Genomic DNA, 57,671 nt, shown 5'->3' with positions numbered 1-57,671 from the left:
CGCGATGGTGTTCGACCCGCGCTACCAGCCGAACCAGCCGTTGCGAAAGCTGCGCCTGTTCGACAGTTTCGAGGGACTGCCTGAAATCACCGCTGAGGTCGATCTGGAATCGCAGCACGTGAAATCGGGAACCTGGTCGAAGGGCGGCTGCAGGATTCTCAGCGCCGCCGACCTGCGAACCATGGTGGAAGGCATCATTCCGCCGAGCCGGGTCGAGATCTATGAGGGCTGGTTTGCCGACACGGTGAAGCAGCTTCCCGACGACACGCGCTTCGCGCTGATCCACTTCGACGGCGACCTCTATTCGTCGACCATGGATGCCCTGGTGCCCTGCTTCGAACGCGGCTTCATCTCGAAAGGCGCCGTGCTATGCTTCGATGACTGGAACTGCAACGAAGCCGATCCCGAGGCCGGCGAGCGCAAGGCCTGGGCCGACCTGGTCAGCCGTTTCAACATCGTCGCCAGCCACTCCGGCGACTACTCCATTCAAGGCACGAAGTTCATCATCCATTCCTACAGCGGGATGAAGCCGCGGTCGTGAAGACCATGGCCGGTTCGCGGCTTTCCTTGCGCTGTGCCATGCGGCCAGAGGTGAAAGAATGAGCTGTCCATACACGACGCTGCCGGCGAGCAGCTTCTGGCGCCAGGCCGTCTCTGAACACAGCTCATCCGATCTCGATCCCCACCTCCCCGCGCAACTTCGTTTTGGCCCCGATCACCGCATCGCGTCCGCCGGGAGCTGTTTTGCGCAGCACATTTCGCGCGCCCTGAAGGAGCGCGGCTATAATTACTATGTCACGGAGCCGGCGCCTGCCCATCTGACGCCCGAGCAGGAGGAGCGCTTCGGCTTCGGCGTCTTCTCCGCCCGCTACGGCAACATCTACAGCACCCTGCAGCTGCTGCAGCTGGTTCAGCGCGCTTTCGGCGACTTCAGGCCGGCCGATCAGTTCTGGACCGACCGCGACGGCCGGATCTTCGACCTTCTGCGGCCCCGCATCACGCCGAAGGGATACGTCTCGATGGTCGAGGCGGAGGCCGATCTCAAGCGGCATTTGACGGCGGTCCGGCAACTCGTGGAAACGACGGACGTCTTCATCTTCACGCTCGGTCTCACCGAATGCTGGGTGTCGAAACGCGACGGCACCGTCTACCCCACCTGCCCCGGCTGCGGCAGCGCCGGCGAGTTCGACGACGCCAAATATGCCTTCCAGAATCTGTCGGTGACGGAAACCACGGGCTACCTGGCCGAGGCGATCAATCTGATGTCGGCCGCCAATCCGCGACTGCAGATCATCCTGACAGTCTCGCCGGTGCCGCTGGTCGCCACGATGGAGCCGCGCCATGTGCTTCAGGCAACGACCTACTCCAAGAGCGTGCTGCGCGTCGCCGCCGAGGAGATGGTGCGACGCTACGACAACGTGCACTACTTCGCCTCCTACGAGATCATCACGACGGCGAAGAGTGCCGGCGCCTTTTTCGCCGACGACGCCCGCCAGGTCACGTCCGATGGTGTCGCGCGCGCGATGAACGTGTTCTTCGCGCACTTCACCGGCGAGGGCGCGGAGGCCATGGCGCACTCGGCCAACGAAGGCTCCCGGAAGCGTCCGGCGGCACCCTCGTCCGAACCGCGCATCGTCTGCGACGAGGACGAGTTCTACCGCGCGCTGGCGGCCAGCCGGGCGAATTGACGATGAATTGGTCCCGCAGCCGGGCTTGCATGAAGAGGAAGCATGAGCGTGGACGCCGAAGTCGAAGCGGTTCTGCCGGTCTACATCGTGGGTGACAGCCATTCGCTGCCCTACCGCCACATGGTATTCCGGGAGCGATGGACGGGCGCCTGGGTGATGGCCCGTACGAAGTATATCCGGGGCGCCACCGCGCAGGACTTCTACAATCCGGCGACCGGCGAGTTTCACCCAGACTTCATCGCGTTCCTGGAATATGAAGGCCTCGTCCGCAATGGTCGCGCAACCCATTTGTCCATGGACGAAGTGGATTTTGCCATCGCAAAGGCCGTCGGACAGGCCGTGAAGGCGCCGCTCATCATGATCACGGTCGGCGAGATCGACGTTCGTGGTCCCATCCTGCAGCTCCTGAAGGACAGCCACGACTTCGTTCCGCCGTTTGCGACCACCTTGCCGCTGCTGGACAAGCCGCTGGTGCCCTGGGACCTCATCGACGAAGCGATCGAGGCGCGCCTCGGCCCGTTCATCGCCGGGCTGCAGCAGCTGGTCGCGGCGGGCTTCAAGCGTGTCTATGTCCAGAGCGTGGTTCCTCCGACCCGTCAGGAAGCGCGCATCCGGGAGCTGCAGCAGTATGACTGCCCGGTTTCCGTCCGCACCAAGCTGGTGCAGGCGTTCAATTGGAAGCTCGAGCAGAAGGTCAGATCGCTGAACCTGTTCGTGATCGACCGCTGGTCCGAGCTGACCGAAGGCGATCTGCTGCGGCCGGAGTTCGATTTCGACGGCGTGCATCTTCCGCCGAAGGGAGCTCGTATTCTGCTCGAGGCCCTGGTCGATCATGCGATCGACAGCCGGGGCCTCGTCGCCAACCATCCGCGCTACGAGCTCTACTACCGAATGGCCTGCGGCCTGGATCCGTTCCAGCCGGCCGCACTCGAATCTTGATCCTGATAGTGTCTCCTTCGACACTGACGTCCGTAAGCGGGCGAGCGGCAAACTGATGAGAACGTCAAAGACGAAACACGGACGCCAGGTGAGGACAACATGGCCGTAACATCGATGGTCAACTCTGCCACGCAGAGGCTCAAGAGCGGACTGAACCGGACCCTTGGCGCGCTCGGCTACCGCCTCGTGCGTTCCGACACGCTGAACCGCCTGAGCGCGCAATCCAGACCGGACGCACTGCGCAGTCTGTCATCGGCGAACAGCACCGTAACGGCCCCGTCGCGCCGGCTCACGCTTCTGTCGGCCTCCAACGGCCCTCCGGCCACGTGTACGGCTCATGCGCCGAAATTCGATCCGCGCAAGACGCCGAGCCAGCTTGCCGACAAGATCGTCGAATTCCAACAGAACGGCGTCACGGTGATCAGCACGAACCCGGAAAAGGCGGCCATGTTCCGGGACACCGAGCTGTTCGACCGCGGTGTGAGCAATCGCCACGTCGCATGGGATTGGGCCGGCAACAGCGTCGCTCCCTACACCCATGACCTGCAGACCGGCATGCCGTCGGCAGCGCTGGTCGACTACCTGCAAGCCCTGTTCAGCGGTGGAGACTTCGACGCGTTCTTTCGCGGCGTGCTCGGCTGTCCGGCGAAGGTTGCCAATGTGCGGCTCGTACGGTCGCTGCCGCATTTGGCCGAGGGCGTCGGTCCGCAGGAATGGCATAGCGACGGCTGTCCGGCCGGCGTCATCCGCGGCGTGCTCTATCTCTGCGACGTCGACCAACAGACCGGCCCGTTCCAGTATCGGGACGCCAACTACCGCGAGCATACGGTGCTGGGAAAGGCCGGCGACCTGCTCGTGTTCGACGCCACCCGTCTCATGCATCGGGGCAGCCCACCGACGCACAAGACGCGGTCGGCGATCGATCTGGTCTTCATGCCGCGCATGCCCGACGAGGAGATGAAAATCATGGTCGTCGGCATGAACCACTGGGCGGCCGATCCATTTTTCGTCAAGCTGCCGAAGGAGCGCGCAGTGGAGGACGCGAAGGCGGACGAAGGCCGGACTACCAGCCTTTATTGAGAGCAGGGCCTAGGGACTCCCGCTTGCGCCGATAGCGTGGGACGGCTAAGCCAAAAGCGTTTTATGGCTTTCTTGGAGACGGCTTGTCGCCGGTTCCGTGAACGTCGACTTCTGGATCGGCAATGAGCGGCATCGCTCGGAGATTTTGGATGTTCGTCCCGTTCAAGCCGACGTCTGCGGACGTCCTTTTCTTCGGCCGACCTGGATCGACCGCCTTCCGACGATTTGCGTCTGCGCTCTCCCTCAACGCCGCTTGGCGATGATCGAACCGTACCGCGTTGGAGAATTTGAATGCTGAATCCGTTGAAGAACACGCTTGCGACCTCGCTGCCGCCGGATGTGGTGTATTGGATGCGTTCGGTCAAACGAGCGATCATGTCCGAGCCGCCGCTGCCTTGGCCATACGGCCAGGGCACGACCCCGGAGGGTCAGGACAAAAGCCCGGCCGAGGCCATTGCGGCTCCTTCGGACGATGCGGTCGATGACGGGCGCCTCGTTCAGGACATCGCCCTGGAGAAATACAAATCACGACAGCTTCCCTCCCCCGGCGCGTACTACACCTATGCCGACGTGCTGATCTTGCCGGCGCAGGAGATCGCCAAGACGCTCACCTTGTGCGTCCAGTACATCAACAGCGCGCATGTCAACGGTGACGTCGCCGAATTCGGTACCATGGGCGGCTTCAGCGCCAGGGCGATCGCCACCTCCATGGTGTTCGACCTGCAGCGCCAGCCGCTCGGCAAGACCGCCTCGGGCGAAAATCCGTTTCGCATCCTGCGGCTGTTCGACAGTTTCGAGGGCTTGCCCGAGATCACCTCTCCGATCGACCAGGCCGCGCCTCACGTGATCTCCGGCGCGTGGGCGAAGGGCGGCTGCAAGGTGCTGGCGGCGCCCGAGCTCCGCGAACAGATCGGGAAGATCCTGCCACCGCATCGCTTCCAGCTTTACGAGGGTTGGTTCGCCGACACGGTCAAGACGCTGCCGCCCGAGACGCGCTTCGCGATGATCCATTTCGACGGCGATCTCTACCAGTCGATGATGGATGCGCTGGTGCCGCTGTTCCAACGCGGCATGATTTCGACAGGGGCCATCATCTGTTTCGACGACTGGAACGCCAATCGTGCCATTCCCACCACCGGCGAGCGGCAGGCGTGGAAGGAACTGGTCGAGATGTTCGGGATCGAGGCCAGCAACTGCGGCGACTATTCGGTCGGCGGCACCCGCTTCATCATCCACGCCTATCGCGGCATCCCGGCCGACCCGGAATAGCCGCCCTACGGCGACGGTTGCCGGGGCGGACCGAGCAGCGCGTCGAGGGTGCGGCTCGCCAGGAAGATCGCACCGGGGACCGTGAGGTGCCCCGGATCGAACGCCGTCAATTGCGAGGCGCCGGGACCGATCCGGCTGAGACAGCCCTCGACGTTGCAGAAGACGTCGCGGACCGAGATGTAATCGATCGCGAGCTCGCGGGTGAGTTCACGAAACAGGGCGTCCCGGCCGCGCGTCCATTCGTCGTTGGAGCGGAACCAGGTCCGCTCGGGCAGCACCTGTCCCGTCTGCCGGTAGTAGTCCAGCACGTTGTGGGACAGGCCGACACCCTGCCAGCTCGGCGGCGGCCCCATCAGCACGATTCTGGCGGTGCTGTTCGCCCTGATCTGCGCCACCGTGCGCGGCAGCCCCTCCCGCAGCACGGCTTCCGCATGTCCCCAGGTGGCGTCGAGGATCACCACCTCCGGCTTGAGGCGGCCGATCCGCTGCACGACATCGTCGTTGATGCTCTTGCAGAACGGGCGCGCCGCCAGCGTATAGCCGATCAGCGGCGGGCAGGCGGACGCCGTGTACTGGGCGACGTCATAACCGCGCTCCACCGCGAAGTGGAGCAGGCCCGGAGTGAGCGCGGCGCCGTAGGAATCGCCCCAGATCAGCAGCAGCGGCCGGCGTCCCTGCCCGGCGCAGTCGCCGCCGAAGTCGGACGCCGGCTGCAGAAGCAGCAGGCAGCGGCTGCGGCGCCAGTGCGCCGAGGTCTCGGAGCCCGACAGCATAAAGCCGCGGATTTCCGGGGCAAACCGGATCGGCAGGCCGCGCGTGCCCGTCGCAGCGACCCCGATCGGTATCATCGCGGCCATGCCGGCCAGCAACGATCCGACACGCCATGCGACGGACGAAGCGCCGAACCTGATCGGCAACTCGATGAAGCGGTAGGTGAGCCACGCCAGCAGCGCGCTCAGCAGCAGGACACCGAGCATCGTTCCCACCGGGACCGTTCCGCCCAGATGGAGCTTGGCGAAGGCGATGAGCGGGAAGTGCCAGAGATAGAGCGGATAGCTGATGAGACCGACAAAAACCAATGCAGGCCGGGCCAACGTCCGTTGAACCCATGTGTCCCCCGTTGCGATCAGGGCCATGGTCGCCAGCACGGGCACGAGCGTGCGAACGCCCGGCCATGGCGATGTCGCGCTGAAGGCGAAGAATGCGAGGAGAGCTCCGGCTGCGCCGAGACCGGCGACAAGATTGGCGGCCGTCGGACCGATCCGCAGATGCTGACGCTGGCGTAGCCAGACCGCAACAAACGATCCAGCCATCAGCTCCCAACCGCGCGTGGTCGGGGAGTAGAACGCCCAGGCCGCCTCATTCACCGGCGTCGCGAGGCAGACCACGAGAGAGCCCACCCCCAAGGCGGCCACGATGGCCGCCTTCTGCGACGGCCATCGGGCTATCAGCACGAACGCTGCGGGCCAGACGATGTAGTACTGCTCCTCGATACCGAGCGACCACAGATGGAGCAGCGGAAGACGCTCGGAGCCCGGATCGAAATAGCCGACGATCTGCTCGTGCAGCATGAAGTTCTCGATGAACGCCGCAGCGCCCTTGATGTTGGATCCGAGCGCCTCCATCTCGGCCACGGGCAGCACGAACCAGGCGATCAGGAACGTCGCCAGCACGACGATGATCAGAGACGGGAAGATCCGCAGGATGCGGCGGGCATAGAACGTCGCGAAGCTGAAGCTCTTCTCCGCGCACTGCCGATCGATGATCCCCGTGATCAGATAGCCTGAGATCACGAAGAAGACGTCGACGCCCGCAAAGCCGCCGGGCAGCACCTGCGGGAAGGCGTGATAGATGAGCACCGCGATCACGGCGACCGCGCGCAGCCCGTCGATGTCGGCCCGGTACGCCAAGGCATGCGCCGTGCCGGGCTGCGGCGACGACACGCTGTGAGGGGCCTGGTGGTCAACGCTGCCCACGATCGTCATTCTCGCGCATCCGCTGCAACGCCCGTGTCTTTTCCAGAGCGCTGACAAGGTCACCGGTGAAATCGGCGGCGCCTCTGCCGTCGAGATGGCCGCCGCCGTCCCAGCTCGAATAGTCGGTGCGCGCCGGCAGCGCCGTCTCGACGCCGATGGCGTCGGCGACTTCGCGGACCTGGGTCAGGCAGCCGTGGAAATTCGGCACCAGGGTGAGCACGACCGGCGCGCCGAGCGACTGCACGAAGTCGCGCGCATTGGCAATGACGTCAGGCGTGGTGTGGCAGTCGGGATCGCGCGTTATCTTCACGCCGGGATTGCCGTCGGCGAGAAAGCGCGGAAATCCGCGCATGTCGGCCGCGCCGGTCCGGTCGTCGCGGTCGAACGACGGAATCGCCCCCGCTCTCGGTGCGGCCAATGCGCGGCGGATATCCCGCGTCGCATCCTCGAACCGCCAGCGCAGGTTGCGCCGGATCACCTCGTAATAGGCGCCGAAGCGGCTGAGCCTCGTGCTCGGAATCGGACGGACATCGGCACCGAAGGCGCGGGTCAGATTGCGGTGGAAGAAATTGCCGCCGCCGCCGCCATCATCCGCATTCACGATCCACAGGCGTGGATGGAGACGGTGCTTCAGGGCGATCTGCCGCGCGAACTCGCCGCTGGCGACCCCGACGAAGGCCATGTTGTAGAATTTGAGTCCGTAGCGCCGCTCGAGGCGCTCGCGAACGACGCTCGGGTCGATCGCGAACGACACCAGCGAGGAGCCGAGGATGATGACATCGGCCTGCCTCGCTTGGTCGATCGAGCGGCCGATGCCGTGGAAGAACAGATCCTGGTCCTGGATCTCGGTGACGCCGTCGCCGCCGAAGTTGCGGTACCATGCCGCGTCGCCGGACCTGCCGATGGCGCTGAAATGGTCGCCGCCTTGCGCGGCCAGCGCCAGGCAGAGGCCACCCAGCATCGCAGCCGTCAGACCGAGCAGGAGGCCGACATAGCGGCGGCAGGCGCGGCCCGGATCGTCCTCGCCCACATCTCCGCTTGGGAGACCGGCCTCCTCTGTCCGACGATCCATGGTGCGACCCGGGCGATCGGCCAGCATGCCTATTTTTCGAAGCCCGACACAGCGTCCAGCGCCTGTCTGGCCACGAAGATCGAGCCGGGATAGGTCAGATGGCCGATGTCATAGCTCGTGAGGTCTGATCCGTCCTTCCCGATCCGGGCGAGACACCCGTCATTGTTGCACATGATCTGGCGGGTCGAGATGTACTGGATCGCCAGCGTCTTCGCCTGGCCTTCGAGAAACTCCTCCAGGGCATGGGTCCAGTTGTCGTTGGACCGATAGAAGGTCCGCTCCGGCAGCAGCGAATAGGTCTGGAAATAATAGTCGAGCAGATTGGACACGAGACCGTCACCCAGCCAGGTTGCGGGAGGTCCGAGCAGAACGATCTTGGACACGCCGATGTCCCTCAACCGCGCGACCGTCAGCTGCAGGCCCTTGCGCAGGTCTTCAGCGGAATAGCTCCAGGTCGAATACAGAATCACGAGCTCAGGCTTCAGCACCGCGAGGCGCTCGGCGACGAAATCGTTGGCACCGCGGCAATGGCGGCGGTCCGGGTGCACGTAATCGAGCAGCGGCGGACAGGCCGAAGCGGTGAACTCCGCGACATCGAAACCACGCTCGGCTCCGAAATGGGCAAGGCCCGGATACAGCGAGGACCCGAACGAGTCGCCCCAGACGACGACGAGCGGATGGCGGCCGGTCCCGGCGCACTCGGCCGCGAAATCGGCCGCGCTCTGATCCGGCAGCAGCAGGCACTTGCCGCGGCGCCAGTGGATCGAGGTCTCCTCACCGGTCAGCATGAAGCCGCGGATGCTCTCCGGGATGCGATTGGGGAAACCATTGGTTCGATCGACGAAAAGTCCGACCACTCCGAGCGCGGCCATGCCGCACGCCAGAGCGCCGATCTTGACATGGATCCAGCTCCGCCCGAAGCGGATCGGCCGTTCGATGAAGCGATAGGTCAGCCAGGCCAGCAGCGCGCTGGCGACGATGATCGCGCCCATGATCCAGACCGGGACGCCATCCACGAAGTGGATGCGCGCATAGGCCATCAGCGGATAGTGCCAGAGATAGAGCGGATAGCTGATCAGCCCGACGAAAACGACCGGCGTCGACGACAGAAGGAAGCGATGCACCAGCGTGCCGTTGGCCGCGATCAGGACGGCCGCGCCGAGGACCGGCAGCAGCGTGGGGAGGCCCGGATGCGGCGTGAGACGCCCGAAGCGCCAGAACGCGATCCCGATCGCGAGCAGGCCGGCGACGGCGATGAGCTCGCCCGCAAGGCGAACGACCGGCGCCCGCGAACGGGGCTCCACGCTGCGTTCGTTGGACCACAGGGCAAGGCCCGAACCGACGAGCAACTCCCATGCCCGCGTCACCGGCAGATAGAAGGCGTAGTCGGGTGCGCGGGGCTGCACGATCAGGCACGCCGCGAACGACGCCGCGGCCAGCACGATCGTGATCGCAAGGCTCCTTCGCCGCCACGCCCCGATCAGCATCAGCAGCAGCGGCCAGACGATGTAGTACTGCTCCTCGATGGCCAGCGACCAGAGATGCAGCAGCGGCTTCTTTTCCGCGGCCAGGTCGAAATAGCCGACCTGGCCGAGCAGAATGAAGTTCTGGATGAAGATTGCGCCGCCCGCGATATTGGTTCCGAGCGACTTCAGCTCGCGTGGCGGCAGCACGAACCATCCGATCAGGAACGTGACCAGCACGACCGTGATCAGCGCCGGAAAGATGCGGCGGATGCGGCGTGCATAGAAGTCGGCGATGCTGAACCTGTTCGACAGCATCTGCTTGTGGATGATGCCGGTGATCAGATAGCCGGAGATGACGAAGAAGATGTCGACGCCGTAGAAGCCGCCGGGAACGGCGGTGGAAAACGCATGATACAGCACAACAGGCAGCACGGCGATCGCGCGCAGGCCGTCGATATCCTTGCGATAGCCGAGCGGCGTCGCGCGGGCCTCGTCCAGGACAAGGTTCGGCTGGGCAAAATTCATCGGCTCGGTTCACTCCAGGAAGGGTCCGACAGAAGAGCCGAATACGCTTCGACGAAGTAGCGGTGAGGTCGCCAGTCGACCGCAAACCCAGAGATATTCACACGTTTTTCCCGGACCTCACCGACCCGCCTGATGGCGGGCAGCGCGCCGGGGCCGCGGGCCGGTACCTCTTTGGTGGCCTCCAGGACGTCGCAGCCCCTGCCACCGCTCGCGGCGAGGCCGCCATTCGTGACGATCTCGTCGGTCGGACGTGTCCTGGTGTTGGATCGCTCACGTCGCTCGGCGAGCCCGTGCGGCGCTCCCGCGCGCGGGGAGATTTCAGCCGGCAGCAGGTGTATTTCGGCACGCGACCGCGCTGCCAAACTCGCGCCGCTCACGATTATCGTCCGAACGCCGAAGCCGCTCGCGACATCGGCAAAGTCCGCAGTCGTGCCGATGAACATGCGCGCGCGGCGCTCCCACAGCTGCGAGGCCACGCAATCCGCATGACGTCCCCAAGCCAATCATAACTCGCAAGATGCCCGAGAAGGCTATCTTTTGGCCGGCCCATTGACAAGAGCGGCGATGTCGAACGAACCGAGATCACCGCGGAGCCGACGCGTCTCGGCGCGGACCGGCCGGCCAAGGCTCTACACCGATCCGTCTCTCGCACCTGGCCGCACACAGTCGTCCAACAGCTTGCGACAAGCTGAATACCGCTATATTCGGAGAGCAGCATCTTCATAAGCTGCGCACCAGTCGCGGTCGGGCATGGGGCTCCAGAATGTCCTTCGAGTCCGTTCATCCAACTCCGGCCGGGCATCCCGCGCCACGTCAGCGCGGTCTCCTGCGGTCATTGCAGTGGAATTTGGCGGTGCATGTCGTCAAGGCGATCGCCTGGTACCTCAATGCAGTGGGCCAACGCGCGGAGTCGCTAAAGGACCTGTTTTTTGCGCTGTTGACGTTCAAGCAGGCATTCATGGTCGCGATCATTTTCCACCGCCATGCACGCCGCCATGAGTTCGACCGGCAGTTTCGATATTTCTGCGGTCCCGATCTGGACAAGGAGATGCAATGGGTGCTCGCCAGTCCGCGCTCGGATCAGTACTGTAACGAGCTGATCCTTTTCCTTCTCATGTGCGACAAGGAAAAGCGCGTTCTGGAGCTGTTTCCCAACATCGACTGGGAAAGGGTCGACGACGAGTTCATGGAGGCGATCGGCAGGCTGACGAAGAAGCTGACGTCCGGCTATTTCATGGAGTTGCTGGCGCAGGCCCACACGATCAATTGGACCGCGCTTCCCCCGCAGCACCTGCGCCGGTTTGCCGAGCTGATCAACATCATGCTGGAGCATCGGAACTTCCGTTTCGAGCAGACGAGCTTCGAAGGAAAGCAAAACGATGCACGCAGGGACGGCGATCCCATACCGTTCGAAGCCCCCCTCGACCGCTACATCCCCGAATACTTCTGCGACAAGGAACTGATCGAGACCCTCGTCAGCCAGCTCGACCTTCCCAGGCACGACGATATCCTCACCGCCCGCGAGGACCAGGGCCAATATTGGGAAAGGTTTCCCGCCGACCATCCACAGCGGAAGGTGTTGTCGGAGATCAACCTGTTCTACGCCTATCGCAACCTGCTGCTGACGACATATCACAGCGGCGAGGGCTTTCACGTCCCGCAGGTCTACATCAACCTGACCGACACACAGCGGCGGCTTCGCCGCCATCTGCCGGCTCCTAGCGCTCAGCTCAAGGCCATCCTCAAGAAGCTCGACACCGATCTGCCGGAGGTCAAGCTTCTCTCTCCGGACTGGAGCGCGCTGATCGGCCACAACGGCCACCTCAACGTTCATCTGATGATGCGGGATATGGGCTGGTGGCAGGGCCAGCCGCTGCTGCTGGCCTACAAGGACCGGATCGCCAACAAGCCATTCCTGTCGCTGTTCTCGGACATCTGTCCGACGTTCACATTGGGCGAGAATGTCAGTGCGGGAGTATGGCACGAACTCGCCAGCCTGACGCCGTTCATCGGCGATTCGCACCAGGCATTCCGCTTCGAGGACGGACGGGCGGTGTACTGGAACGATGCGGGATCGCTGGCGCTCAAGCAGTGGGAAAGCCGGCAACGAACCTTTCCGCTGCGCGACATCTACGACCGCCGCCTGCTCGCCGACAATCGCGTCGAGCAGACCTACCAGGATTACCGGCGCAGATGGGGCATGGCCGACGGCGATTGGTTCGTCTGCCTGCACGTACGGGACGCCCATACCCGGAATGATACCGAGGGGGTCGGCGAATCCATCCGCAACGCATCGCTCGCGACCTATCTCGATGCGGCGCGTCACATCACCGAATGCGGCGGATGGGTCGTGCGGATGGGCGGCCGCAGGGTGCCGCCGTTTCCGAAGATGGAACGTGTGGTCGACTACGCCCGCAGCGACGATCAGTTCCCCGAGATGGACATCCATCTGATGCGCCGCGCCCGCATGTTCATCGGAACAACCTCCGGCTTTGCCTATGTGGCAAGCAGCTTCGGCATCCCGACCGCAATGGTGAATGCGTTGAGCTCGATCGGCCTGTTGTGGTCGACCGACACCCGCTTCGCGCTGAAGCCCGTGCACAGGACGGACGGCCGGATGCTTTCACTCAGCGAGTGGACCTCGGAACGGTATCGTTGGGCCTACCCGACACACGAATCCATGGCCCGTGCCGAGCTCGTCGTGAGCGAGAGCAGCTCGGACGAAATTCTGGAAACCGTGCGCGAGGTCCTCGAGATCTCCGATCCCCGGCGGAAGGGACCTGCCCCTGGCGTCGACAACAGCTGGGAGCACCACGTCCAGGTACCCGGCTTCTTCGGCAGTTCGCGGCCGAGCAGGTATTTCTTGGAGAAATACGCGCGAAACCTGCTGAGGGAACCATGACAAACGATGCGCTATGATCGGGATCGTGCAGTCGTCGCCTGCCGTCGCCGAGCCTTGCCATCATCAAGGCCGACGCCGCCTAGACTGACGGCCGGAACGGGCCTGGTGAGCGCGGCTCATCCTCGACTTTTATCCTCAACCTTCATCATCGGAGCGTCGTGAGGTCGCAACTCAGCAGGCGCCCGTCGACGCATCTGACGTCATCCGGGTATCGTTATCGATGAGGTTTGTCGGCCGCGAACTCGATCCTTGCGCCAAGAACACACCTTCGTATTTCCCCAGATAGTAGGTGCTGATGCTGCTGGTCCCATAACAATGCGAGGTCGGAAGCTGCTTCCTCCACCGCGACAGAAGTTGCGGGTCATCATTCGCCGAACGTCCGCATGCCAGGTCGACCACCTCCGCTGCGACGGCGCGGACTTCGTCCGACGTGTTGTTCTGCGGCTGGGCGCCGTTGCGACAGAGGACACCGGCATCGAACAAGCGCCAGCGCCAGGGAGTCGACGTCAGCTGCGCCTGGGTCAGCATCGTTCCATCGGCCAGACGCACCGGCTTGAGCGCGAAACGAACGTCGCTGTTCCACAACTGTGGATCCGTTGTGATGCAATTGACGAGCGCGCTTGGAACACCGAAGCTGATCGCAACGTTCGTCAATCCCGATGTCGTGCCGATGAACGCCCTTGCGTTCCGAATGAGACAGATGTCCATCAATTCGGAGCGGAAGTCGCTCAGCGGGTAATCTATCGCGCGGTCGAGCGGCGGAAGCCTGGGCGAATTCGGACCACCGAGCTTGATGACCCAGCCACCCTGGCCGGTGATCGAGCGGATCGCATCGAGGTAGGTCTCGATCGGCGAGTTGCGATGCGTCTGCCCGGTGCCATCGACCTCGGAATAGTGCGCGGCATCGCGGGTGTGCAGGCACACATACCAGTCGTCCGGCTTCATGCCCCAGGCTTCGCGCATCCGCCGGAAATCGTTCTGCACCTTTGGCGTCGATCCGAAGATGCGATCATATTCGTCGCGCAAGGGATGGCCCCGGCCTTCCTTCTCCCACTGCACGATGGCAAGCGCCCCGGCCTCCTGCCATGGCACGACCTTGCCATCCGGCAGTTGAAATACATTGAAGTTCATGCCGTACCAGCGCTGCAAAGACAGAAGCTCTTCGCCGACCGCGCGGGACACGGTCTCTCCGATCACCACGACGTCGGCATACCTTTCGAACAGCCGGAAAAACGTCCTGTTGGCAACGAAGTTCGGTCGCACGACGATCAGCGGCTTTCCCGACCACCACCCCAGGTCGCGCATTCGGAACAGGATATCGAGCATGCCGAGGTGACCGATCTGGGTCGTCCATTCCTCCGGAAGGACCCGCAACTGATCCAGCGGGATACCGAGCCTGCCGAGCAGGTGGGTGACTTCCGCCGACACTGCTGGCGCCCCCTTGCTGCGCAGTTCCGCCTGCGCCGCAAGCGCCCGGGCAAACAGCCCGATGCCGAGATCGCCCCGCCCGACGTGAGTCACGCGCTGCCCCGTGAAGTTGCAAAGATCGAATAGCCTGCCCGCGGGGCCGCAGGCAAAGTCGAGAGGATTGGGATGGTAGTTCTGCTCTGGCCGCGACGCCATGTTCTGATGGGGACGCATGTAGTCGGGAACGCCACGGCATGCGTCTGAAACGCTTTCAATCGCTCCGGCCTCATTGCCCGCCATGATCTCGAGCATCGCCTTGAGAAAAGCGAGATGACACTCCAGTTCCGATCCTGCACGCAGAGTCAGCGTCGAGGCCAGCCGGTGCGCTTTATCGAACTCTCCAAGCTCGAAGAGCGAGCGAACCATCATGTTCGCCAGGTCCAGCGACCGGGTCGCGAGCCGATCCTGCACGACCAGATCATACGCTTCACGATTGGCTCCGATCCGAAGCAGAAGCTCGGCCGATTCGACCGGAAAGTACCGTCTCAGCCATCCCGAAAATTGCTGATCAGGGTTCTGCGCCAGCCGAGACGTCACATGGACCTGATAGGCTCGTTCGAGCAGACGCCGGCCCCGAAGTTGCCCGATCTCGAAGGAGATGAGGATCAGGAAGGCCAGACGAGACGGCAGCAGATTCAGGAGCTTGGCGGCCGAGGCGATCAGGATACGTGCCCATCGCTGCGGCTGCAGCAGGGACAGCTCTCTCGAACGCGAAAGTCCGGCGAACAGAGTCTCTGGCGTGGCCAACAGCCTGACAAATCCGCGTCTGCGCCTCGGCCTCAGAAAATCGAACGACGCCTTGAAGTGCTGCATCGGTTACCCCAACTCTGTCGCGGGCTCGCGGCCGGGCCCGCATCCTCAAACACCCTTGAACACCCTTGCGCTCCTGCGGCAGACCGGGAGTACACCACATCAGGAAGGCTATGCCGCTCGTTATCCATGACGTTTCGAATTGATGATTTGCAATACGGACGGCCGGTCTATCGGGCCGTCAAGTCATCCCGCGACCAATGATTGCGATGATCCCATGAATCCACTCGGCGATCGGTAACAGGCCCGCCCGGTCGACAATCAGCAGAATCGTAGACCACAGGGCGAGCTGCTCGAGCACGATCTGGCCCAGCCCGACCGACATGAAAACCAAAGCCGTAAGTCCGGCCAGGGCAGAGTTGATGAATCCCGCGCCTAACGCCAAAAAAACAGAGAAGCAGACGGTGCTCACGCAGACAATACGCAGGGTTGTCCGTAGAACCAGAACCATATTTCTCACGCAGGTGCCCCCTCTTATCACCGCCAAATGTCGTGACGGAAGACCAGCCGCCCAAAGCCAGCCAATATCGTATGTACCATCTGTCGCCGAATCGAACCTGCAAAATCGGTTCAGGAAAGTTCGTAGGTCTCCGTTCCAATTCGAGTGACGAAGGCGTCCGGGCGCCCTTCTCGCGTCGGGCCCTTGCAGCACACCGCAAATAACGTGCCGCAAGCATGGCCGTTACGAACGACACGGGTTTCAAGTCCTGCCTGGCGGCCCTCTCGGATCTGTTGCAGGGTCAACATTTTACGTTGTATTGTTTCCAGGTACACTGCTATTGCGGTTGTCTCTGAATGGCAACATCCCTTTGCGCGACCAGCCGCCGAATGCGGTGGCGACCATGCGTGCGCCCTTGCTCGATGCGATCCAGCTGAACCGATATGCACACCAGATCATCGTTCGGCTGCAGGTTGTGCGGTCAGCCGATCAACTCGCAAGCTCTTTCGCTCGGTGGCCTCCCCGTCTGCAACCGCTTCACGCTTGACGGTCATGTCGAAGGCCGGACCAACCTCGACATCGTCGAGTGCGCCAGTTGCCAGCTCATTCAGCTCCGCGACGCCCCGCCTCCCGAAGCCCTTGTTCCGGCCGTGCCGTGGATCCGTTACCGCGAGCCGGAGGGCCATCTGGATGCACTGGTCGAACAACTCGTCGCCCTGCGACCGCATGCAAGGCGGGCGCTCGGCACCGGCCCGTTCGAGCAGCCACTCCTGACCCGACTTGTCGGCAAGGGCCTGGATGTCGCCGAACTAGATATGGATGCGAGCGGAACTCCAGGCCGCTACCCGTACCTCGAGACTTGGCAGGCTCGCCTCAACGCGGCACACCTGTCGGCGCAAGCGGTCCAGCGGGGCGCCTTCGACATCGTCTCCTGTCGCTATCTGATCGAGCATACCTCCGAACCTTTGGCTGCATTGCAGGCCCTCAGGCCGTTGCTGGATGCGAAGGGCCTGCTGCTGATCGAGGTTCCCGACAGCAGCAAATTCCTGGCCGCGCGCGACTACTGCTTCCTGTGGGAAGAGCACAGCTGCTACTTTGTCGACGACACGCTGCGACGGCTCGCCGAGATGAGCGGCTATCGCGTGCTGGCTGTGTTGCGCTACCCAGGGGTACTGGAAGACGCGCTGGTCGCCGTCCTCGAGGCGGCTGACGGACCCACCTCGATGGCGGCTCAGGGTCCTTCCGGCCTGTTCCAGCCCTATCGCGACGGTTTCGCCAAGACCCGCGCGCGCCTGCGTGAGCAGTTCGCAGCCCTCGCCGGTCCCGACCGAAACCGCATCGCGCTGTTCGGCATCGGCCATCACGCCATCATGTTCGCAAACGCCTTCGGCATAGCCGACACGATCGCCCTGGCCGTCGACGATGACCCCGACAAGGCCGGCTTTTTCCCACCGGGATTCCGCGTCCCCGTGGTAGGATCGGAGCGTCTGCTGGCGGACGAGGCGATCACCACCTGCCTGTTCGCCGTGGCACCCCACATCGAAGGCAAGGTGCGCGACAAGCTCGCCCCGCTCGCCGCGCGCGGAGTGACGTTCCACTCCATCTATGCTGCGCTCGACAACGCAATCACGAAGGATCCCGCTTCATGAGCCTCGTTCAGAAGTCCCCCGAGGTGTTCCTGGCCGAGGGCCCCATCGCTGCGGTCGGACCAGCGGAGATCAGCACGCTCAAGGCCGCCGTCGCGGCGAGCCCCAAGCGCCGAGCCCGCATCAATGCCCACCCGGACGGCGACGACGCGCTCCACGAGATGATCATCGCGATCGACCCGAGCTCCTACATCCGGCCGCACAAGCATCCGGGCAAGAGCGAGGCCTTCCACATCGTCGAGGGCGAAGTCGATATCGTCGTGTTCAACGACGACGGCGAGATCGAGCGTGTGGTCGAACTGGGACCGCCCGGCGGTCATCGTCCGTTCTATTACCGGATGTCGAACGCGTTCTTCCATACGCTGATCATCCGCAGCGACCTCCTGATCGTGCACGAAATCACCAACGGTCCGTTCCGCCCGACAGCGACCGTGTTTGCCGATTTCGCCCCCGAGGACAGCGACGCCGCCAAGGCCAAGGCCTATCAGGCGGAGCTGGTCCGGCGCGTCGCAACGCTGCAGGATGCCGCGGCATGACCACCCACGCCGTCGTGGTCGGTGGCACCCGCGGCCTTGGCCGGGTGGTCGTCGAACGCTTCCTGGCCCGCGGCTACGCGGTCAGCGTGGTGTCGCGCCAGCGCCCAGCCGATTTTCCCGACCAGCCCGGTCTGCTGCATTTTTCCGCGGATCTGGAGCATAGCGACAGCTTTGCCGGCATCTGGCGCCAGATCGCCGAGGCCGCCGGCCCGGTCCGCTACCTCGTATTGAGTCAGCGCTTTCGCGGCCAGGGTGATCCCTGGACCGGCGAGATCCAGGTCGGCCTGACCGCATCGCGCGACCTGGTCGAGGGGTTTTCCGGGCATTTCGCCGAGGCGGGCGACCGCGCGATCGGCGTCGTCAGCTCCGTTTATGCCGAGTTCGTCGGCAGCTCCCAGCCGGTCGGCTACCATGCCGTGAAGGGCGGCCTCAACGCCATGGTCCGCTATTACGCCGCGACGCTGGGCCGGCGCGGCATCCGCGTCAACGCGATCATGCCGCTGACCTATCTGAAGCGGGAGTCGCGCATCTTCTATGAGCAGAACGAGAAGCTGATGGACACCTACCGGCGCCTCGTCCCCTTGGGCCGGCTCGGTACGGCGGAGGAATGCGCCGACGCACTCGACTTCCTGTGCAGCGAGCGCGCATCCTTCATCAACGGGCAGAGCCTGTTCCTGGATGGCGGAGTGTCCACAGTCTGGCAAGAAGAGGTCGCCAAGACCTTCGCCGGCCTGTAAAACGCGCCCAAATCCCTCTTCAGCCGACCGTCCCTCCTGCAGGGATCCCAATCAAGGATCGTCACGTCATGCAGCACGTCAAGCACAAGACCGATTGCCGCCTGTGCGGATCGACCTCGCTCGATCACGTGCTGCCGATCAGGGCCTCCGCGATCGGCGACGCCTTCGTGACCGCCGACCGGCTGAATGAAAAGCAGGACCTTTATCCGCTCGATTGCTATCTGTGCCTCGCATGCGGCCACCTGCAGAATCTCGACGTCGTCGATCCCGACATTCTGTTCCGCGACTACACCTATCGCACCTCGGTCTCGCTCGGCCTGGTCGAACATTTCAAGCGCTATGCCCAGTCGGTGGTTTCCGGGCTCGCCATCCCGCAAGGCAGCCTCGTGGTCGAGATGGGCAGCAATGACGGCTCGCTGCTCAAGGCGTTCAAGAACGAGGGCATGCGGGTGCAGGGCATCGACCCCGCGCGCGACATCGCCGCGACCGCCACCAAGGAAGGCATTCCGACGACTCCGGATTTCTTCACCAGCGCGCTCGCGGCCCGAATCAAGGCCGATCAGGGCGAGGCCAAGCTGTTCTGCGCCAACAACGTGTTCGCCCATATCGACAACATGTCGGACGTGGTGAAGGGCATCCGGCTGCTGCTCGCCGACGACGGCGCCTTCGTGTTCGAGGTCTCCTACATCGTCGACATGATCGACAACATGGTGTTCGACACCATCTACCACGAGCATGTCTCGCATCACGCGCTGATCCCGCTCGAGACCTTCATGAACCGGCACGACATGACGCTGTTCCATGTCGAACGAACGGGCACGAAGGGCGGATCGATTCGGGCCTTCGCGCAGCCGAAATCGACGGCCAAGCGCCCGCGCTCGGCAGAGCTGTCGAAGCTGATCGCCGAGGAGGAACGTCGCGGCGTCACCAAGCCCCAGATCTACCGGGATTGGTTCGTGGCCATCGAGGATTGCAAGCGCAGGGTTCTGGCCTATCTCGACAAGGCCATCGCCGAGGGCAAGCTGGTCGCCGCCTACGGCGCTTCGACGACCACGACCAGCCTGCTCTACCACTTCGAGCTGGAGAGCCGGGTCAAGTTCATCGTCGACGACAACCAGCTCAAGCAAGGCCGCTTCAGCCCGGGCGCCCATATCCCGGTGCTGCCATCCACGGAGCTTGCAACCAGGAAGCCTGACGTGGTCGTGATACTCGCCTGGATCTATGCCGACCCGATCCTGAAGCGGAATCAGGCCTATCTGGACGCAGGCGGCCGCTTCCTGGTCCCGCTGCCGCAGCCGCAGATCGTCGATGCATCGGGCGCGGCCGCGATCTGAGCTGCTGCTGACGGCCGTCGGCGGCTCCCCGTAGGTGACCGGTTGACAGCTTCTGCATAACATGGTCCAGCAAGCGCTGCGATCGGCCGCCGGCGCGCCGGGACTGATCGCTTTTCAGTTGTCAAGCCAAATACTTACGGCACTCGCGAGGTAGCAGGATGACCACCGTGACCGATGGAGAGGTCGAGCGGTTCGTGGTTGCAGATCGGCGTCGCTTTTCCTGGGAGCGCTGCCGCGAGGACATCGCGCCGTTCGTCACGCGTCACGTCACCTGGCGCGCGCTCGCGGCCGGCGACATCCGGTCGAAGTACCGCCGCACGATGCTGGGTCCGTGGTGGATCACCGCGACCAACGCGATCACCGCATTGATCATGGGCACGGTGGCCGGCCGCTTCCTCGGCGCCGACATGAAGACCTATCTGCCGCACTTCATGGTCAGCATCACCATCTGGAACTTCATTTCCTCATCGCTCAGCGAAGGCTGCTACACGATGATCAATGCGGGCGGCATGATCAAAGCGGTGGATATGCCGATCCTGATCCACGTCATGCGCATGGTTCAGCGCAACCTGATCATCTTTCTGCACAACATCGCCGTGATTCCGTTCATCTGGCTGGTCTATCCCTGGTCGGTCGGGTTCGGTGCCGTGCTCGCCATCCTCGGCTTGATGATCGTCTATGTGTTCGTCGTCAGCGCCTCGGTGGTCGTCTCCATGATCTGCGTACGCTATCGCGACGTGCCGCCGGTCATGGCCGCCGTGCTGCAGCTGCTGTTCTTCATCTCTCCGATCATCTGGGAACCGTCGAGCATCCGTGGCGGCGAATACATCGTCACGCTCAATCCGATCGCCTATCTGCTGGCGGTCACGCGCGGCCCCTTGATGGGCGACATTCCCAACCTCGGCACCTGGGCCGGCGCCATCGGGTCCGTAGTCGTCTTGACGGCCGCCATGATCTTTATCTACACGCGCTATCGGTCGCGCGTCGTGTATTGGGCCTGATGTCAGGGCCTTGCGTGACCTCTGGATTCGCCTCTCATGCCTCTGATTGAAGCCAAGCAACTCGGCATCGAATTCCCTGTCGCGCCGCCAAACGCGCGGTCGTTCCGGCATCTGGCCATCAAGGCGGCGTCACGCGTCGGCGGCCGGGTGTCCAAGAGCGAGGGCTCGTTCCAGTTCGTACAGGCGCTCGACGACATCAGCTTCACCTTGAAGCAGGGCGACCGTCTCGGCCTGTTCGGTCATAACGGCGCCGGCAAGACCACGCTGATCCGGGTCCTTGCCGGCATCTATGAGCCGACGCGCGGATCTCTGCGGGTGGTCGGACGCAACGTCCCCATGTTCGATATCGGCCTCGGAATGGATGAAGAGGCGTCCGGATACGAGAACATCCGGACACGGGGCCTCATTCTGGGCCTCAGCCCCGAAGAGATCGAGGAGCGTGTCCCGGAGATCGTCGAATTCGCCGAACTCGGCGACTATCTCGAATTGCCGATCCGGACCTATTCGTCCGGCATGCTCTTGCGCCTGGTGTTCTCGATCGCAGCCTCGATTCACGGCGACATCATCCTGATGGACGAGTGGATCGCAGTCGGTGACGCGCAGTTCCGCAAGAAGACCCATGATCGCCTGCAGGAGATCACGCTGCGCTCGGGAATCGTCGTGCTGGCCTCTCACGATCATGGCCTGTTGCGCGACACCTGCAATCTCGGGCTCTATCTCGAAGGTGGACGCGTGCGGGCGTTTGGCGCAATCGAGGACGTGATGAAAGAGCTGGCCACGGACTGAGCGGCCGGAGCCGGATAAGATGCGGCATGATGCTCGCTGGATATGACCAGGATGACCGCCTCTCCCGCTGCGCCGACCGTGACCCTGGTGGTCCCGAACTTCAATCACGCTCACTACCTGCCTGAATCGCTCGGCAGCATCGTCAACCAGACCCGCGCCCCCGACCGTGTGATCATCATCGACGACTGTTCGACGGATGACAGCGTTGCGGTCATCTCGCGGTTCGCAGCCGATCGGCCAAGCTGGCGGCTGGTCCGCCATGACACCAATCAGGGCGTGGTCCGCGGCCAGAACGAAGCCCTGGCCGCTGCGGAAACCGAATGGATCGGCTTTCTCGGGGCTGACGACGCACTGCATCCGACCTATCTCGAAAAGGCCATGGCGCAGGCTGCGCACCATCCCGACGCCGGTCTCATATTTGCCTGCTGCGAGATCATCGGGCCGGACGGCCATTCGGGCAGACGCATGTTGCGGCCCGTGATGTTGCCAGGCCCGGCATCCACAATGCTGACGCCGGCGGACGTCCGTCGTATCCTGCGCGTCGGCGACAACTACTTCTCCGGCACCACGTCGCTCTATCGCCGCAGCGCGCTGCAGGCGCTCGGCAGTTTCGACGTCAAGCTCGGCTCGTTCTCCGACGCCTTTCTCGCCCGACGGCTGGCGCTGACCTATGGCTGCTACTTCATCGCGGAGGCGCTGGGCTACTGGCGTATCCACGGCCAGAACTACTCGACGGCAACGGCCACCGATCCGGTTTCGCTCGATGCAAAGCTGGCCGAGATCGGCGCCCTGATCGCTGGAAGCGAGCTGTTTCCCGACGGGTACGGCGCCCTCTTCGCACGGCGCAATCGCTTCGGCGCCGCGCGGATGGTGCTGGGCGGCGAGACGCCGCCCGCCGCCAGGGCCGCGCGCGCATCCGCCCTGCTCGACGGCAATGCGCTCGACGCGCGCCTGCTTCGGGCGATGTTGAGCTTCGGAGCCGTCGGCCGCCTTGCCGCGCTGGCATGGATCACGCTGCGCACACGGCCGATGTCGCTGACGCGCCTGCTCGCCCAGACCGGGGCACGACGCTCGATCGTGTCCGCGACGTCGGGCTACCGCGCTCCATGACGATGCGCGCTCCCATCGGCTCGCTCCGGCATCGCCTCAGCAAGCGGCGGGCGGCGACGGCCGCCCTGAGCCGGACCGTCCCGACCGTACGGCCATCGCCGCAGGCGCCGCAAGGCGGCTGGTCGCCAAGAGTCTGGCTGACGACATCGGCGTTCCGGCTCTACGCATTCCTGAGCGCCAGACGGCGCCAGTTGCTGCCGCTGACCACCCGCGCCGCCAATCTCGTCGACCGCAAGTTCATCGTCGCGCCCGCCGGCGCCACCCTGCTCCGCCTGATGGAACGGCTGCTCGCGCGCGGATCGCTCCTCGGCAACCTGCTGGCGCGGCTGACGCTGACCGGGCTTGCCGCTGCCGCGCAGGTTCATCTCGCCGCCAGCCGCAAACCGAGCGCGCTGCGTGCCGTGCGGCTGCTGAACCTGATCTTCCGCGAGCAGGTCCGTACCCGCAGCGGCGTCGGCGCGCAGGCCTATTTCACCACTTTGGCTCTCTGCGGCGCGTATGACCGGATCGTGCGGGAGGCGCCGGGACCCGAGAGCATCGATCGTTTCGCGATCAATTTCGCCGTCGGCGTGGCGCACATGTATCGCGGCAATCTTCCGGTAGCGGCCCATTTCCTTGGCGCCGCTGCGGCCTCGGGCGACAGCAACGCGCTGCGCAAGCTCGGCGCAGTGCATGCCTTGAGCAGGGATCACGTGCAGGCGGCCGCCTGCTTCAAGGCCTCGGTCGAGCGCGATCCTCGCTCGGTGATGGCGCACCAGAATTATGCCGGCGGCTACGATCCATCAACCTACACGCCGAGCGCTTGGGAGCTGGAGAACGCCGGCGAGCTCCTGATCTATGACAACCTCATCCAGCTCGGCGAGAACTTCTATCACCAGGGCCGCTACGACGACACGTTCCGCTGCTATCAGGCGGCGCTCGATCACCAGGACGCGCTGGCGCGGAAATGGTCGATCCCCGACGCGCTGGTCCGGCGGATCGCAGCGAGCAGCAGCAGCTTCGACCCCACTCTCCCGGTTCGCCTGCTCGGCTACGAATGGGTGACGCTGATCGGTCATATCGGCTTCATCGACTGCCATCTGCGCATGGCGGCGCTGGGCATGCTGCCCCGTGCCAACTACGTCCTGCTTGCTCCACCGGGCAAAGTGGTCAACCAGCCGTTCCTCCGGCTGTTCGCGCCGCATGTGAGCATCATCGAAGACCCCGCGCTCGTCGACGATCTCCTGCCCTACCAGCGGCTGGTCGGCGACCAGTTCATCGCTGTCCGCGGCAGCAACGGTCTGGCCGAGCCGTGGGCCCACGCGGCGTCGCGGGCGCAGGTGGCCTGGGCTGAGCAGCAGCGCGGTCCGATCGTGAAGGTTCCTGCGGAGCTGATGGCGACGGGCGCCGCCAGGCTGCGCGCCGCAGGCGTCACCACTGACTGGTTCGTTGCCATGCATATCCGCGAAGGCGGCTATCACGGTGACGGCCCGGGCACGACGCGCCAGCATCGCTCCGCGAATGTCGGCGACTATCTCGAGGCCATTGCCGCCATTGCCGCGCGCGGCGGCACCGTCGTTCGGCTCGGGGATCGCAGCATGACGCCACTCGGCGGTGTGGCCGGCGTATTCGACTACGCCCACAGCAACATCAAATCGGCAGAGATGGACCTTTTCCTGTGCGCCGCCGCGCGTTTCTTCGTCGGAACGACATCGGGCCTGACAACGGCGGTGCAGGCGCTGGGGACGCCGATGCTGCTCGTCAACTGCATCTCCAACGACTGCCAGTTCTGGCACGAGCGCACCGATTTCACCGTGCGTCCGGTCTACGACCGCCGTGCGCGGCGCTATCTTTCGTTGCGGGAGACCTATCGCCAGCCGCTGCAGGCGCTTCTGATCGACACCGCCGTGCTGGAGCGTCACGGGCTCGAGATCCACCCGAACAGCGCCGGGGATATCACTGCGGCGGTCCGCTACAAGCTCGACTGCCTGGAGGGCGCTGACCGGCCGTTGCGAGCGGGCGGGCCCCAGCTCGAGCGCTATCGGACCGCTCTCGGCGACAACCCCTACAATTTCGGTGCCTCATTACCGGTCCCGGCTTTCCTCGCGCGGCTGCCCGAGCTTCTCGATTAAGGCGCGCGCGTTCGCGCAGCACGTGTTCGGATACCAGACAGTGCCGCAGAAATTTCATCGCTCAGCCGCCCCTTAACCTTCGAGCAACAGCCTGGACCTGATACGTAGGGTGTTGTTGTGTTACGAATCATTGCCGCGGGACGTTCCAGGGACGGCAGAAGGTCCTTTCCCCCCGCGGTTCACGCGAATGGCTGGAGCTGAGGTGATGACTCAGACGATGGGCTTGCAATCCTCCACCACCGTTTCGGTGTTCAACACTGTGGCCGATGCTCCCCCCGCCACGCCGGTCGAGCTTCCCGAGGAAGCGGTCGAAGCGCTGCAAGCACAGAGCAGCGTGAGCGCGATCGACTCGGTGGTGGCGGTGACCTCCGGTGGACTGACCATCAATCTGCAATTCGATTCCAACGCCATGGCGCATGCGCCCCCGAGCTTCTTTGCCGGCATTCAGCAGGCAGCCGCGATCCTCGCCTCGGTGATCTCGGATCACATCACGCTCAACATCGCCATCGACTACAGCGGCACCGGCGGCGGCGCGGCGGCGGGTCCTGGCGGCGGTCAATGGATGACCTATTCATCCGTCAGGTCCAACCTGATCAACTATGCAACCGCCGCGGATACGACGTTCAACGCCTTGCCGGCGGGATCAAGCATCCAGGGACAATCCTACGTCGCGGTGTGGAACTCGCAGCTCAAGCTGTGGGGCGGCCTCGGCGCCAACGACACCACCACCAGCGACGGCGTCGCAACGTTCACGACCGATATCAATCCGAGCCTGCTGGTCGGCGTGGCGCTGCACGAGCTCACGCACGCGTTCGGCCGCGTGCCCTATGGGCCTCAGCCCGACATTTTCGACTTCTACCGCTTCTCGAGCCCGGGCGTGCAATTGCTGACCGGCGGCGCGACGGCTTCGGCCGCCTATTTCTCGCTCGACGGCGGCTATACGAAGCTCGCGGATTACGGCCAGTCCTCGGACCCGAGCGACTTCCTGAACAGCGGTGTGCAGGGATCCAACGATCCCTTCAATGAATTCTACAACGGCAGCACGCTGCAGATGCTGACCTCCACCGATCTCAAGCAACTCGACGCGCTCGGGTTTCATCTGGCGGGATCGGTGATCCAGACGGACGGCGATACGCGCCTGACGCAGATCGGAAGCGCGTATTATCTCAACAGTGTTTCGAGCGGCGTCGGTCCCTATCTGAAAGTTGGCGGCACGGCCGTCACCGTCGGCCAGTTCGGCAGCATCGCGCCGATCGGAGCCGTCAAGACAGCTTCCGGATACGACGTCGCCTGGCAAATTCCAGGCACCAATCAGTTCACGTTCTGGACCACCGACGGCAACGGCAACTACACGTCCAACATCTCCGGCATCGTGTCGGGAAACAGCTTCACCTCGGAATCGCTGGAATCGACCTTCGGTCAGGATTTCAATCACGACGGAACGATCGGCGTCACCGCCTCGCTCGTGCACTCCAACGGCAACACCAATCTGCTGCAGATCGCCGATGGCTACTACATGTACGTCAACGGGTCCGGTCCGCAATTGAAGTATGGCGGCGGACAGTACACGGTAGGCCAGTTCGGTACGATCTCGCCGATCGCGGCGATCCAGGTCGGAAACGGATTTGACGTCGCCTGGCACGACTCGGCCACCAATCAGTTCACGTTCTGGACGACCGACAGCAACGGCAACTATACCGGCAACATCGTCGGCCTGGTCTCCGGCGGCAGCTTCGTCTCCGAATCGATGGAGACGACCTTCGGTCAGGATTTCAACGGCGACGGCACGGTCGGCGTCACGGCGTCGCTGATTCACACCAATGATGCGACGAGTCTGCTGCACATCGCCGACACCTACTACATGTACGTGAACTGGACCGGCCCGCAGCTCAAATATGGCGGAGCGGGAGTCACGGTCGGACAGTTCGGGTCGATTGCCCCGATCGGTGCGATCCAGACTTCAAGCGGGTTCGATGTGGCCTGGAAGATTCCGGGCACCAGCCAGTTCACATTCTGGGCCACGGACGCCAACGGCAACTATGGCTCGAATCTGAGCGGTCTGGTTGACGGCACCACTGCGACGGTGAAATCGTTCGAGCTGATCTTTCATCAGGACCTGAACGGCGACGGCGTCATCGGATTTCCGAGCTCGGTGAGCCTCGCTGGCACCCAATCGGCGACCCAGTCATCGGCCGAGAGTATCTCTGCCAGCAATACGCTTGCCATCTCGGCAAACTTCAGCGGTGATCTGATCGGGTTCGGCAGCACAGCCGATCAGATCGACCTCAAGACCATCTCCTACGCGTCGCTGCGGGCGCAGTTCGATGATGCGAACGGACTGCTGTCGGTGACCGACGGGACAAACAGCACGTCGCTGCATTTCCTTGGGCCACTGTCGCAGGACAGCTTCCACTTCGCCAATGACGGTCAGGGCGGCACCGTGATCTCAAGCGCAGCCGGCCAAGGCGCGGCCGGCAGCACGGCGCAGCAACCCGTCTCGCTGGCGGGGCATGACGCTTTCGTGTTCGCGGAGCACTTCGGACAGGTCAGCATCTCCGGCTTCACCGCGGGTACCGACACGATCGCGGTCAGCCATAACGTGTTCGACAGCCAGGCCGCGCTGGTAGCGGCGATCCATGACGACGCAGCCGGCAACGCAATCATCACCGATGCGGCACAGGACACGATCACCGTCCAGCATGTGTCGACGGCGGAGCTGCTGTCCCACCTGTCGAGCTTCCATCTGGTCTGACCGGTCGGTCCGGGCGCGGGTCTCCTTACCGGGGCAGCGCCAGCGCCGGGCGGTCGTTCCGGCGGGCAGGTCTCGGCCGGCTTTCCCATCGTCGAGCCACGATAACGGCTCGCGGAAAGCCGGCTCTTGGCCTATACGGCGCCGAGACCGCCTGAGACCGTGAGTTTGATGCCCCCGCCCCGCCCCGCCTCACCGCGACGCCTGCTCTACGTGGCCAACGAGGATTACGCCTTCCTGATGCATCGCCTGCCAATGGCGCGGGCGGCGCGCGAGGCCGGCTACGAGGTGCATGTCGCGACCAACGTCAACGCGGGCGCCGCCGCGATCGCCGCCGAGCACTTCGTCCTGCACCCGATCCCGTTCCGGCGCGGCGGGCTGTCACCGTCGTCAGCCCTGCCCACGATCCGCGCAATCCGCGCCGTCGAGGCTGCGATCAAGCCCGACGTGGTGCATCATTCCGGGCTGCAATCCAGCGTGCTCGGCTCGCTGGCCGCGCTCGGACGCCCAACACCGATCGTCAACGCCCTGACCGGCCTCGGCTATGTCTTCACCTCGGCGAGCTGGCGCTCGCGCCTGCTCAAGCAGGGCCTGCTGTGGCTGTTGCCAAGGCTCATGAACCGGGCGCCGAGCTGCGTGCTGGTGCAGAACCCGGACGATCGCGACGCCCTGCAGGCGATGGGCGTCGGGGCCGACAAGATCACGCTGATCCCCGGCTCCGGCGTCGACACCGAACGCTTCCAGCCGCTGCCCGAACCGGACGGACCGATCACCTTCGGCTTCGCCGGACGGCTGCTCACCGACAAGGGCATCCGGGCACTGGTCGCAGCACATCGCATGCTACGCCAGCAGGAAAACGACTATCACCTCCTGATCGCCGGCTCCCCCGACCCGGCCAACCCGGCCTCGGTGTCAGCCGAGGACGTCGACGCCTGGCGCAATGAGCCCGGCATCACCCTGCTCGGCCAGATCAAGGACATCACCGAGCTCTGGCGGCGCTGCCACATCGCCGTGCTGCCGTCGCATCGCGAAGGGCTTCCGGTGAGCCTGCTGGAAGCCGCCGCCTGCGGCCGGCCGCTGATCTCGACCGATGCGCCCGGTTGCCGCGAGATCGCAATCCACGGCCAGACCGGACTGTCGGTGGGAATCGAGAATCCGACCGCACTCGCGCAGGCGATGGCGCAGCTTGCGGTATCGCCCGAGCTGCGCACCCGCTTTGGCCAGGCAGCGCGGCAACTGGTCGAGGATAGGTTGTCGGCCAAGATCATCGGCCGCTCGGTGGTGGCGCTCTATGATCGCCTCACGTCGGCGTCGGACTTGCGCCGATGATCGCCAATCCAGCAGCGATCCTCGTTGTCGTCGCCCTGCTCGCAGCCGTGATGTGCGCGGTCTTGATCGTGCTGCTACGCCCGCTGCTGCAGCGCTACGCGCTAGCGCGGCCGAACGCCCGCTCCTCGCACAAGATCCCGACGCCGCAGGGCGCCGGCATCGCAGTGATCGGAGCAACGCTCGTGGTCGGCGGCGCTTTCGCATCGGTGATGGGCTTCGCGCCGTTGGTCATGCTGTTCGTCGCCGTGCCCCTGGTCGCCTTGGTCGGCCTGGTCGATGACATCAGCCCGATCCCCGTGCTGCCGCGGCTCACCCTCCAGGGGTTGGCCGTCGGCCTGATCACCTTTACTGCACCGGATGATCTCAGAATCCTGCCGATCCCCTTGGTGATCGAGCGTACGCTGTTGCTGATCGCGGGCCTCTGGTTCGTCAACCTGGTCAACTTCATGGACGGGCTCGACCTGATGACGGTGGCCGAGGTGGTGCCGATCACGGCGGCACTTGCGCTGTTCGGCATGTCCAGCCTGCTGCCATGGCCAACAGCGGCGGTCGCGGCCGCGCTGTGCGGCGCCCTGCTCGGCTTCGCGCCGTTCAATCGTCCCACCGCCAAGGTCTTTCTTGGCGATGTCGGCAGCCTACCGATCGGGCTTCTGCTCGGGTGGTGCCTGCTGCAGCTGGCTTGGCAGGGGTTCGTCATCGCGGCGTTGCTGCTGCCGCTCTATTACCTGCTCGACGCCACCTGGACGCTGCTTCGGCGCATGGCGCGCCGAGAGCCGTTCTGGGCCGCCCACCGCACGCATTTCTATCAGCGCGCCACCGACAACGGCTTCACGGTCGGGCGCGTCGTCGCCGAGGTGTTCGCGCTCAACCTGGTGCTCGCCGCATTGGCGGGACTGTCGATCGGGCTTGCCTCTGTCGCTGGCGACATCGCGACGCTTGCCGCAGGCTTGGTCGCAGCGGGCCTGCTGCTGCGCCGCTTCGCGCGGCCGCGCTCCGCCCCGTCACGCCGCGCTTGAGCCGAACTCCGGCACGGCATCCTTGAGCACGGCCTTGATGGTGACCGGGTCGTTGCGCGCGATGGCCTGGTCCAGCGCCGCGATCCATGCCTTGAGCGTCTGCATCGGCGGCTCGTTCGGCTTGGCCGCCATGATCCCGGCGACGCCGATCTCGACCGCCGGCTCCTCGCTCGCAAACAAAATCTCGTTCAGGCGCTCACCCGGCCGGATCCCCGTGAAGACGATTTCGACATCATAGCCGGGCTGCAGCCCGGACAGGCGGATCATGCGCTCGGCCAACTCCACGATCCTGACCGGCTGCCCCATGTTGAGCACATAGACCGAGACGCCGGGACGGTCCGGAGCCAGCGCATGCGATGCCGCGGTGATCACGAGATCGCAGGCCTCCCGGATCGTCATGAAGTAGCGCACCATGTCGGGATGGGTCACCGTGACGGGGCCGCCCGCTTCGATCTGGGCCTTGAATTTCGGCACCACCGAGCCGTTCGATGCCAGCACGTTGCCGAACCGCACCGAGATCAGCCGCATCGGCGGCCGTCCGGACGGCCGCTCGGCCAACTGGCGGTCGAGCGCCTGGCAATACATTTCGGCAAAGCGCTTGGTCAGCCCCAGCATCGAGACCGGCTCGATCGCCTTGTCGGTCGAGATCATCACCATCGCCTCGGCGCCCGACGCCACGGCGGCGTCGGCCACGTTGATCGAGCCGAAGATGTTGGTCTTGACGCCCTCGCTCCAGTCGCGCTCGAGGATCGGCACATGCTTCAGGGCGGCCGCATGAAACACGAGATCCGGCTTGAACTCGCCGATCAGCGCGAACACACGGTCGCGGTCGCGGATGTCGGCGATGCGGCCCTCGACCGCCGCATTCGCCTCGGGGGCGGCCGCAAGCACCTCGGTGATCGCATACAGCGCCGGCTCGGAGTTTTCGAGGATCAGCAGCCGGGCTGCCCCGAAGGCCACGACGCGCTGGCAGATCTCGGCGCCGATCGATCCCCCGCCGCCGGTCACCACCACCGCCTTGCCCTTCACCAGGGCCTCCAGCCGTCCATAGTCGATCTTCTCGCTCGGCCGCAGCAGGAGGTCCTCGACCGCGACGGGCGCCAGCCGCGGCGCGTCGCCGCTCTCGAGCGACGGCAGGCGGCTGACGATCAGGCGCAGGCGCCGTGCTCGCATCAGGAAGGTTTCCGGATGGCAGTCCGCCTCGAACGCCGAGGGCATCATCAGAGCGCGCGCAATCGGCTTGCCGCGCCGGGCGAAGTCGGCCGCGACGTCCTCGACGTCGTCGATCCCTCCCAGCACGGGAACGCCACGGATCAACTGACCACGGTCCGCCGTCGAAGGCGACAGGATTCCGATCGGCCAGATCCGCTTGACCGCGCCGCTCTCGATGCCGCGCAGCACGACCTCCGCGTCGGCGGCCCGGCCGATCAGGAGAGCCGGCGCGGAGTCGACCGCCTTCGCGTGATGGCGCACCCGCGTGTAGCGGAAATACCGATAGGCGAAGCGCAACGCGCTGAGCGCAAGGATCTCCAGGAACCAATAGAGGATGATCGTGAGCTTGCCGAAGAAGAAGGTGCCGCGGACGTTCGGCGCGACGATGATGTAGTCGAGGACGAGAAGCGCAAGCGTCAGCACCGTTGCGACGCGCACGATGTTGAGCGCATCGGGCAGCGAGATGAACCGCCACTTCGTGGTCAGGAGATTGGAAAAATAGAAGACGACGAAGCTGAAGGCGATGAAATAGGGCAAGAGCTGCAGCAGCAGCGGCACCCGCTCCCAGAAACTGCTGGCACCTTCGAAGCGGATGTAGAACGCAGCAAACAACGCTGCAACGCTGACGAGCAGGTCGTGCGCGGCGATCAGCAGGTTGCGGGAGGTCAATTGAGCGAGGCGCGTCATGTCGTCACCGGCCTCTGCGCCGAATCCGGCTGCGACCTCGATCCCAGCAGCATGCCGCCGGCCACACCGACGCCGATCACATACATCCAGCCTTCATGGAAATCGAAGATGTGCGAGTTGAATAGCGAGGTGAAGATGTTCTGCGCGACGACGAGCAGGCCGATCCACGGAACGAGCCCGTCGCCGCGGAACAGCAACAGATGCACGGCCCACATGGCATAGAGAATGACGACTCCCAGAGCTCCCCACTGCACGGCAACGTAGAGCGTCTGGTTGTGGGGATTGCCGACGACCTGACCGGAGGAGAGGTCGGAAGGCCCGCTCGCAGCCAGCTCGAACAGGTGGCGCGTCGAGCCCGAGCCGTGCCCGATGAGCGGTGCGTCGGCGAAGAACCGCAGCGACTTGCGCCAGAACTCCAGCCGCTCACCGATCGACGTGACGCCGCGGTCGTTCCTGTAATCCTGATATTGGGTCGTGAACGTCGCCACCTTGGCCTGCAATTGCGGTGAGACGGACCATGCGGCCAGGCCCAGCATGAGAACTCCGGCGGCGATCAAGAGGTTCGCCCGCCATTTCAGGTGGATCAGGCCGAACACCGCGAGCAGGATCGGGATCGTCACCAGCGCCGTGCGCGAGACGACGATGAAGATCATGTTGGCCAGGAACGCGATCATGATCGCGGTCAGCAGGCCGGCTGGCACGAAACGGCGTGCGCGCAGCAGCTGAGCGATCGGATAGGCGAGCGCCACGGCGCAGAGTGAGAATTCCTGCCCCTGGTCGATATAGTTCTTCACGAAGATGCCGCGATCGGCATTGGCCTTGAGCGCCAGCGCAGGATTGAACGCGACCGCCGTGGACATCACGACCATCAGGACGCAGGAGCCGAGAAACGCGGCGAAGACCCACAGCCCGCGCTCGGACCGTTCGAAATGATAGAACAGCGCCGGCAACACCAGCAGCTTGGCCGCCGGCCCGACCGCATAGAGCCGCGCGCCCCAGGCCGCATCCGACCACAACGTCCCGACCAGCGCGACCAGGAACAGCGCAATCGGCGCGATGGATATCGGCCGTTTCAAGATCTGCAGCAGACGCTCGACATCGAGAAACGGCGTCATCGTGATCAGCATGACCACGCCCAGGATCGAAACCAGCGACGTCGACCACGGCAGCGACGCCGCCAGCAGAATCGCCATGACGTCGACGGTCGTCCGCCACGCCGCCGGATCGCGCCAACGGCGCGCCAGCAGCACCGGGCCTTGATGACCAGCCAGCGCGCTCATTGCCCGTCGCTCCGGGCGCGGTCCACCAGCGCCGTCGTGCTGTGGCCCTGGAGAATGTCGATCAGGATCACCTCGCCGCCGCCGGCCTCGACGACCTCGTGTCCCACCACCTGCTCGCGCGTGTAGTCGCCGCCCTTGACCAGTACGCTCGGCCTGATCAACTCGATCAGGCGGAGCGGCGTGTCCTCTGCGAAGATGGCGACGAGGTCCACGGCCTCCAACGCAGCCAGGACCTCGGCGCGCGCGCGCTCGTCCTGCACGGGGCGGCTCTCGCCTTTGAGCCGCTTGACGGACGTGTCACTGTTCAGACCGACCACCAGGCGGTCGCAGGCGGCCCGCGCGGCCGTCAGCACCTTGACGTGGCCCGGATGCAGGATGTCGAAGCAGCCATTGGTGAAGCCGACCCGCAAGCCGTCGCGCCGCCACGCCGCGACACGGGCCAGGAGTTCGTCGTCGTTTGCAATGATCTTCTCTTCAGCCGCCAAATAGGCATGCGGCAGGATCTTCTGCCGCAGTTCGGCCGACGTGACGCTGGCCGTGCCCTGCTTGCCGACGGCCACGGCCGCTGCCGCGCTCGCCATTCGCAGCGAGTCTTCCCACGCTGCGCCGGCCGCGAGCGTCGCGGCGAGGACCGCAACGACGGTGTCGCCGGCGCCGGACACGTCGCTTACCTTCACGGGATAGGCCGGTACATGGATCGGATCGCCCTGGCGCGGCACCAAGGTCATGCCGCGTTCGCTCTGCGTCACCAGGATCGCCTCGCAGTCGGCGAGATAGATCGCATCCTGCGCAGCGGACGCGATCTCCTGCTCGGTCTCGGCGCGGCTGCGGGTGGCCTCCGAGAACTCCTTGCGATTCGGCGTGAGCAGCGTCGCGCCACGATAGATCGCGAAATTCGCGCTCTTGGGATCGACGATGACGCGCTTGCCCGCCTTGCGCGCGGCATCGATCACGTTGCGGATCACGCGCGTGGTCAGCACGCCCTTGGCATAATCCGACAGCAGCACGATGTCGGCGCGATCGAGCAGCGGCAGGATCTTTTCGATCAGCTTCTGCTCGATGTCGGCAGCGGCCGGCGCGGCGCGCTCCCAGTCGGCGCGCAACATGTGGGTCGAGAAATGCTCGGAGACGAAGCGGACCTTGCGCGTCGTCGGCCGCGACGGGTCGCGCACCAGCACGCTCTCGATGCCCGCCTCCCTCGCGAGCTCGACCTCCAACTGGTCGCCGGCGGCATCATGTCCCACCAGGCCGACGAAGATACAGCGCGCGCCGAGTGCCGCGATGTTACGCGCGACATTGCCGGCGCCGCCGATATTGGTCTCGCTGCGCTGAACCGCGATCACCGGCGCCGGGGCCTCCGGGGAAATCCGCGACACCTCGCCGTAGACGAATTCGTCCAGCATGAGGTCGCCGACGCACAGCACCGTCTGGCGGGCGATCGCTTGCGAGAGATCGTCAAAGTCGAACATCAGCAGCAGTCTCGGCGCGATTCGGGTGGAGCGTGAGCTTGGACGGACATCCGGCACGCATGGTCACGATCATGCTCTAGCGGAAGCGATCGGCGGAATCGAGATAGCCTCGGACATAGTGGGCCACCGCATCCTCGAGCGGCGTGAAGCCACCGTTGTAGCCGGCGGCCAGCAGCCGGTCGACCTTGCTCTGGGTGAAATACTGGTAGCTGCCGCGAATCGCTTCGGGCATGTCGACGTACTCGATCCGGGGCGCTGCTCCGAGCGTGGCATAGGCCGAGAGCATCATGTCCTTGAAGCTGCGGGCCGCGCCCGTGCCGACGTTGAAGAGCCCGGAGACGGAAGGCGAGCCCAGCAGCCACATCATCACGCGCACGACGTCATCGACATAGATGAAATCGCGACGCTGGTCGCCATCCGCGATCCCGTCCCGATGCGATTTGAACAGCTGGAGGGTGTGCCCCGCCTTGATGTCGCCGAAGCGGCGAGTCAGCACGCTCATCATCGATCCCTTGTGGTATTCGTTGGGACCGAACACGTTGAAGAACTTCAATCCGGCATATTGCGGCGGCAGCCTCTCGCCGCGCTCGGCGCGCGCGGCGATCGCCATGTCGAACAGATGCTTGCTCCAGCCGTAGAGATTCATCGGCCGGAGCGTCTTGAGCGCCGCGAGCGACGGATCGTCCTGGAACCCCTGCGCGCCGTCGCCATAGGTCGCGGCCGAAGAGGCGTAGATGAAGGGCGTGGCATTCGCCGTGCACCAGTCGAGCAGGCGCAGCGAGCTGCGAAAGTTGGCCTCCATCACGAGATCGCCGTCGGTGGCCGTGGTCGCGGAGATCGCGCCCATGTGCAGGACGGCGTCGAGCCGGCGGCCCTTCAGCCATCCGCTCAGCTCGGACGGGGGCACCACGTCGGCAAGCTGCCGCTTGGCGAGATTGCGCCATTTGCCTTCACTGCCCAGGCTATCGCAGACGATGACATCGGTACGGCCGGCGTCGTTCAGCGCCGCGACCAGATTCGATCCGATAAACCCGGCACCGCCGGTCACCAGCAACATTCTGTTACCCGCCCTGATCCGAAAAACCCGGCCTTCGCGTAGCGCATGCGGGGGCAAAGTGTAAGCGCTTTGGTGATGGTCCGCCCGGCCACTTTACCTTCAGCGGCCGAGCGGCTACCCAGCGCCCCGGAGCTGGACGATTAAAGAATGAATTCAAATTCAGCAATGATCGAGGTGGATGCTGCAGAGACCAGCCCGATCCTGATCATCCCCTATATGTGGATCGGCGATTTCGTTCGCGGCCACACCGTGGTGCGGGTGCTCAAGGAACGCTGGCCGAACCGACCGGTCGATCTGCTGGTGACCTCGCTGTGCGCGCCGCTGGTCGATTACATGCCCGGCGTCCGCTCCGGCATCGTTTGGGACCTGCCGCGCAGCCGGCTGGCGCTGGCCCGGCAATGGCAACTCGCCAGCCTTTTGCGCGAGCGGCACTACCGGACCGCGCTGGTCATGCCGCGGACCTGGAAGTCGGCGCTGGCGCCCGCCCTCGCCGCCATTCCGGAACGGGTGGGCTTCGTCGGCGAGTTCCGCTTCGGGCTGCTCAATCGCTGGCGCTGGGGCGAGAAGGCGCTGCCCCGCTTCATCGACAAGAATGCCGCGCTGGCCCTGTCGGACCGCGCGCCGCTGCCGCCGGAATGGCCCGTCCCGCAGCTGCGGGTGCCGCCGGAGGAGGTCGCGCGCTGGCGTGAGGCCAACGGCCTGGGCAGCCGTCCGGCCGTGGCGCTGGCGCCGGGGTCGGTCGGCGCCGCCAAGCGCTGGCCCTATTACGGCGAGGCGGCACGGCTGCTGCTCGCGGCCGGACTCGACGTCTGGGTGGTCGGCGGCCCCGGCGAGAAGGCGCTCGCCGCCGAGATCATCGCCACCGGCGGCCCCGCGGTGCGCGACCTCACCGGGACCGACCTCCGCAACGGCATCCTGGCGATGGCCGCCGCCGGCGTCGCGATCTCCAATGATTCGGGCCTGATGCACATCGCCGCCGCGCTGGGCACGCCGACCATGGGCATCTTCGGCCCCACCAGCCCCTACCATTGGGCACCGTTGAACGGGCTCGCTGCGACCGTGCAGACCAGGACGCCGGTCGCCTGCCAGCCCTGCCATCGCCCGGTCTGCCGGATGAACGACCACCGCTGCATGCGCGACATCCCGGCAACGGACGTTGCCGCCATCGCGCAGCGGGTGCTGGCCGACGCGGCGGCACGCGCGACGCATGAGCTTGCGAGTGCAGCCGATCGCGGCGAAGATCATCGCGGCAGTTGAGGCATGACGAGGCCCGAGTTGACGAACGAACAGAGTCTCGACGGCGCCGCGCTCAAGCCGGCCGCCTTCCTCGACCGCGACGGCGTCATCAACCACGACGACGACTACATCGGCAGCCGCGACCGCATCCGCTGGATGCCGAACGTGGCGAAGGCGATCCGGCGGCTGAACGAGGCCGGTTACCACGTCTTCCTGTTCACCAACCAATCCGGCGTCGCGCGCGGCCTGTTCAGCGAGGACGATGTCCGGACCCTGCATGACTGGATGCTGTCCGAGCTCGCGGCGCAAGGTGCCGTCATCGACGACATCCGCTATTGCCCGTTTCACACCGAAGGCTCGGTCGAGCGCTATCTGCGTGAGCATCCCTGGCGCAAGCCGGCGCCGGGCATGATCCTCGATTTGATGCAGCATTGGCCCGTCAGGCGCGAGGGCAGCTTCGTGATCGGCGACCGCGCCTCCGACATCGCGGCTGCCGAAGCGGCCGGCCTGCCCGGCTTCCTGTTTGCGGGCGGCGACCTCGACGCGTTCGTGACGGACGTCATGGCTCAGACCAGCCGGCGATAGACGGCTGCGATCTTGTCCGCCTCGGCATCGAGGCTGAACTGGGCGACGACGCGCGCCCGCCCCCGTTCCCCCATCGCGAGCGCCGCGGCTGGATCGCGCATCAGCGGCTCGAGCGCCGCGACCAGCGCATCGACATCGCCCGGCGGCACCAGCACGCCGCTCACGCCATCCTCGACCACGATCTCGGCCGCCCCGGCGCGCGCGGCGACCAGCGCTGCACCTGCGGCCATCGCCTCGATCAGCGTGAGGCCGAAACCTTCGTTGCGCGAGGTGAACGCGTAGATCGTCAGGCGCTGGTACCAGCGCTGCACCTCGGCAATGTCGAGCTCACCGGTGATGACGATGCGCTGCTCCAGGCCCGCGGCCGCGATCTGCTTTTTCAGCTCGCTCGCGAACGGCATCTGCTCCGGCGTCACGGCGCCGACCAGCACGGCTGAAAAATCCGGAAAACGCGGCAGCAGCCGGCACATCGCGGCGACGAACACGTCGCTGCCCTTCTGCGCGCGCACGCGACCGAAGCAGCCGATCGCGTATCTGCCCGGCAGTCCGCTCTCGGCGAAAGCCGCGGCGCGGTCCGGCGGCGGCGCATAGATCTCGGTGTCGACACCATGTGTCGCCACCGTCGAGTCGCGCTTGAGATAGGACGCCGAGATGTCGCTGGTCGCGATGATCGCATCCATGCGGCGGATCAGCCAGCGCGTGATCCAGCTGTGATGGCGCTGCGCGGCAGACGTGAACACCAGCTTCAAAGGCCAGCCGAGCGCACGCAGCAGCACGCCTGCGATCATCTCGTTGTTGCGCCGCGCGTGCCAGATCAGCGGCCGGCGCCGGCCCCATAGCTTCACCAAATCGGGGGCGCCGATCTGCGCAATTCCCTCCGGCGCGTAGGTGCCGAGCCAGGCGGCGCGCACGCGGGCAGCGAGCTTCGGCGCCACCATCCGGTTGGTCGCCGTCACGCCCGAATAGCGCCGGTGCAGGTTCGGCACGATCACGTCGAGATCGGCGGCGGAAAACGGCTTGGCGGGCACAAACTCACTCCAATTGCAGCGGTTCCCTATACGCAACATTAGGCATTGCCGCCAGTTCGCGCCCGGTGAAACAGGTCCTTCACCCCAGCCGCGTTAGCGTCGGCCAAAATAAACAGGGATCGTGTCAAACAATGACCGTACTGGTGACTGGCGGCGCCGGCTATATCGGCAGCCATATGGTGCTCGCGCTGGCCGAGGCCGGCGAAAGCGTGGTGGTGATCGACAATCTCTCGACCGGGTTTTCCGGCTTCCTGCCGGACAGCGTGCCGCTGTTCATCGGCGATGCCGGCGACGAAAATCTCGTGGATGGCGTCATCAGCCAGCACGGCGTCGACAGCATCATCCATTTCGCGGGATCCGTGGTCGTGCCGGATTCGTTGCGCGACCCGCTGCTGTATTACCGCAACAACACGGTGACGACACGCAACCTGCTGAACGCGGCGGTCAAGCGCGGCGTCAGCCGCTTCATCTTCTCCTCGACCGCCGCCGTCTACGGCAATCCGGACGACGTTCCGGTACCTGAAACCGCACCGACGCGGCCGACCTCGCCCTACGGCACCTCGAAGCTGATGGCCGAGATCATGCTGCACGATGTCGCGGCCGCGCACGACCTGAACTACGTCGTGCTGCGCTACTTCAACGTCGCCGGCGCCGATCCGCAAGGCCGCATCGGGCTTGCCACCGTCGGCGCAACGCATCTGATGAAGATCGCGATGGAGGTGGCGACGGGTCAGCGGGCCAAGATCGACGTCTACGGCACCGACTATCCGACGCCCGACGGCACCTGCATCCGCGATTTCATCCATGTCAGCGATCTCGCGCAGGCGCATCGCGCCGCCCTGGCTTACTTGCGCACCGGCGGCAGCTCGGTCACGTTGAATTGTGGTTATGGCCGCGGCTACTCCGTGCTGGAAACGATCGAAGCGGTCAGGCGCGTCTCCGGCCGCGCGATCCCGGTTCAATACGCAGCACGGCGCCCGGCCGACATCGTGGCCATGGTCGCCGATACCAGCCGTATCAGGGCGCTGCTCGACTGGGCTCCGGCCTATGACAATCTGGAAACGATCGCCGCGCATGCGCTCGCCTGGGAAGAGAAACTGTTCCTGGAACGCCACAGCGGCGCGCTGCAGCAGGCCTCCGCCTAGAATCAACGAGTTAGCCCGTCCTCGGGGGGCTTGAAAAAGCCGCCCCGAGCGGGCAAGCACTCCTGTCCGCCCGGCGATTTGTCCCGGCGGCCAGGGACCAGAATGGCCAGCTTTCCGAAGAAGATCACCGACGACCCCTATGGTGCCGCGATTCTGGTCCGGCGCCTCGTCATGGAACAGGGCATCCTGTACTGGCGGCGCTATCTGACGGCCTTTGCGCTGATGGCCGTCTCGGCCGGCGCGAGCGCCGGCGCCGCCTACATCCTCGGACAGGTGATCAACAAGGCCTATGTCGAGAAGAGCGTGCCCGGCATCGCCGTGCTCTCCGGCGTCACCGTGCTGCTGCTGTTCGTCAAGGGCGTGAGCACTTACGGCTACGCGGTGATCCTGTCGAAGATCTCGAACGCGATCCTCGCCAGCAACCAGCGCGCCCTGTTCGCCAAGCTGATGAGCGAGAGCATCGGCTTCTTCTCCGAGCGCCATTCGTCGGAATTCCTGGCCCGCCTGACCGCCGGCGCCAAGTCGATCACCGACGTCCTGAACATGCTGATCAACGCGATCGGCCGCGATCTCCTGCTGCTGATCAGCATGATCGTGGTGATGGTGGCACAGGACCCGCTGATGTCGTTTCTGGGCCTGGTGGCCGTCCCGCCGGCGATGCTGGTGCTGCGCAAGCTGGTCAAGCGCATCAAGGGCCTCGCCTACAACCAGTTCACCGGCACCGCCGACATCCTCGAGACCATGCAGGAATCGCTGCAGGGCATCCGCACCGTCAAGGCCTTCACCCTGGAAGAAGCGATGCGGGCGCGCATCGACGAGAACATCGCGATCGTCGAGCGCAACGCCAACAAGATGGCGCGCGTCTCGAACCGCTCGAACCCGCTGATGGAGATGCTCGGCGGCTTCGCCGTCGCCGGCTGCCTGATGTATGGCGGCTATGCCGTGGTCGCGCTCAACGCCACGCCCGGCCAGTTCTTCTCCTTCATGACCGCCTTCCTGATGGCGACCGAGCCGGCCAAGCGGCTGGCGCGGCTGAACATCGACCTCAACAGCCAGCTGGTCGGCGCGCGCATGCTGCTCGAGGTGGTGGACACCCCGGCCAGCGAGCAGCCGGACGACGACAAGCCGGCGCTGAAGCTGACGCAGGCCAAGATCGAGCTGCGCGACGTCTCCTTCGCCTATCGCAACAACGAGCCCGTGCTCAACCGCATGAGCTTCACGGCCGAGCCCGGCAAGGTCACCGCGCTGGTCGGCCCGTCCGGCGGCGGCAAGTCGACGGTGCTGGCGCTGCTCTTGCGGTTCTATGAGGCGAGCGAAGGCGACATCCTGATCGACGGCCAGTCGATCGCGCAGGTGTCGCGCCGCTCGTTGCGCGAGCAGGCCGCCTATGTCGGCCAGGACGTCTACCTGTTCCGCGACACGGTCCGCGCCAACATCGCCTTCGGCAAGCCCGGCGCGACCGAGGCCGAGATCGTCGACGCGGCCAAAGCCGCTTGCGCCCACGACTTCATCATGAGCTTCCCGCTCGGCTACGACACGCCCGTGGGCGAGCACGGCACGCAGCTGTCGGGCGGCCAGCGCCAGCGCATCGCCGTAGCCCGCGCGCTGATCCGCAATGCCCCGATCATCCTGCTGGACGAGGCCACCGCCGCGCTCGATTCCGAATCCGAGCGGCAGGTCCAGGAGGCCATCGAGCACCTCTGCCAGAACCGCACCACCATCGTGATCGCGCACCGCCTGCACACGATCATGAACGCCGACGCCATCCTGGTGGTCGAGGCCGGCGACATCGTCGAGCGCGGCCGGCATGACGATCTGTTGCGCCGTGGCGGCCGCTATGCTTCGTTCTTCCGCCTGCAACAGCGCGACATGGGGCCTGTCGTCATCCCGATGAGCGCGACGTCCTGAACCGAACCTCATAGCCGCACCGAGATCATTTCATGAGCGCCACGTCCTTCGTCATCCCGGCCCTGCCGCAGCCTTCGCTTCCCGTCGTCGGCGAGGCCGGCGTGTTCCCGGTCCGCCGCATCTGGTGCGTCGGCCGCAACTATCTCGAGCACATCCGCGAGATGGGCAATGACGAGCGCGATCCGCCGTTCTTCTTCGCCAAGCATGCCGACATGCTGGAGCCGGACGGCGCCGTCATCCCCTATCCGCCGCTCACCAAGGACATGCATCACGAGGTCGAGCTGGTGGTCGCGCTCAAGAGCGGCGGCCTGAATATCCCGTCCGACAAGGCGCTCGACCACGTCTACGGCTACGCCGTCGGCATCGACCTCACCCGCCGCGACCTGCAGCTCGCCTCCCGCAAGATGCAGCGCCCGTGGGAAGTCGGCAAGTCGTTCGACCATTCCGCACCCTGCTCCGCCATCCAGCCCGCGGCCAAGATCGGCCATCCGGCGAAGGGCAAGATCTGGCTGTCGGTCAACGGCACCGAGAAGCAGACGGGCGACCTCTCCGAGCTGATCTGGAACGTGCCCGAGATTATCTGGAAGCTGTCGCAGCAGGTCGAGCTCGGCGCCGGCGACATCATCATGACCGGCACCCCCGCGGGTGTCGCCGCGGTCGTGGCCGGCGACAAGATCGAATGCGGCGTCGACGGCGTCGGCACGCTGAAGGTGTCGATCGGCCCGGCGGTGGCGTAAAGTGGCTCGCTGCCTGAAGGCAGCGGCCTGACCGCCAAAGACATCGCTTTCAAGAGGCCGCGCCATGCGCGGCCTTTTTCGTTGATCGACTTCGTTGATCGTCCTGCCCGAAGGCGACCCGGTCGTCCGCGCCGCGGATAGTCCACTCCCCTCCCCCTTGCGGGGAGGGGAGCTCACCGCCGTCGTGGCAGCAGCTGCGCTCAACGATAAAACAGGCACGCGCGCATCCGCGCGCTGCCGCATGAGCATGAGCTCACCACATCGTCTGATCCACAATCTCAAACAGCATGTCGATAGACCAAGCATGAGCATCCGCGCTCTCGCGACGCATTCCGCGCCCGAGCTGTGCCCGAAAATCCCGCCCTCGAAAGTGGAGGGCGCGAGGAAGGCCGGGCGCTGGCCGCGCCCGTGGCCCGCCTGCAGCAAAAAATGCAGGCGGCAGGTACCACAGGTCTGGCCAAAAACACCCGGCCCTCCCCGCGCGATGGTTTTAACAGGCTATAGCGTGCTCTTCCTGGTGCGCCGGGCTTTCTGGCCACCATGTCGCGCAATGCGCTCGCGCGCATCGCGCTGGATACTAGCATCGGAGTATCGGAACCACACGCCTTCACCGTCCGCAGGCCAACGTTCGTCCGTGCCAACAGCACTGCGCCCGCCCGCGTCCACCGCCTCCCGCTGCCAACGTCCGTGACGACCGCGAACCGTCCCCTACCGTGCAACGGGATGAGCGGGACAATAATGCTGATTTTTCGAATTTGCCAAGCTGTTTTGTTTTTCAGAATTTCTTGACAGGATTTCAGTTGACGGAGGTGGTTTGCCCGCCGAGCCAGAGCACCGCGCTGCCCCTGACGTGTTTCGGACTAGCGCTTCGATACGGCCTTGTCGGTATTCTCTTAAGGTCAAAGCAATCAATTCAGGCTATTGGCTCGCCTACGACCGTTGGCATTTAAGGACAGCGCCTGGTGTATTTCCTCACTGTCTGTTTGGTCGTCATCATCTTGAGTACCGAAGTATCGTTTCGTCGATCCAGCGATCTATCGCGGAATTCTCGGTGGGCTGCCCCGGCCAAAAGGATCGCAGCGCGGCGGCGTGCGCTTTGGCCCGCACTTTGCGCAGCAATCTTTGGACTGGGGCTGATCGGGTTTGAGCACGTTCAAGACAAGCAGGATTTTACTCCCTCCGCGACGACGCATCTCATGATGCTTACCGTGTCTTTCTTTGGCGGCAGGTTTCTTGGCGTCATCGGCAGAATGGATTTTGATTGAAGCGCCATGATCAACGCAAAGCGAAAAGGTGCATCGGATACGGCTGCGGACGAGCTTCCATGACTTCGGCATCGTGATTTTGATGCCCGGTTTGGCCGATCGCGGACATCCTCCCTTAACCGAAGTTCAGCGCTGGCTGTACTAACCGTCGACTAAAGATACAACGCAAACAAGCAAGGGTTTGCCAAGACCAGCAAGTGGGACCAGGGATATGGCTGAGTTTGGACAAAGGCAATATGGCACGGCCCGCATTACCCCCGGCACCCAAACTCCCGGCCTGACGAAGTGCGTGGTCGGCTTAGCCATTGTGATTGCGGTAATCGCAGGACTCTTCCTCGGCCACAGATCTTTCTATCACTCCGCCAAACGTGATCCGTTGCTCGAGAAGCACGAGTCCGTTCTGGAGATGGTCAACAGGCACGCGTCTGATGAAGAGCTATTCCGAGAGTATCCATCTCTCGATACCAGGCCAATTCCGATCGCTTTTGGTAACAAAACTTACAAGATCCCACGCAACTATCTGGTCGATTTAGACAGGCCAGATGTTGATCCGACCAAAAATACGACCTTCGAGATTCACGTCCTGCTTCCCGATCTGGTGCCGAGGTCAGCGAACAACGCCGACAAATTCCTGAAGCCTCCTCATTTCGGCGGACATGGAGATCAGATGAACGCGACAATCCGCGGCTGGCAGAAGGAACTGGATTTGTCCGCAAGGCAGGTTGAATGGACTCGCTGGTGTGCCGACAATGGAGCGGGTGTCTTCAGCCCGGTCGAATCCGGATACAGACTATGTGAGACTGCCACTCACGAGCTTTATCTCAAGGATACAACCGAAGGCCCTTTGCTTTTTGCCTGTGACAAGATCGCGAGCAAGACACTTGGCTGCACGATCGCGGAACCGACCGGGGCTCAATGGGGCGTCCTGACTTTAGACTTCAGCCGCAAATATCTTTATCAGGCAGACGAGATCAGAAGGCGGTTTCGGTCGCTGCTGGATTCCTTTGCCGACAAATAAGTTCTGTCAGCAAGCGTAGGACAGGTTGGCCGTCGGCGTACCCCGTCGTCCATCCGTGAAACAAGTCGGCGGATTACGCTGCGCTAATCCGCCCTACTCTATCCTCCCCCCTCACCGAAACGCCGACACCACGATCGCGCCAACGATCATCACCGTCAGCGTGTACTTCGCCGCGTAGTACACCGTCCGATTCCACGCCTTCACCTTGCGCGTCGCCAGGTGAAACTCGTACAGCTTGCCGAACACCTTGTTGAGCACACCCACGTGCTCGCCGTCGACGTTCTGCGTCGCCGAGGCCTTGACGATGTGGTGGCTGACCCAGCGGTTGATCGCCGCGATGAAGCCGAGCTTCATCGGACGCTCGACGTCGCAGAACAGGATGATGCGGTTGATTTCGGTTAAGTTCTCGGCGCTGTGGATAAAGGTCTCGTCGAACATGAAGGCTTCGCCGTCGCGCCAGACGCAAGGCACGCCGTCGACGACGATGCGGCACTTGTCGGAGTTCGGCGTGACCAGCCCCAAATGATAGCGCAGCGAGCCGGCGAAGGGGTCGCGGTGGGCGCCGAGCTTGCCGCCGGGCGGCAGCATCGCGAACATCGCGCCGTGCACGTTCGGAATCGCGTTCAGAAGCTCCACCGTCTTCGGGCACAGCGTGCGCGCCGACGGCAGGAAGTCGTCGTACCATTTCAGATAGAAGCGCTTCCAGCCGCTCTTGAAGAACGAGTAGAAGCCCCAATCATTGTTGGCCGCGGCGGCGCGAATGAAACCCTCGTCGAACAGGCGCACCGCCTCCTCGCGGATATCCTGCCAATTCTCCGTCAGCGTCTTCAGCTCCGGAAACTGCTCGACCGGGATCACCGGCATGTTGGGCACCGCCGAGCCCGCATACATCAGCACGTTGTACGGGGCGAGGTAGGTCGAGTGGTCGCCGAGCTGGCGGGCGAGGCGCAAGCGCTGCTTGCCGCGGAAGTGAACGTAGATCGTTGCGCCGATCAGGATGTAGAGGGCAACGAGCTGGGGTGCAAAAAGCTGTCTCAGCATCTCCGGGTCCCATGATCCGGCCGCTCAGAGCTTCACGCACAGAACCGCCTCACCACGCAATACGGGTCAAAGGACGATCATCTGATGCAGCCACAGGATGCAAACATAGCCGGAAGCCCGGCAGGCTGCATCCCCCCGCAGCACAGTTGTGAACGGATTCCGGTGCTGAACATCGTCAGGCGTGACCGGGCTGCAACAGCCTGGCCCAGGCGGCCCGCCGGCTACCGAGGGTCGGCTCGCAAGGGTCGGCTGCCAAGATGCCCGGCAGCCAAAGGTCGCCAGCTCATCAGCCGCGGCTCATCTCCTGCAGGCCCTTGAAGGTCAGCCGCTTGGGATCGCGGACGCCGGTCTGATAGATGCGCCGGATGAAGCCGGCAACAGCATCGCGATCGCAACCCGTGAGGGCGACGATGGCGTCCACCGCGGTCTTCTGGGCTTCCATGGCAATGGTCCTCCTGGCATGCGCACCCGGCATCGCAAGCTTTCACGATGTCGCTTAACACCGCGTTAACCGTGCGGAGGGTTGCCAGTTCCCATGCCCCGATTCGAAGCCGCGCCCAATACGCGAAACCGCGCATGTGAGCGTCGCGACACGCGAGCGCCGCAATCACACCATGAAGAAGTCCTCGCCCGTCTCGGTGCGGCCCTCGTCCGCATGCGCCGTGGACCGATGTCGCGCCGGGTGGACCGGCGGCCTGATGACGCGCCGCTCGAGATCGTGCGCGCTCGCCAGCTGATCGACGAATTTCACGGCGAAGCCGTCGTCGAAATGCCTGACGACGCGACCGACACAGCTGCCCACCGCCAGCGGCGTGCCGATCTCCGGCTGGATCTCCGCCGACACCGCGACGCCCGACATCGACACGTCGATCACGAAGCAGGACATGATCCTGCCGTCCGCCATTGTCAGCGCGGAATGCGCCGTGTTCGGCACGTAGCGCGTATCCGCGCGCCCGTCGCGGACCGTCGGATCCTTGTGCTTCTTCTCCAGCCAGACGAGCTTCTCGGCAAGCTTGGCGCGCTCGGCACGCGTCATTTCCAGCTCGAGCAGAAAGCCGCCGTGGACGGTGTCGCTGATCTCGCCCTCGAACTTGCCGAACTCGCGGAAATACGAGGTCAGTCGATCACCGACCTTGCCGACGACGGGCACGTCGAGCAGCGCACGAAACGGCGACACGCGCGTCGTGCGACAGGCGAAGGAGCGCAGCCGTCCCTCCGGGTCATACCAGTTCGGCAGGATGTAGGATCCCACCGTCTGGATCCTGACGGCGCGCTGCTTCAGGAATCGGGCAACTGACATTGCACGCCTCCCCTCCAAACAATCAGGTCCTCCAGGCCGGTCATCGCCCGCCCCCAAAAGCGGTACGGCACACTAATTGCAATCTTAGCGTGTATTTCGAATCGAAACTGTCGAAAAGAGATATGCCGGTCGTCATGCGCGGACCCTGCGCGCAAAAAACTAAGGAACTCTGAATTCCCGGGACAGAATTCCCGCTCAACGGAATCGTACGTCCAACCCGTTTCCGCTTCCTGAAAATGCGGAGCCGTCCGAATACGGGGGCGCGACACGCAGCGCCTTCCGCCCGGCATGGTCGAGCGCCGGCCGCGGGCAAGCTTTCGTGCGGAGCGCGCAGACCCAGGCACGCGCCGTCGGCCTTGCGGGGCTGCGGTGAACCAACGACTGATCGGAATCGTTCGCAAACGGCATCGCCACGGAGTCCGATTCCCGGTCGAGGCGCCTTGCTCGAAATGACGCGCGGCGCGCCTCTCACCTGAGGCGCCGCCGCAACTCACGATGTGAATCCATTATGCAAGCGACTACCTGCGCGCGTAGCCGCGCTGCGAGCAAACAGCTAACACATTCGCGTCGTTTCGCTATTTGCTCGCTAACAAGCTGTTCACCACTTGCACAATCGGTCTGCCCGGCAGCCGCTGCAGCCCGCTCCGTTCAAGTTCGCTTATACCATTGCCGCTTAGTCATGAGCGACGGGAAGCCTGTTAGTCGGCTTGTTCGCCTCCCCGGCGCATGAGTAAGTAGAGTAGTCACGCGTATGATGACCGCACGCATCGTGGTATTAACCATCGCTCTCGGCGCGGGTGGCGTTGCGGCCTATCTGGTCAGCAACTCCGAGGGCCAGCCGCCGGCGCCGGTCGCACCGGTCGCGCAGTTGCCGACCGTCGACGTGCTGGTCGCCAAGGGCGATATCGGACTGGGACAGCCGATCAAGCCGGGCGACCTCGTGTGGCAGACCTGGCCGGAAGCTGCGAGCAACATCTTCATCCGCCGCGGTGATCGGCCCGAGGCTGCAAATCAGCTCGTCGGCAGCATCGCGCGCGCGCCGTTCGTCATCGGCGAACCCATTCGCGAGCAGAAGCTGGTCAAGGCCGACGGCTCGGGCTTCATGGCGGCGATCCTGCCGGCGGGCATGCGCGCGATCTCCACCGAGATCTCGCCAGAGACCGGCGCCGGCGGCTTCATCCTGCCGAACGACCGCGTCGATGTCATCCTGTCGAAGCGCGACAAGAATCCCGACAAGCCGGGTGGCCCCGACTCCGTCAGCTCCGAGATCATTCTCACCAATGTCCGCGTGCTCGCGATCGACCAGGCGCCGAAGGAAAAAGAAGGCCAGAACACGGTCGTCGGCAAGACGGTGACGCTCGAGCTCAAGCCCGACCAGGCCGAGACCCTGGCGCGCGCGCGGCAGGCCGGCTCGCTGGCGCTGGCGCTGCGCAGCATCGCCGACGTGAACGCAACCGACACAAGCACTGCCGAAGCAAAAGAAGCGAAAGACGCCAAAGAAGCGCGGCGCGGCAACGGCATCGAGATCATTCGCTACGGGGTCACGAGCTCGCTCACGGCGCAGAAGTGACCGAAAGGACGGGGAAGATGATGGGTGGGCATCAACGCGCAAGGATGGGGACGCACGTCGTCCGCGCGCTATCCATTTCAGCGGCCTTCGCTCTGGCGCTCAATCCGGCGCTGGCGCCGGTGAAGGCTGCCGAGGACAGGCCGGATACGCCGCTCGTTTCGGCCGGCTCATCCAAGGTCCGCTATCTGTCGCTCGGCATCGGCAAGTCCGTCGTCGTCGACTTCCCGCAGGACGTGAAGGACGTGCTCGTTGCCGATCCCAAGATCGCCAACGCCGTCGTCCGTTCCGCGCGGCGCGCCTACATCATCGGTGCGGCCGTCGGCCAGACCAACGTGGTGTTCTTCGATGCCGAGGGACAGCAGGTCGCCGCCTACGACATCGCCATCAAGCGCGACCTCAACGGCGTCCGCCAGGCGCTCAGCCAGAGCATTCCCGGCGTCAAGATCGACGGCGTCGGCGACGGCGTGATCCTGACCGGATCGGTCTCCAGCCCGGTCGAGGCGCAGCAGGCCGGCGAGATCGCCGGGCGGCTGGTCGGCGGCGCCGACAAGGTCGTCAACTCGATCGTCGTGCGCGGCCGCGATCAGGTCATGCTGAAGGTCAACGTCTCCGAAGTCCGGCGCGAGGTCGTCAAGCAGCTCGGCATCGACCTCAGCGCCAGCATGAGCTACGGCACGGCCGTCGTGAACTTCAACAACTCCAATCCGTTCACGGCCTTGGGCAAGTCGCTCGTCGGCACCAACGGCCTCAACGTCACCGGCGGCGGCCTGTCGTCGGTCTCGGCGACGATGCGGGCGATGGAGACGGCCGGGGTCGTCAAGACGCTGGCCGAGCCGAACCTGACCGCGATCTCAGGCGAATCCGCGACCTTCATCGCCGGCGGCGAATTCCCGATTCCCGGCGGCTATTCCTGCGATCCCACCACGCGGGTCTGCAGCACGTCGATCACCTACAAGAAATTCGGCATTTCGCTCAACTTCACCCCGGTCGTGCTCGGCGAAGGCCGCATCAGCCTGCGGGTGATGACGGAAGTGTCGGAGCTGTCGAACGACAACGCGATCACGGTGTCCTATGCGCTGACGTCGGCCTCGACGTCGTCGGTCACGATCCCCGCGATCCGCACCCGCCGCGCCGAGACCACGCTGGAGATCCCCTCCGGCGGTTCGATGGCGATGGCCGGCCTGATCCAGAACCAGACCAAGCAGGCGGTCAACGGCCTGCCCGGCATCGATCAGCTGCCGGTCCTCGGACAGTTGTTCCGCAGCCAGGACTACGTGAACAACGAGACCGAGCTGATGGTCATGGTGACGCCCTATGTGGTTCGGGCCGTCGCCCAGAAGGAGCTGTCGCGTCCGGATGACGGCTTTGCGCCCGCAACCGACTCGGAGTCGGCGCTGCTCGGCCGCATGAACCGGCTCTACGGCATCGCCGCGAAGGTCGACACGGCCACCGGGCAGCCGGCCGGCTTCGGCTTCATCATCGACTGAGACAGCAGGATCACGGGGCACGGGGGAACGATCATGTCGGGTTCATCTGCAGCGAACGGTCGACGGGCGTGGCGCCGGATCGGCGCACTCACAGGTCTGGCGCTGACGCTCGGCGCCTGCAACTATACGAGCGGCGAGGTCGTTGCGACGATCCCGGATGACTACAGGATGCGCCATCCGATCGCCATCCAGGAGGGCCAGCAATCGCTCGTCGTGTTCGTCGGCAACGGACGCGGCGGCCTGACCTATCAGCAACGCACCGACGTCGCAGGTCTCGCCCGCTCCTGGCAGCGTGAAGGCACCGGCGCGATCGTCGCCGAGGTGCCGGCCGACACGCCGAATGCGCGCGCGGCCAGCGATGCCTATCGCGAGATCCACGCCACGCTGACCGCGGGCGGCGTTCCCTCCCGCGCCATCGCGCTGCGTCATTACACGCCCGACGATCCGCGGCTGCTCGCTGCGGTGCGGCTGAGCTATCCGAAGATCGCCGCGGTCGCCGGTCCCTGCGGACTGTGGCCGGATGATCTCGGACCGAACATGCACAACCCGGGTTACAGCAACAACCTGCACTATCAGAACTTCGGCTGCGCCACGCAGCGCAATCTGGCCGCGATGATCGACAATCCCGCCGATCTCGAGCAGCCGCGCGCGGAGATGGCCGCCTACACGCCACGGCGCTCCGCCCTGTTCGAGAAATATCGCAAGGGGGAATCGACGGCCGTGGCCTATCCGGAAGCCGACAAGGCCAAGCTCAGCGATACAGGCAAATGATCAACGCATCCCGTCAGAGCCAGGATGAGCAGCCCGGGCCGAGCGGCCCGGCTGCCGACGATCACATCGCGCCGGTCCCGCGCATCTCCATGCAGGCGTTCTGCGAGACCGAACAGACCTCGGCGGCGATCCTGGCGGCCAGTCAGGACCGCCGGCTCGGCAAGGCGCACATCACCATCAAGATGGGCGGCATGCCCAGGGCCATCGAGACCTACCATTCCCAGCCGACGCCCAACGTGATCGTTCTCGAAACGAAACCGGGCGGCGACATCGTGGGCGGGCTCGACGATCTCGCCAGCGTCTGCGATCCCGGCACCCGCGTCGTGCTGATCGGCAGCATGAGCGACGGCGTCGCCTATCGCGAACTGGTGCGGCGTGGCGTCAACGACTACGTGATCGGCCCGGTCGAGACCCTCGACGTCATCCGCTCGGTCTGCAGCCTGTTCTCAGCCTCGGAATCCGTCATCACCGGCCGCATCATCGCCGTGGTCGGAGCCAAAGGCGGCGTCGGCGCCTCGACCGTCGCGCACAACGTGGCGTGGAGCATGGCGCGCGATCTGACGCTCGATTCCGTCGTCATCGACCTCGACATGGCGTTCGGCACCGCCGGCCTCGACTACAATCAGGATCCGCTGCAGGGCATCGCCAACGCCGTATTCCAGCCGGACCGGCCGGATACGGCGCTGATGGAGCGCCTGCTCGCCAAATGCACCGAGCATCTGAACCTGCTCGCCGCGCCCGCCACCCTGGATCGCGTCTATGATTTCGGCGCCGAGGCGTTCGACGCGATCTTCGACACCCTGCGCATGACCCAGCAGTGCATCGTGCTCGACGTGCCGCACCAATGGTCGGCCTGGACGCGGCACGCGCTGATCAACGCCGACGACATCCTGGTGGTCGCGGAGCCGGATCTGGCCAATCTGCGCAACGCCAAGAACCTGCTGAGCGTGCTCAAATCCTCGCGTCCCAACGACCGGCCGCCGCTGTATTGCCTGAACCAGGTCGGCATGCCGAAACGGCCGGAGATCGATCTCAAGCGCTTCGCCAAGACGGTCGAGGCCGAGCCGGTCGCGGTGATCCCGTTCGACTGCAAGCTGTTCGGCACCGCCGCCAACAACGGCCAGATGATCGCGGAGATCTCCGGGCTGAACCGCACGCCGAAGCTGTTTCTCGACATCGCGAACCGGCTGACCGGCCGCATCGATCAGAGGCCGCAGCGCTCCTCACTGCTGGCGCCGATCGCCAGGCTGCTCGGCGTGAAATAGCGGCGGCTCAGTCGTCGGAGCGACTGAGCGCCCGCGCCAGCGCCTTGTCCGGCTCGCCGGCGGCGGGACGCTCGCGGCGCGGCGACAGCTCGCGCTGCGCGACCTGCCGGCGCTCGAGGATCCGTTTCACATAGGCGACGTTGGCGCTGGCCTGCTCGGGCGGCAGCCCGCCCCGCGCAATGCCCTCGGCCTCGCGCATGCGACCCTGCAGACCGACGATGACGGCAAGATTGGTCCTGACCCGCGGGCTCGCATCCGGATGCGCATTGGCCTTGCGCAGCTGCTCCTCCGCCTTCGGCAGCTCGTTGGAGAGCGCGTAGGACAGGCCGAGATTGGAGAGGACCGAGGGATCGTCGGGGGCGATCTTCAGCGCGGTCGCGTAGTATTGACGGGCCTCCTCGTGGCGGCCGAGCTGGTCGAGCGTGGCGCCCTGCGCCGACAGAATGCGCCAGTCGGGATCCTCGGGCGAATGCGCCCGGCTCAGCACGTCGAAGGCCTGCTGGAAATTGCCGTTGTCGGCCAGCGCCCGGCCGTAGCCTGCGAGCAGCACCTTGTTGCCGGGGTTGGCGATGGTCGCCTGCTCCAGCACGGCGACGGCCTGCGAGCGCTGCCCGGTGGCGCGCAACGCGCTGCCGTAGCGCAGCGCGTTGTCGGGATCGTTCGGAGTGGCGCGGAAGCGGTCGCGGAGCTGGTCGAGATCGGCCCGCGGATCGGCGGCGGCCGGACGGCTCTTGTCGGACGCGCCGCCGAGCGCCCCCGTGACCTCCTGGAGATCGGTGGTCTGGCAGGCGCCGAGACCGAGCAGCACGACCGCGAAAGACAGCGCGAACGCGGCCGGCCGCAGGACATGGGAAGAGCAAGAGGGCCGCGCACGCATGCAACTGAACTACTTCAGGACCAGATGCCGGCACGATGCCGGATTAACCCTAAAGTCCCGTTAAGCGCAGGCGGCCGGCTCGCCTCAATCGACGAACTCGGCGCCGAACTCGCAACCGATGCGCCACGCCAGCCGGCACTTGCGCGAATGGTCGGGCCCGAAGACGATGGTGAACTGCGGAGGAATCTCGACGAATTCCGCGATGACCTTGACGCCGCCGTTGGAAATATCCGTGATGGTGCAGTCCCGCGGCAGGTTCCCGGTCCCCCACTGGATCTTCGCGATCCTCTTGCACAGCCGACGTTCGCTTTTGCGACGGTTCGCCAACATCTCGATGTCTCACCCGCTTCTAGTCCATCCGTAGAAGCTGTTTGTAGCGAAGAAACATTGGGATCTGGCTAGCGCCAAGGCGAGGAAGCCGGACGCTGAATTTGCACTTCCTTAACCATCATCCCTCGCCGCGGCCGGCCGGCAGCATGAAGCCGTCGAAATACGCGGCCAGCCTCCTGACATCGTCGAGCGGCAGGACGTCGGCGACGTACTGGTCGGGCCGCACCACGACCATGCACCCCGCCTTGCGATCGACGCCGCGGATCGCAAAGATGTCCTGGCCGCTCTTGAGATCAGGACAGAACATCTTCTCGTAGTCGGTGAGGCCATAGCGGCCCTTCTTCGGGACCAGCAGCTCCGGCATGGTCTCGATCGCAAGCTCGCGATGGCCCTGCTGGAAGACCGCGCGCAGATCGATCACAGAGTCGATGTCGGCGCCGGCAGACGTGTAGCGCCGCACCGGCGAGGCCGCATCCTCGCTCAGGAAACGGCACAGGCGGCGAATGCCGGACTGCGGCGCGGCCGGGTCCTCAGCTCCCGCGAAGGCGAAGATGCGGAAGCGGCCATCGGCCTGGATCACATGCCCGAGCTGCACCGGCTTGGCGTCGCCGAGCCGGATCACCGGCGCCGAATGGAAGCGCTTGCCGATCACGAAGCCCGCGGCGAGCTGCTGGAACGTCGCGTCGCCGGTGAGCAGCGCGGGCCGATAGTGCGTCGCGGTGCCCGCGGTGTAGCGGCCGTGGCGCACGAAATAGTCCTGCGTCTTGGCCGCATCCGCGCCGCCCTGCTTGGCCGCGGAGGCGAGGATCGCGGCCCATTCGCGATCGAAATCGATCAGCTCCTGGGCGATCGCCTGCCGCTCCGCCGAGTAGCTGTGCAAGAGCTGCCGCGCGCAGCGCTTACCCAGCACAGCCGCGAGCTTCCAGCCGAGATTGAAGGTGTCCTGCATCGACACGTTCATGCCCTGCCCGGCCTTCGGGCTGTGGGTGTGGCAGGCATCGCCGGCGATGAACACGCGCGGCAGCCTTGTTGCGATCTCGTCGTCCGGCACGTCGTCGAACTTGTCGCAGATGCGCTGGCCGATCTCGTAGACCGACCACCACGCGACCTCCTTCACCTCGAGCGTATGGGGCGCAAGAATCCGGTTCGCCTTCTCGATCAGCGTATCGACCGTGATATTGCGGCCGGCGACGCGCTCGCCGACGTCGAGCTTGGCCAGCTCCACATAGAGCCGCACCAGATAGCCGCCCTCGCGCGGGATCACCAGGAGGCTGCCGTCCTTTGCCGACTGGATCAGCGACTTGAAGCGGATGTCGGGAAAGTCGGTCACGGCGAGCACGTCCATCACGCCCCAGGCGTGGTTGGCGGAATCGCCATGCAGCTCGCGGCCGATCGATTTGCGCACCGTGCTGCGGGCGCCATCGCAGCCGACGACATAACGCGCCCGGATGGTCTCGACCTGGCCTTCATGATCAGGATCGATCCGGTCGAAGCTGACGGTCACCGCGCGATCGTCAGCGCCCGCCGCCGGGTCGATCTGGAGATCGCGCAGCCGCCGCGCATAATGCGGCTCGAGCTTGCCCGCCGAGCGGCGCATCACGTCAAGGAAGAAGTCGTGCACCCGCGCCTGGTTGAGCACGACGTGCGGCATCTCCGACAGGCCGTCCTCGACGTCCTGCACGCGGCCGCTACGCACGATGTGCGCGCTGTTCTTATCGTCCGGCTTCCAGAACGTGGTCTCGTTGATCCAGCACGCCTCCTTCAGCACGCGCTCGCTGAAGCCATAGGTGTGGAACATCTCCATGGTGCGGCAGGCGATGCCGTCGGCCTGGCCGAGCAGCAGCCGGCCCGGCTTCTGCTCGACGATGCAGGTCTTGATGTCGGGGAATGCCGAGAGCTGCGCCGCGAGGTTGAGCCCCGCCGGCCCGCAGCCGACGATGAGAACGTCGACCTCGGTGGGCAGCGCGCCCGAGGCGCCCTGGCTCGCCACGCGCTCGGCGGCGTCGAAGATCTCGGGATCGCCCGGCTGGAATCCATTCAGATGAAACTGCATGCGATCACCCTCCCTTGCTGTTCCTTATTGATCAGTATGCTGATCATCAGTATACTTGTCAAGAGAGAGCCGGGAGGGATGACGTGACGGATATGCAGGACATGCCGGGGCACCTGGCACGCCGGTTTCAGCAGATCGCGGTGGCGGTGTTCCTGGCCGAGATGGACGCGGCCGGCTTCGACCTGACCCCGGTGCAATATGCGGCGCTGGCGGCCATCGCGGCCAATCCGGCGATCGACCAGATCACCCTGGCCGGCCTTATCGCCTATGACCGCACCACCATCACCGGGGTGATCGACAGGCTCGCGCAGAAGGGTCTCGTGGTGCGCCGGGCGAGCACGCGCGACCGCCGTTCACGCGAACTGCTGATCACCGACGACGGCCGGCGGACCTTGGCGGCGATCACGCCGGCGGTCGAGGCCGCGCAGCGGCTGATGGTGCGCGGCCTCACCGCGGCCGAGGCGAGTGAGCTGACCCGCCTGCTGCAGAAGGCGATCGCCGCCGGCAACGACCTCAGCCGCGCGCCGCTGCGGGATGGGGCGGCGACGGAACGGTGAGCGCTCCCAAGTCAATCGCAATCGCACCGGATGACAGTAAGCAGCTGACACTGCCTCCGCGGTCATCCTTCGAGACGCCCACCTTCGGCGGGCTCCTCAGGATGAGGACTTGTTACGTGGCGAGATGAACAAGCCGGACCCTCATGGTGAGGAGGCGCGAAGCGCCGTCTCGAACCATGAGGCCCGTGTCCACGGCGCAGGCAAGAAACCTCGTGCGAACTCGACCTCTCACGAATAGCGCATCACGCCGTCGTCGAGCTTGCCGAAGCGCAGCGAGACGATGTCGAGGGCGTAGTTCTGGTACAGCCGCCATGGCCGCTTCGAGCCCTGTTTCGGCAGGTCGGCGACCGCGCGCTGCACATAGCCGGAGCTGAAGCTCAGCGACGGCAGCGGCGCGACGGTGGAATCGTCGTTATGCGGCACGCATTGGCGATAGCCGTGGCGGTCCATGTAGTTGAGCAGCCGGCAGACATATTCGCAGGTGAGATCGCATTTCAGCGTCCACGACGCGTTGGTGTAGCCGAGCGTCGCCGCCAGGTTGGGCACGTCGGAATACATCATGCCTTTGTAGTTGAGCGTCTTCGCGAAATCGACCGTGCGGCCGTCGACCGTGACCTCGATGCCGCCCAGCACCTGCAGCACGAGACCAGTCGCGGTGACCACGATATCAGCTTCGAGCTCACGTCCATCGGAGAGTCGCAGGCCGCGCTCGGTAAACCCATCGATTCCGGCGGTCACCACCGAGGCCCGCTGCTCGCGGATGGTCTTGAATAAATCGCCGTCCGGCACCAGGCACAGCCGCTGATCCCACGGGTTGTAACGCGGCGTGAAATGGGTGGCGACGTCGTAGTCGGGCCCGAGCGCGGCGCGCACGCCGCCCAGGATCAGCTGCTTGACCCGCTGCGGCTTGCGCCGGCTGAGCTGGAAGAAATACATCCCGAACAGCACGTTGCGCCAGCGGATCAGATGATAGGCGAGGCTTGCGGGCAGATGGCGGCGCAGTTTGTTGGCGAGCGCGTCCTGCGCCGGGCGCGACACCACATAGGTCGGCGAGCGCTGCAGCATCGTCACATGCGCCGCGGTCTTGGCCATCGCCGGCACCAAGGTCACCGCGGTGGCGCCGGAGCCGATCACCACGACGCGCTTGCCGGCATAATCGAGATCCTCTGGCCAAGCCTGCGGGTGCACGACGCGGCCCTTGAAATCGGCCATGCCCTTGAATTCCGGCAGATAGCCCGCCTCGTACCGGTAGTAGCCGGAGCACATGAACAGGAAGCCGCAGGTCAACAGCACGGTCTCGATCGTGCCCTGCTCCGTCCGGCGCTCGGCCTCGACGGTCCAGCGCGCGTCCGCGCTCGACCAGGACGCGCGGAGGACGCGATGGTCGAAGCGGATTTGGCGATCGATGCCGTTCTCGGTCGCGGTGTCCCGGACGTATTTCAGGATCTGCGATCCGTCAGCGATCGCCTTCGGATCGGTCCACGGCTTGAACGAATAGCCGAGCGTGTACATGTCGCTGTCGGAGCGGATGCCGGGGTAGCGGAACAGGTCCCAGGTGCCGCCGATCGCCGCGCGTCCCTCCAGGATCACGAAGCGCCTGCCCGGGCATTTGTGCTGCAGATGATAGGCGGCGGCGATGCCGGACAGCCCGGCGCCGACGATCAGCACGTCGACATGCTCTGGGGACATGACGTTTTCCTGGCGTTTCCTAGGGGCAGCTTCTTGGCTTTGCCTGGCGGACACTGGCAACCCCACCATGGCATGTCAAATCCAAGGTCTTAAATCCAAGATCCTAGATCCAAAGC

At 64.8% G+C, this 57,671-nt stretch carries 47 protein-coding genes (1 of these 47 only partly in view); 29 read left to right on the top strand and 18 right to left on the bottom strand.

Going from position 1 to position 57,671, the window contains the following annotated elements; translation table 11 throughout:
- The 5 genes from LQG66_RS35385 to LQG66_RS35365 form a co-directional block, all read left to right on the top strand.
- Positions 1 to 541 carry the 3' portion of a TylF/MycF family methyltransferase gene (locus LQG66_RS35385; RefSeq protein WP_231320701.1) on the top strand. 407 nt of this gene lie to the left of the window's left edge, so only the last 541 of its 948 coding nucleotides appear in the window; its start codon lies beyond the left edge, outside the window; the stop codon is at positions 539 to 541.
- Positions 542 to 599: 58 nt separating this feature from the next.
- Positions 600 to 1,688 (top strand): GSCFA domain-containing protein, encoded by a 1,089-nt coding sequence (locus tag LQG66_RS35380; RefSeq protein WP_231320699.1) that lies wholly within the window; start codon positions 600 to 602, stop codon positions 1,686 to 1,688.
- 42 nt (positions 1,689 to 1,730) lie between these two features.
- On the top strand, positions 1,731 to 2,627 hold the full coding sequence (locus tag LQG66_RS35375; RefSeq protein WP_231320696.1) for an SGNH/GDSL hydrolase family protein: 897 nt from the start codon (positions 1,731 to 1,733) through the stop codon (positions 2,625 to 2,627).
- 99 nt (positions 2,628 to 2,726) lie between these two features.
- Complete coding sequence (locus LQG66_RS35370; protein ID WP_231320694.1) at positions 2,727 to 3,707, top strand: phytanoyl-CoA dioxygenase family protein; 981 nt, start codon at positions 2,727 to 2,729, stop codon at positions 3,705 to 3,707.
- A gap of 291 nt (positions 3,708 to 3,998) precedes the next feature.
- A complete protein-coding gene (locus LQG66_RS35365; protein WP_231320685.1) occupies positions 3,999 to 4,976 on the top strand; it encodes a TylF/MycF family methyltransferase in 978 nt (325 codons plus the stop codon).
- Positions 4,977 to 4,981: 5 nt separating this feature from the next.
- Here the strand turns inward: LQG66_RS35365 and LQG66_RS35360 are convergent, their stop codons facing one another.
- From LQG66_RS35360 to LQG66_RS35345, 4 genes are read right to left on the bottom strand one after another with little or no spacing between them, the layout of a single operon-like run.
- Positions 4,982 to 6,961, bottom strand: coding sequence for an acyltransferase family protein (locus LQG66_RS35360; protein ID WP_231320683.1), 1,980 nt, complete (start codon positions 6,959 to 6,961; stop codon positions 4,982 to 4,984).
- On the bottom strand, positions 6,939 to 8,024 hold the full coding sequence (locus tag LQG66_RS35355; RefSeq protein WP_231320674.1) for a hypothetical protein: 1,086 nt from the start codon (positions 8,022 to 8,024) through the stop codon (positions 6,939 to 6,941). Before LQG66_RS35355 ends, LQG66_RS35360 begins: the two co-directional genes overlap by 23 nt.
- A 29-nt stretch (positions 8,025 to 8,053) precedes the next feature.
- Positions 8,054 to 10,015, bottom strand: coding sequence for an acyltransferase family protein (locus LQG66_RS35350; protein ID WP_231320671.1), 1,962 nt, complete (start codon positions 10,013 to 10,015; stop codon positions 8,054 to 8,056).
- Positions 10,012 to 10,491 (bottom strand): hypothetical protein, encoded by a 480-nt coding sequence (locus tag LQG66_RS35345; protein WP_231320669.1) that lies wholly within the window; start codon positions 10,489 to 10,491, stop codon positions 10,012 to 10,014. The genes LQG66_RS35350 and LQG66_RS35345 overlap by 4 nt, the downstream gene beginning before the upstream one ends.
- Positions 10,492 to 10,778: 287 nt before the next feature.
- Between LQG66_RS35345 and LQG66_RS35340 the strand changes: the two genes are divergently transcribed.
- Positions 10,779 to 12,917: a TIGR04372 family glycosyltransferase gene (locus tag LQG66_RS35340; RefSeq protein ID WP_231320667.1), complete on the top strand. Its 2,139-nt coding sequence runs from the start codon at positions 10,779 to 10,781 to the stop codon at positions 12,915 to 12,917.
- Between the two features lie 171 nt (positions 12,918 to 13,088).
- On the opposite strand, the gene LQG66_RS35335 is transcribed toward LQG66_RS35340, so the two are convergent.
- Together LQG66_RS35335 and LQG66_RS35330 are read right to left on the bottom strand one after the other, a co-directional pair.
- Entirely contained in the window at positions 13,089 to 15,197 is a 2,109-nt protein-coding gene (locus tag LQG66_RS35335) for a TIGR04372 family glycosyltransferase (RefSeq protein ID WP_425601269.1), read from the bottom strand.
- Between the two features lie 178 nt (positions 15,198 to 15,375).
- A complete protein-coding gene (locus LQG66_RS35330; RefSeq protein WP_231328068.1) occupies positions 15,376 to 15,645 on the bottom strand; it encodes a hypothetical protein in 270 nt (89 codons plus the stop codon).
- Positions 15,646 to 16,076: 431 nt separating this feature from the next.
- Here LQG66_RS35330 and LQG66_RS35325 point away from each other — a divergent pair, with 431 nt between their 5' ends.
- The 11 genes from LQG66_RS35325 to LQG66_RS35275 all read left to right on the top strand — a co-directional run bounded on the left by LQG66_RS35325 (position 16,077) and on the right by LQG66_RS35275 (position 29,988).
- On the top strand, positions 16,077 to 17,282 hold the full coding sequence (locus LQG66_RS35325; protein WP_231320663.1) for a methyltransferase domain-containing protein: 1,206 nt from the start codon (positions 16,077 to 16,079) through the stop codon (positions 17,280 to 17,282).
- Entirely contained in the window at positions 17,279 to 17,815 is a 537-nt protein-coding gene (locus LQG66_RS35320) for a WbuC family cupin fold metalloprotein (protein WP_231320661.1), read from the top strand. Before LQG66_RS35325 ends, LQG66_RS35320 begins: the two co-directional genes overlap by 4 nt.
- Entirely contained in the window at positions 17,812 to 18,552 is a 741-nt protein-coding gene (locus LQG66_RS35315) for an SDR family NAD(P)-dependent oxidoreductase (protein ID WP_231320659.1), read from the top strand. Before LQG66_RS35320 ends, LQG66_RS35315 begins: the two co-directional genes overlap by 4 nt.
- A gap of 68 nt (positions 18,553 to 18,620) precedes the next feature.
- Positions 18,621 to 19,886 (top strand): class I SAM-dependent methyltransferase, encoded by a 1,266-nt coding sequence (locus LQG66_RS35310; protein ID WP_231320657.1) that lies wholly within the window; start codon positions 18,621 to 18,623, stop codon positions 19,884 to 19,886.
- A 158-nt stretch (positions 19,887 to 20,044) separates the two neighbouring features.
- On the top strand, positions 20,045 to 20,887 hold the full coding sequence (locus LQG66_RS35305; RefSeq protein ID WP_231320655.1) for an ABC transporter permease: 843 nt from the start codon (positions 20,045 to 20,047) through the stop codon (positions 20,885 to 20,887).
- 36 nt (positions 20,888 to 20,923) lie between these two features.
- Entirely contained in the window at positions 20,924 to 21,673 is a 750-nt protein-coding gene (locus tag LQG66_RS35300) for an ABC transporter ATP-binding protein (RefSeq protein WP_231320653.1), read from the top strand.
- 42 nt (positions 21,674 to 21,715) lie between these two features.
- A complete protein-coding gene (locus LQG66_RS35295; protein WP_345778927.1) occupies positions 21,716 to 22,783 on the top strand; it encodes a glycosyltransferase family 2 protein in 1,068 nt (355 codons plus the stop codon).
- Positions 22,780 to 24,894: a TIGR04372 family glycosyltransferase gene (locus LQG66_RS35290; RefSeq protein WP_231320649.1), complete on the top strand. Its 2,115-nt coding sequence runs from the start codon at positions 22,780 to 22,782 to the stop codon at positions 24,892 to 24,894. Before LQG66_RS35295 ends, LQG66_RS35290 begins: the two co-directional genes overlap by 4 nt.
- 205 nt (positions 24,895 to 25,099) lie before the next feature.
- Entirely contained in the window at positions 25,100 to 27,646 is a 2,547-nt protein-coding gene (locus tag LQG66_RS35285) for an NF038122 family metalloprotease (RefSeq protein WP_231320647.1), read from the top strand.
- A gap of 168 nt (positions 27,647 to 27,814) precedes the next feature.
- Positions 27,815 to 28,972 carry a glycosyltransferase family 4 protein gene (locus tag LQG66_RS35280; protein WP_231320644.1) on the top strand — a complete coding sequence of 386 codons (1,158 nt, stop codon included), beginning with the start codon at positions 27,815 to 27,817 and terminating at the stop codon, positions 28,970 to 28,972.
- Positions 28,969 to 29,988 (top strand): MraY family glycosyltransferase, encoded by a 1,020-nt coding sequence (locus LQG66_RS35275; protein WP_231320642.1) that lies wholly within the window; start codon positions 28,969 to 28,971, stop codon positions 29,986 to 29,988. The genes LQG66_RS35280 and LQG66_RS35275 overlap by 4 nt, the downstream gene beginning before the upstream one ends.
- Here the strand turns inward: LQG66_RS35275 and LQG66_RS35270 are convergent.
- From LQG66_RS35270 to rfaD, 4 genes are all read right to left on the bottom strand, one after another.
- Positions 29,974 to 31,887: a polysaccharide biosynthesis protein gene (locus LQG66_RS35270; protein WP_231320634.1), complete on the bottom strand. Its 1,914-nt coding sequence runs from the start codon at positions 31,885 to 31,887 to the stop codon at positions 29,974 to 29,976. The two genes, LQG66_RS35275 and LQG66_RS35270, sit on opposite strands and share 15 nt — an antisense overlap.
- Positions 31,884 to 33,167 carry an O-antigen ligase family protein gene (locus LQG66_RS35265; protein WP_231320632.1) on the bottom strand — a complete coding sequence of 428 codons (1,284 nt, stop codon included), beginning with the start codon at positions 33,165 to 33,167 and terminating at the stop codon, positions 31,884 to 31,886. Before LQG66_RS35265 ends, LQG66_RS35270 begins: the two co-directional genes overlap by 4 nt.
- Positions 33,164 to 34,636 (bottom strand): D-glycero-beta-D-manno-heptose-7-phosphate kinase, encoded by a 1,473-nt coding sequence (gene rfaE1 / locus LQG66_RS35260; protein ID WP_231320630.1) that lies wholly within the window; start codon positions 34,634 to 34,636, stop codon positions 33,164 to 33,166. The genes LQG66_RS35265 and rfaE1 overlap by 4 nt, the downstream gene beginning before the upstream one ends.
- A 76-nt stretch (positions 34,637 to 34,712) precedes the next feature.
- The gene (rfaD, locus tag LQG66_RS35255) at positions 34,713 to 35,693 is read right to left on the bottom strand and encodes an ADP-glyceromanno-heptose 6-epimerase (protein WP_231320628.1); all 981 of its coding nucleotides are present in this window, start codon (positions 35,691 to 35,693) and stop codon (positions 34,713 to 34,715) included.
- Positions 35,694 to 35,840: 147 nt separating this feature from the next.
- On the opposite strand from rfaD, the gene waaF reads away from it, so the two are divergent.
- Entirely contained in the window at positions 35,841 to 36,950 is a 1,110-nt protein-coding gene (waaF, locus tag LQG66_RS35250) for a lipopolysaccharide heptosyltransferase II (protein WP_231320619.1), read from the top strand.
- Between the two features lie 18 nt (positions 36,951 to 36,968).
- Positions 36,969 to 37,514, top strand: a complete 546-nt coding sequence (locus LQG66_RS35245; protein ID WP_231320617.1) for a D-glycero-alpha-D-manno-heptose-1,7-bisphosphate 7-phosphatase — start codon at positions 36,969 to 36,971, stop codon at positions 37,512 to 37,514.
- On the opposite strand, the gene LQG66_RS35240 is transcribed toward LQG66_RS35245, so the two are convergent.
- The gene (locus LQG66_RS35240) at positions 37,496 to 38,542 is read right to left on the bottom strand and encodes a glycosyltransferase family 4 protein (RefSeq protein ID WP_231320616.1); all 1,047 of its coding nucleotides are present in this window, start codon (positions 38,540 to 38,542) and stop codon (positions 37,496 to 37,498) included. The genes LQG66_RS35245 and LQG66_RS35240 overlap by 19 nt on opposite strands.
- A 131-nt stretch (positions 38,543 to 38,673) precedes the next feature.
- Here LQG66_RS35240 and galE point away from each other — a divergent pair, with 131 nt between their 5' ends.
- The 5 genes from galE (at position 38,674) to LQG66_RS35215 (ending at position 44,615) form a co-directional block, all read left to right on the top strand.
- On the top strand, positions 38,674 to 39,687 hold the full coding sequence (galE, locus tag LQG66_RS35235) for a UDP-glucose 4-epimerase GalE (protein ID WP_231320614.1): 1,014 nt from the start codon (positions 38,674 to 38,676) through the stop codon (positions 39,685 to 39,687).
- Positions 39,688 to 39,789: 102 nt separating this feature from the next.
- Positions 39,790 to 41,595 carry an ABC transporter ATP-binding protein gene (locus LQG66_RS35230; protein ID WP_231320612.1) on the top strand — a complete coding sequence of 602 codons (1,806 nt, stop codon included), beginning with the start codon at positions 39,790 to 39,792 and terminating at the stop codon, positions 41,593 to 41,595.
- Positions 41,596 to 41,627: 32 nt separating this feature from the next.
- Complete coding sequence (locus LQG66_RS35225; protein ID WP_231320610.1) at positions 41,628 to 42,332, top strand: fumarylacetoacetate hydrolase family protein; 705 nt, start codon at positions 41,628 to 41,630, stop codon at positions 42,330 to 42,332.
- A gap of 962 nt (positions 42,333 to 43,294) precedes the next feature.
- Complete coding sequence (locus LQG66_RS35220) at positions 43,295 to 43,597, top strand: hypothetical protein (protein ID WP_231320608.1); 303 nt, start codon at positions 43,295 to 43,297, stop codon at positions 43,595 to 43,597.
- Between the two features lie 211 nt (positions 43,598 to 43,808).
- Entirely contained in the window at positions 43,809 to 44,615 is an 807-nt protein-coding gene (locus LQG66_RS35215; RefSeq protein WP_231320600.1) for a hypothetical protein, read from the top strand.
- Positions 44,616 to 44,726: 111 nt separating this feature from the next.
- On the opposite strand, the gene LQG66_RS35210 is transcribed toward LQG66_RS35215, so the two are convergent.
- The 3 genes from LQG66_RS35210 to LQG66_RS35200 form a co-directional block, all read right to left on the bottom strand.
- Complete coding sequence (locus LQG66_RS35210) at positions 44,727 to 45,656, bottom strand: aspartyl/asparaginyl beta-hydroxylase domain-containing protein (protein ID WP_231320598.1); 930 nt, start codon at positions 45,654 to 45,656, stop codon at positions 44,727 to 44,729.
- Between the two features lie 286 nt (positions 45,657 to 45,942).
- Positions 45,943 to 46,098 carry a hypothetical protein gene (locus LQG66_RS35205; RefSeq protein ID WP_231320588.1) on the bottom strand — a complete coding sequence of 52 codons (156 nt, stop codon included), beginning with the start codon at positions 46,096 to 46,098 and terminating at the stop codon, positions 45,943 to 45,945.
- 165 nt (positions 46,099 to 46,263) lie between these two features.
- Positions 46,264 to 46,956, bottom strand: a complete 693-nt coding sequence (locus tag LQG66_RS35200; RefSeq protein ID WP_231320580.1) for a PilZ domain-containing protein — start codon at positions 46,954 to 46,956, stop codon at positions 46,264 to 46,266.
- 751 nt (positions 46,957 to 47,707) lie between these two features.
- On the opposite strand from LQG66_RS35200, the gene cpaB reads away from it, so the two are divergent.
- From cpaB to LQG66_RS35180, 4 genes are read left to right on the top strand one after another with little or no spacing between them, the layout of a single operon-like run.
- Positions 47,708 to 48,526 (top strand): Flp pilus assembly protein CpaB, encoded by an 819-nt coding sequence (gene cpaB / locus LQG66_RS35195; protein ID WP_231320578.1) that lies wholly within the window; start codon positions 47,708 to 47,710, stop codon positions 48,524 to 48,526.
- A gap of 17 nt (positions 48,527 to 48,543) precedes the next feature.
- Positions 48,544 to 50,013 carry a type II and III secretion system protein family protein gene (locus LQG66_RS35190; protein WP_231320576.1) on the top strand — a complete coding sequence of 490 codons (1,470 nt, stop codon included), beginning with the start codon at positions 48,544 to 48,546 and terminating at the stop codon, positions 50,011 to 50,013.
- A gap of 33 nt (positions 50,014 to 50,046) precedes the next feature.
- Positions 50,047 to 50,784: a CpaD family pilus assembly protein gene (locus LQG66_RS35185; RefSeq protein WP_231320574.1), complete on the top strand. Its 738-nt coding sequence runs from the start codon at positions 50,047 to 50,049 to the stop codon at positions 50,782 to 50,784.
- Positions 50,781 to 52,049, top strand: coding sequence for a CpaE/TadZ family protein (locus tag LQG66_RS35180; protein ID WP_231320572.1), 1,269 nt, complete (start codon positions 50,781 to 50,783; stop codon positions 52,047 to 52,049). Before LQG66_RS35185 ends, LQG66_RS35180 begins: the two co-directional genes overlap by 4 nt.
- 7 nt (positions 52,050 to 52,056) lie before the next feature.
- Here the strand turns inward: LQG66_RS35180 and LQG66_RS35175 are convergent, their stop codons facing one another.
- From LQG66_RS35175 to LQG66_RS35165, 3 genes are all read right to left on the bottom strand, one after another.
- Positions 52,057 to 52,926 (bottom strand): tetratricopeptide repeat protein, encoded by an 870-nt coding sequence (locus LQG66_RS35175; RefSeq protein WP_231320570.1) that lies wholly within the window; start codon positions 52,924 to 52,926, stop codon positions 52,057 to 52,059.
- Between the two features lie 84 nt (positions 52,927 to 53,010).
- Positions 53,011 to 53,256 carry a PilZ domain-containing protein gene (locus tag LQG66_RS35170; RefSeq protein WP_231320560.1) on the bottom strand — a complete coding sequence of 82 codons (246 nt, stop codon included), beginning with the start codon at positions 53,254 to 53,256 and terminating at the stop codon, positions 53,011 to 53,013.
- A 118-nt stretch (positions 53,257 to 53,374) separates the two neighbouring features.
- Positions 53,375 to 55,309: an FAD-binding monooxygenase gene (locus tag LQG66_RS35165; protein ID WP_231320558.1), complete on the bottom strand. Its 1,935-nt coding sequence runs from the start codon at positions 55,307 to 55,309 to the stop codon at positions 53,375 to 53,377.
- A 101-nt stretch (positions 55,310 to 55,410) separates the two neighbouring features.
- Between LQG66_RS35165 and LQG66_RS35160 the strand changes: the two genes are divergently transcribed.
- Positions 55,411 to 55,866 (top strand): MarR family winged helix-turn-helix transcriptional regulator, encoded by a 456-nt coding sequence (locus tag LQG66_RS35160; RefSeq protein ID WP_231328067.1) that lies wholly within the window; start codon positions 55,411 to 55,413, stop codon positions 55,864 to 55,866.
- 228 nt (positions 55,867 to 56,094) lie between these two features.
- On the opposite strand, the gene LQG66_RS35155 is transcribed toward LQG66_RS35160, so the two are convergent.
- Entirely contained in the window at positions 56,095 to 57,555 is a 1,461-nt protein-coding gene (locus tag LQG66_RS35155; RefSeq protein WP_231320556.1) for a flavin-containing monooxygenase, read from the bottom strand.
- Between the last annotated feature and the right edge of the window lie 116 nt (positions 57,556 to 57,671).

This window comes from Bradyrhizobium ontarionense (assembly GCF_021088345.1).
GTDB lineage: Bacteria > Pseudomonadota > Alphaproteobacteria > Rhizobiales > Xanthobacteraceae > Bradyrhizobium > Bradyrhizobium ontarionense.
Note: the sequence above shows the minus strand (reverse complement) of the source record. Positions and strands in the feature narration are given on the sequence as shown.

Excerpts from the sequence above, each read along its gene's own strand:
- LQG66_RS35380 (WP_231320699.1), top strand. The coding sequence starts at position 600 with ATGAGCTGTCCATACACGACGCTGCCGGCGAGCAGCTTCTGGCGCCAG.
- LQG66_RS35375 (WP_231320696.1), top strand. The coding sequence starts at position 1,731 with ATGAGCGTGGACGCCGAAGTCGAAGCGGTTCTGCCGGTCTACATCGTG.
- LQG66_RS35370 (WP_231320694.1), top strand. The coding sequence starts at position 2,727 with ATGGCCGTAACATCGATGGTCAACTCTGCCACGCAGAGGCTCAAGAGC.
- LQG66_RS35365 (WP_231320685.1), top strand. The coding sequence starts at position 3,999 with ATGCTGAATCCGTTGAAGAACACGCTTGCGACCTCGCTGCCGCCGGAT.
- LQG66_RS35360 (WP_231320683.1), bottom strand. The coding sequence starts at position 6,961 with ATGACGATCGTGGGCAGCGTTGACCACCAGGCCCCTCACAGCGTGTCG.
- LQG66_RS35355 (WP_231320674.1), bottom strand. The coding sequence starts at position 8,024 with ATGGATCGTCGGACAGAGGAGGCCGGTCTCCCAAGCGGAGATGTGGGC.
- LQG66_RS35350 (WP_231320671.1), bottom strand. The coding sequence starts at position 10,015 with ATGAATTTTGCCCAGCCGAACCTTGTCCTGGACGAGGCCCGCGCGACG.
- LQG66_RS35340 (WP_231320667.1), top strand. The coding sequence starts at position 10,779 with ATGTCCTTCGAGTCCGTTCATCCAACTCCGGCCGGGCATCCCGCGCCA.
- LQG66_RS35335 (WP_425601269.1), bottom strand. The coding sequence starts at position 15,197 with ATGCAGCACTTCAAGGCGTCGTTCGATTTTCTGAGGCCGAGGCGCAGA.
- LQG66_RS35330 (WP_231328068.1), bottom strand. The coding sequence starts at position 15,645 with ATGGTTCTGGTTCTACGGACAACCCTGCGTATTGTCTGCGTGAGCACC.
- LQG66_RS35325 (WP_231320663.1), top strand. The coding sequence starts at position 16,077 with ATGCACACCAGATCATCGTTCGGCTGCAGGTTGTGCGGTCAGCCGATC.
- LQG66_RS35320 (WP_231320661.1), top strand. The coding sequence starts at position 17,279 with ATGAGCCTCGTTCAGAAGTCCCCCGAGGTGTTCCTGGCCGAGGGCCCC.
- LQG66_RS35315 (WP_231320659.1), top strand. The coding sequence starts at position 17,812 with ATGACCACCCACGCCGTCGTGGTCGGTGGCACCCGCGGCCTTGGCCGG.
- LQG66_RS35310 (WP_231320657.1), top strand. The coding sequence starts at position 18,621 with ATGCAGCACGTCAAGCACAAGACCGATTGCCGCCTGTGCGGATCGACC.
- LQG66_RS35305 (WP_231320655.1), top strand. The coding sequence starts at position 20,045 with ATGACCACCGTGACCGATGGAGAGGTCGAGCGGTTCGTGGTTGCAGAT.
- LQG66_RS35300 (WP_231320653.1), top strand. The coding sequence starts at position 20,924 with ATGCCTCTGATTGAAGCCAAGCAACTCGGCATCGAATTCCCTGTCGCG.
- LQG66_RS35295 (WP_345778927.1), top strand. The coding sequence starts at position 21,716 with ATGACCAGGATGACCGCCTCTCCCGCTGCGCCGACCGTGACCCTGGTG.
- LQG66_RS35290 (WP_231320649.1), top strand. The coding sequence starts at position 22,780 with ATGACGATGCGCGCTCCCATCGGCTCGCTCCGGCATCGCCTCAGCAAG.
- LQG66_RS35285 (WP_231320647.1), top strand. The coding sequence starts at position 25,100 with ATGACTCAGACGATGGGCTTGCAATCCTCCACCACCGTTTCGGTGTTC.
- LQG66_RS35280 (WP_231320644.1), top strand. The coding sequence starts at position 27,815 with ATGCCCCCGCCCCGCCCCGCCTCACCGCGACGCCTGCTCTACGTGGCC.
- LQG66_RS35275 (WP_231320642.1), top strand. The coding sequence starts at position 28,969 with ATGATCGCCAATCCAGCAGCGATCCTCGTTGTCGTCGCCCTGCTCGCA.
- LQG66_RS35270 (WP_231320634.1), bottom strand. The coding sequence starts at position 31,887 with ATGACGCGCCTCGCTCAATTGACCTCCCGCAACCTGCTGATCGCCGCG.
- LQG66_RS35265 (WP_231320632.1), bottom strand. The coding sequence starts at position 33,167 with ATGAGCGCGCTGGCTGGTCATCAAGGCCCGGTGCTGCTGGCGCGCCGT.
- rfaE1 (WP_231320630.1), bottom strand. The coding sequence starts at position 34,636 with ATGTTCGACTTTGACGATCTCTCGCAAGCGATCGCCCGCCAGACGGTG.
- rfaD (WP_231320628.1), bottom strand. The coding sequence starts at position 35,693 with ATGTTGCTGGTGACCGGCGGTGCCGGGTTTATCGGATCGAATCTGGTC.
- waaF (WP_231320619.1), top strand. The coding sequence starts at position 35,841 with ATGAATTCAAATTCAGCAATGATCGAGGTGGATGCTGCAGAGACCAGC.
- galE (WP_231320614.1), top strand. The coding sequence starts at position 38,674 with ATGACCGTACTGGTGACTGGCGGCGCCGGCTATATCGGCAGCCATATG.
- LQG66_RS35230 (WP_231320612.1), top strand. The coding sequence starts at position 39,790 with ATGGCCAGCTTTCCGAAGAAGATCACCGACGACCCCTATGGTGCCGCG.
- LQG66_RS35225 (WP_231320610.1), top strand. The coding sequence starts at position 41,628 with ATGAGCGCCACGTCCTTCGTCATCCCGGCCCTGCCGCAGCCTTCGCTT.
- LQG66_RS35215 (WP_231320600.1), top strand. The coding sequence starts at position 43,809 with ATGGCTGAGTTTGGACAAAGGCAATATGGCACGGCCCGCATTACCCCC.
- LQG66_RS35210 (WP_231320598.1), bottom strand. The coding sequence starts at position 45,656 with ATGCTGAGACAGCTTTTTGCACCCCAGCTCGTTGCCCTCTACATCCTG.
- LQG66_RS35205 (WP_231320588.1), bottom strand. The coding sequence starts at position 46,098 with ATGGAAGCCCAGAAGACCGCGGTGGACGCCATCGTCGCCCTCACGGGT.
- LQG66_RS35200 (WP_231320580.1), bottom strand. The coding sequence starts at position 46,956 with ATGTCAGTTGCCCGATTCCTGAAGCAGCGCGCCGTCAGGATCCAGACG.
- cpaB (WP_231320578.1), top strand. The coding sequence starts at position 47,708 with ATGATGACCGCACGCATCGTGGTATTAACCATCGCTCTCGGCGCGGGT.
- LQG66_RS35190 (WP_231320576.1), top strand. The coding sequence starts at position 48,544 with ATGATGGGTGGGCATCAACGCGCAAGGATGGGGACGCACGTCGTCCGC.
- LQG66_RS35185 (WP_231320574.1), top strand. The coding sequence starts at position 50,047 with ATGTCGGGTTCATCTGCAGCGAACGGTCGACGGGCGTGGCGCCGGATC.
- LQG66_RS35180 (WP_231320572.1), top strand. The coding sequence starts at position 50,781 with ATGATCAACGCATCCCGTCAGAGCCAGGATGAGCAGCCCGGGCCGAGC.
- LQG66_RS35175 (WP_231320570.1), bottom strand. The coding sequence starts at position 52,926 with ATGCGTGCGCGGCCCTCTTGCTCTTCCCATGTCCTGCGGCCGGCCGCG.
- LQG66_RS35170 (WP_231320560.1), bottom strand. The coding sequence starts at position 53,256 with ATGTTGGCGAACCGTCGCAAAAGCGAACGTCGGCTGTGCAAGAGGATC.
- LQG66_RS35165 (WP_231320558.1), bottom strand. The coding sequence starts at position 55,309 with ATGCAGTTTCATCTGAATGGATTCCAGCCGGGCGATCCCGAGATCTTC.
- LQG66_RS35160 (WP_231328067.1), top strand. The coding sequence starts at position 55,411 with ATGCCGGGGCACCTGGCACGCCGGTTTCAGCAGATCGCGGTGGCGGTG.
- LQG66_RS35155 (WP_231320556.1), bottom strand. The coding sequence starts at position 57,555 with ATGTCCCCAGAGCATGTCGACGTGCTGATCGTCGGCGCCGGGCTGTCC.